Genomic DNA, 57,671 nt, shown 5'->3' on the forward strand with positions numbered 1-57,671 from the left:
GAGTACCTGCAATTGCCAACGCAGCAGAAGTACCTAACATTGCTGCAATATCAGCTTCCATCGTTTTGTCAGAAGAAACCACAGTTGCAGTTACCTGAATTTCGTTGTAGTAACCTTCTGGGAACAATGGACGAATTGGACGGTCAATAAGACGTGAAATTAAAGTTTCAGCTTCTGAAGCACGACCTTCACGCTTACCATATCCACCAGGGATACGACCTGCTGCATATTGTTTTTCTTGATAGTTAACTGTTAAAGGGAAGAAATCCTGACCAGCTTTTGCTGTTGGAGCAGCAACTACTGCTACCAATACAGTTACACCACCCATTGTGATTAAAACTGTATTTGCTTGACGTGCAACGCGACCCGTTTCTAAAACGACTTGATGCTGACCGAATTGGAATTCTTTACGAACGATGTTAAACATTGACATGTATTGTATTTTCCTAATTTTATTCTAGTGAGACCCCTAAGGTTTGGCATTCAGGCTACAACTATCGGTAGGTAAATGACAAAGCTTAGAAGCCATCACACTAGACCAAAAATTTTAAATAATATTAAACGCAAAGAAGGAGCGCACAAGCGCCCCTTCTATAAATCGCCTAACAGTTTATTAGACGAAACTTTCTTTTCAGAAACAAAGCATAGCAACATGCGATAAACCGAAAACAAAGCAAAATCGAATTAACGACGTAGACCTAAAGCACCGATCAAAGCAGTGTAACGCTCGTGGTCTTTACCATTTAAGTAGTCAAGCAATTTACGACGTTGGTTAACCATACGGATCAAACCGCGACGGCTGTGGTGGTCGTGTTTGTGAGCTTTGAAGTGACCTTGTAAATCATTGATTTGAGCAGTCAATAAAGCTACTTGTACTTCTGGTGAACCAGTGTCGTTTTCAGCGCGAGCAAATTTAGCAATGATCTCTGCGCGGTCTGCATTAGTTAAAGCCATTCGATTTCTCCGAGATGCTTAAAAAATAAAATGATATGAATCAGTTGAGCGCAACTGACTGCCGTGCATCACTACAGCAAGTTGCCTATTTTAAGGTATCTATATATGGATTGCAAAATAGTTTTCTGTTACCTGTCATTTTAGACACTGACATCAGCCCCTTAACCCTGCACACTTGGCCTTGAATAAAAAGAAAGAAACGCGAGGGACGTGTGAAAATATTTTCGACCAATACCTGTCCGGTACCGAATGACCTTGAATCGGTCATTCATCACAAAGATGAAGTACCTGCCGAACTAGGTGGAATGAGTGAACAGCAAGTTCAAAAAATCTGGAAAAGTATTGAGTCACTCTATAAAACCGGAAACTATCCGCTCATTACTTTTTGCTTACGTCGACAGGGGAAAATTTTATTAAATCGAAGCATTGGCTATGCTCAAGGAAACTCGCCGGCTGGTCTGCAAGAGAATGCACTCATCGCAACGCCGGATACTCCCGTTTGTCTATTTTCAGCATCCAAAATGATTACTGCCATGTTAATTCATCTTTTAGATGAAAAAGGCGAAATCAACTTACTTGACCCCGTGAGCTATTATATTCCCGAGTATGGGGTGAACGGAAAGCGCCGCGCGACAATCTTTCATTTATTATCTCATCGTGGAGGTATTCCTTATGTTGATGGAGATGTCACACCTGAACTGCTTTTTGATAAAGATGAAATTTTAAGGCGTTTATACGCAGCAAGACCTGTTTCTCCAGCGGGAAATCACCTCGCCTATCATGCAGTAACGGCAGGTTATATCTTAGGAGAAATTATTGAACGGGTTACAGGGCAAGACCTTCGCCAATTTGTGCATGAGACTATTGAGAAACCGATGGATATGCCCTATTTTAACTATGGCTTAAAACAAGAATATCGTGCTGAAGTTGCTCTTAATTGTGCAACAGGTTTACATCCGCGTTTAGGAACAGATCATTATCTCAATCATGTACTAGGTGGAGGTTTACAACTCGCTGTAGATGTCACTAATGATAGCCGTTTTATGGATACCATCTGCCCCGCCGGTAATATTTATACCAGTGCAGAGCAAGCTGGACGCTTCTTTGAAATGCTTTTAAGTGGGGGAAGCTACCAAGGCAAACAAATTTTAAGCGAGAAAACAATTTTTAGAGCAACACTCCCTACCACAGGAGTTAACATTGACCGAACTTTATTAATACCGATGCGCTATGCCTTAGGACCAATGCTAGGCAGTAATCCGGTAGGCTTATTTGGTCCAATGACTGGACAAGCTTTTGGTCACCTCGGTTTTTCCAATATTTTGTGTTGGGCCGACCCAGAACGTGATATCAGCGTTTCTTTGTTAACTACTGGCAAATCTGTGGTCGGTACCCACCTTCCTGCCCTAGCTAATCTGCTTTATCAAATTTCGACTCAATGTCCACGAATTCCTAGAGATCAACGCCGTTCACTATTTGGTAGTGATTCGCATGAAACCGATCTGGTATAGCTAAAATCAACCCAGCGACAAAATAAAAAACCCAAGCATTTCTGCTTGGGTTTTTGGCGCTGTAGTTGTTGTTTATCGTGTTTATCGCTGTTCTTATTGTTATGTGTGAGATGCTTTCCACATCCTTCTTCTCGTTTTACTCACTTCCGTTGTTTTAGTTCTATTTCCTTATGGGATGTATTTTGTCATATCCAATTATGAAGAAAAGTAGTATTTTTCTTATCATCATGTAAGCGAAAACGTACAGGTCTGTCTAATATTTATCGTTTATCTGTAAATACTAAATAACATACGGTTCTGTATAACATTTAACTTAACAATTCACGCGAAAAATGCTTATTTAAGAATCATATTACAAATAAATATATTAAAAATTATTGAGTTAAATAATTGATAATATAAGCAAGAAATAGGGTGAGTCATCTAAAGATTTATTCTGATATTTTGGTGGGGTTAAGACTTAAATATAAAAAAGCCCTGTAGTCTCTCCCAAAACTACAAGGCTTAGCGGCTGTAAGTTTCCTCTTTATTCACCTACATCATTGTAAGTTCGCAGTCTCTCGACTTAAGTTATTATTATTGTGCGATTTTGCCCGACATTCCTTGCCAAGCTCGTTGTGCGTTTATAATCTCAAAAACAGGGTGGGTTCTCTAGCAGCAAATATCTCGAATCCATGTAAGCTTTTTCTTACAAGGGTCAAAATATTAAGTTTGGCTTAACGAACTAACCGATTAACTTTTTCAACTAAACCGCTTTTTCTTGTCGTGCGAACTGTAAAAGATTGAAGTAACGCCTCTGGATCGACCAATAAACTCACTACTTTTTTGGCTCGTGTAATCGCAGTGTAGATCAACTCTTGGCTTAACAAATTCTTGGCAGCCTGATCAAGAACAACAGCTGTATGGGTAAATTCAGAACCTTGTGATTTGTGAATTGTTAAGGCAAATGCACTTTGAATACTTTTAGGTAGCCGATTTGCAGCAACCCACTTATTTAAACTTGGGAAATACACTTCAAACTGTTGCGGCTGAGTTCTATGTTCAAAACATAAACCAATGTCACCATTTGAAATGCCAAGCTGGTAATCGTTATAAGTCATCATAACCGGACGGCCAACATACCATCCTCCTAAAGTCACAATACCTAGCTGTTGTTGTAACCAGCGTTCGGCATATTGATTAAGTTGCTGTAAACCAAATGGCCCATGACGTACGGCAGTTAAAATACGGTAGTCATCGAATGACTTAACGATATTTTCAATATGTTCAAATGAACGATCATCTTGTATATAAGCTTTTAAGCTTTGCACATAGCCTTGAAAACCCACCATCAATTTTTGGTAGTAAGTTTCTAGCGCTATAGGTGACTCTTCGGGTAAGTATTCAAGCTGAACCACATCGGGCATATCAGCTTCTAAAGGTATTGAACGTAACTCTGAAACTTGAACAATATCGATTTCAAATTGTTGTAAAACTTGCTCATGGTCAATTTGACTGGTTTGCATTTGAATAAATCGGGCAACCTGACCAATCAAAGCCCCCTCCGCAAAACGACGGCTGGTTTGAAGGTGAACACGGTTTTCAGACAAAGCCTCGATTTGCTGTAAATCTGCAAGTACCGCTCCGACGTCTACAGAAGCAAGCTGGTTGGCATCGCCTAATAAAATAATTCGACAAGACTCAGGAACCGCTTCAAATAATAACGTTGCCAGATTTAAGTCCAGCATAGAGGCTTCATCCACCACAATAACGTCATAAGGCAAAGGCTGTTTTTGATTAAACCGTGGAGTTTGACTATGCCCCATACCTAATAATCGATGGATAGTTTGGGTACTTTGGTTTCTTAGCTCATCACTTATTAATCCCGACTCAAGCAGTTTGGGATCATTAAACGAGTTTTGTAAGGCTTCTTGCATACGCTGTGCAGCTTTTCCCGTCGGAGCAGCCATCGCCACACGGATATGCGGAATTGCCTGACTAAGCACAGCAATAATACGAGCGAGCGTATAGGTCTTACCTGTACCCGGTCCACCTGTAATAATACTTAAGCTCTGCCGAGTCACCATTTGCAAAGCAGCTTGCTGATGAGGATCAGTTAATAAGTCTAAATGCTCTTCACATGAAACAGGTTGAATTGGTTGTTGCTTTAATCGGCGAATTTGCTCAGCTAGACGTTGCTCTAGGTTCCAATATCGGTATAATGCCAACCCCTGCCCGTCGTGGACACAAGGGGCAACTTGAGACTTAGCTTGTTCAGCAGATATCACCAGTTGGCCAAGTGTTTCTATTTGCTCTGGGCTAATCTCAATACAACTGTCACCCTGCAAGCTCGCTTCAATTAGCTGCTGCAAAAAATAAGCTGCCTCTGGAGCTTGTGTCTGTGCAGTAAACGGGGCTTGATTTAGAAAGGTACTCCAAGTCGTTAACCAGCTTAAATCGCTTTGTTCAGGGCTATTTAGATTGTCCACACACTTATCCACCTAGTTTTCCACACGCTTGTCCACATGGTTATAGACAGGCTTATCCACACCCCAAGTATTTGTTAATTCTAAAATTAGATCATTTATCAGCATTTTTTATGCAATTTTATCCTCAGCAAAGTACCCTAAAATAGCATCGAGTCGTAGAACAAATTCTGTACTTGGCTGCCAATAATAATAACCTTGCTCAGCTTCGCCATTCATACCGCGTAAGTAAAGATAAGTTGCCCCACCTAAGTGTTGTTCAATATCATAATTCTGCATTTTGACTTTTAAATAACGATGTAACGCAACCAAATACAGGCCTGCTTGTAGCCAATAGCTGGCTAAAGACATACTTTGTGCAATACTTTCTACACTGTAATCAGCAAGGTTTTCACCCAAGTAGTTACTCTTATAGTCAGCAATGTGATAACGCTGTCCATCAAAATAAACCAAGTCTATCGAACCATTTAAATAGCGTGCAGAACGAGCCTCTAATAACTCTGGCATTTCCATACCATATTCAGCAAACAGCTGCTGAATACGTTTCATGGCTAGTACACGATCTGACAGTGCCAAATAAAAAGGACACTCTGATAAATAGTGCTCTGGCTGTAACTGATTTAGGCGAAAGCCTTGATATAACGGCGTGCTTAAAATCTCTTGCAACCATTCGGCCACAGCGTGATAAAGCGAATATTCCGCTTCTTGTTCTTCGGGAAAGCTTTCTTGGTATTTGATTAATAAATCTTGCCACAAACTACTGTAGTCATTTTTAAAACGACGACGTATTTCGCTTACCCACTCATCTGAACATTGAAAATCAATATGCTCAAAAATTTCATGTAAGAAATTACCTGCGAGCGTCCCTCTTGGAAAATTGCTTTTGATCCAGCTAATTGGCTGTGCTGCGGGCGCCTCAACAGAAATAACCTGATCGAGTTCATCTTCGGCTAAAACAGCTTCATGGCTCTGACTCGCGAGTAAATCTGTACCTACTTTATGTCTTAAATGCTGTGCCAGATAACTAAAACTGGTTTTGCCTCTCGAATAAAAGCGCTGATCAGGAAAATGCTGCGCCTGTATCTCAATAATATTGATGTGTTGATTTAAATGTCTTGCAGCAGGTGGTTGCTCCAAAATTATTTCATCGGTACAACAACGGTGCTGGAATGGTTCCGCTCTGTTTTTCCAAAATGCCAAACCTGAAACAGACTTGCCATCCGTATCTTGTAAGAGCGCATAAACACGATGACTTGCCCGGGTTAAAGCAACGTACCATAGACGGTTTTGTTCCGCCAAAGCCCGTTCTTCATGCTGCTTCAACTCGATTTCGTTTAAATATGTTTTATCGGCAATCGCAACAACACGTTGTGTTAGGGTTTGAGCCGACTCCGGAACCGTTATATCTTGGGTCGAGAAGTTAAGTGTTTTGTTATTTTCCCGAAATGGCTTGTCGGCCCCGAGCAAAAAGACAATTTTAAACTCAAGACCTTTTGACTGGTGAATGGTCATGAGCTGTACGCCAGCTTCACTCGACAACCTATGCTCTAACTCCCATTCACGATCAAGCGGTGATTGTAATTGCTTGAGATACCAGTGATAGAGATTTTGCGCGCCCTGATATTTCTCGCTATGTTGGCTCAAAATTTCGGTCAAATGACGCAAGTTCACCACAACCCGCTCATTATCTTTACTCTGGACAGCAACCAGATTTTTCCAAATGCCAAATTGGTTTAAACATTGCTGCCATGCTACTAAAAAGCCCTGAGCTGACCACAATTCCCGAATAGTATCAAAACCCGTCATAAACTGGCTTAAACCTTCGGCCGTTTGTTCGAGTTGCAACAGCTGTTTAAGGTCCATAGCAAATAAACGGCTAATCAAAGCTCGTTTCACTTTGGCCTCATCGTAAGGATGAAGAATCGCAGTGAGTAAGGCCCCAATATCCTGAGCAATTGTGCAATCAAAAACACTTCGTTTTGATGGCCGATTAACTCGTATTCCTAAACGTTCTAATTCAAATTGAACTTTATCAAGTCCATCATGATTACGCGACAAGACCGCAATATCATCTTCATTTAAGGTTTGAGTCTGAGCATCTTTTTGAAAATAAAGTTGTCCTGCATGTGACTGATTGAGTAAATCACGTATTTTCCACGCGACTTGCTGTGCTTCCGTTTCCTTGTCTTTTAGCATGAGCCAACGTAAAGGATGCGGATTAGGCTGGTTTTGATCAATTAAAACCGGATGAGGTCGAGTCCCTGCCCGAATCGGGTCATATTGAACCTGTTCACCAAAGTCGATTTGCCTTTGAAATAACGCATCAACCACTTCAACCAAGTCAGCGACTGAACGGTGGTTATGAATTAACTTATATTCGCGACCATGCTTTGCCTGAATATCTTTGTAGGCATTCAAGAAGGTGAGCATATCCCCACCACGGAAACCGTAAATTGCCTGCTTACGGTCACCCACCATAATCATGCAACCTTTTTGGTAACGTTCTGGATGACGCCAAATGCTGGCGAGCATGTCGTCTTGGTCTTGGTTGGTGTCTTGAAACTCATCAACCAAAATTAAGGGGTATCGAGCCTGCACAAATACGGCGAAACGTTGCCCCTGCTCACCCTTTAAAGCTTCTGACAAAGTGCGAATTTGCTGAGAAAAAGTCGTCTCGCCCTTGTTTTGTAAAACCTGTGGTAAACGTTTTTTAACCTCTACACACAAATAGGCTTTTAAATAAATATGAAGCTGATCGAACTGTTCAGCATAGTTTTTCAGCACACCAAACAACTGCTGAATCTGCTGAATACAAGGATGCTGATAAAATCCATCCGAAATTTCGGCAGGACATTTCTTGAAAACTTTCTGATCGGCAAGTTGGTCTAAAAACTTAAAAACGAGTTCCCGATGTACTGCCAAAGACCCATCAAAAATTAAAATACTGTCGCTTTGCTTTAAAACTTGTAATAACTGTGGCAAACATTCACTAAATAACTTATTAAATGCTCCATTACGAAATATTGTGCCGCTTACATGTTTATAGTGTTCGCCATCAAGCGAGTAATATGGTTCTAGAAGACTGATATCAATTTCTGCTGCCAGCTGTTTGAGCTGAGCAAGCTGTTCAAACTGAATGGTAGGCTTTTCGGGAAGTTTAAAGTGAGCCGAACTAAAATTCAGTGAGTCTTCGACCAGTTTGACAAAACTGTCGACACTTTTTAACTCACCTGCCAGATACAACGCATCAATCACGGTTTGAGGCTGAGACTGTATCCATTCACGTAAAACATCATGAATCAGTTGTCGGCTATAGGTTTTAGCATCATCGGTAATTTGAGCACGTTCAATTTTGCCACTTTCAAAGGCAAACTCACGTAATAGCTTTTGGCTAAAGCTATCAAGTGTTCCGACAAACAGCTCATCTAACTGATCGATAACGAGCTTTAAACGCTCACAGGCATAGGCAATACGTGTCGCAAAATGCTTGAGAACATGTTGGAGTAATAAGTCAGATTCTTGCTCGGCCTGCAAAAGAATCTCTTTTTCAGTCAAGCTCCGCTTGGCATCTAAGTAACGGTAGGTTTCGACCAAACGTGCACGAATTCGGCTTTTTAACTCAGCCGCAGCCGCACGGGTAAAGGTGGTCGCAATGACTTGGCCCGGTAAATATTTCTCAAGAAAAATACGAACCATTAAACTCGACAGTGTATAGGTTTTCCCGGTACCCGCCGAAGCCTCAATTAAATGCAGTCCACTAAATTCAATATCAATAATAGGTTGATAAGACACCTGTACTCTTGAGTTCATGCCTTACTCCGAATGTTGAAATTGAAAAACCGGATGATACAGGTCATAGGCAAACTCATCACAAGCATGTTGAAGTAATGCTTGTGCATCTTGTTCTTGCAAAATGAAACGCCAGTCTTGATGTAACTTACACGCTTCATTTTGTGTCATATCGATAGAGGTAAATGTCCCCGTTTCATTCCAGTATTTTAACAGCTCCGCATAGCTCTTCTCATCCAGTTTTATTTTTTCTGTCGGATTTGTTGTTTCCCACTGATATGCTTTGGCTTTTTCAAGTGGCTTTAATAATAAAGCTGCTGGTAACACGAGTGGCTGCTGTTGAGCATAACGCCAGATTTTAAACCACGGTTGTAAATACTGCCGAGCTTGCTCTGAACTAATACCCTTACAGATGACGGTTTGGTCACTAAAAACCACAATGCGGCGTCTTTCAGCTCCTGCACTTCCTTCATTTAAATAGGCCAACCAAAGCAGGTACTCTAACCAGACTTTTGCACGTCTTTTTGCCCGAGCACTTGATGCTTCCATGCTGACCCAATCCTGAGTTTCAGATTTTGGCACCGTAATATTCATATGTAGCTGTTTGGCAATTCGCCACACACGCTGAGTCGTTTGTGTCACGGCTGGCGCGTAATGATGAAGGCGCTCAAGCAAACATTCCTGTTCAAAAATGCCCTGTTGCCATGCGCTGTATTGAACTTTGCCTACAGGCAACTGATCAAGTAGAACTTCAGGCTGTGCCTGCTGTTCGTTTTGCTGTAAAAAATGCCGAATGGTATAACGGCCCAAACCATCTAAAAGCAAAGGTTCATTCTGATCTAATACGCCTACATTTCCTAAGTTTTCTACGCCCAAAGTTTTTAAATATAAGCGTGCAGGAAAAGTCACATCCTGTATCCACTGATGGCTGTCTAAAACCAACATGTCAGGTATTTCTAAAGGATAAGATATATTTGTCCAAGGCTTGAGAACACCGGAAGCTTGCTGAATTCGCATCGCCACGTTAAACCAGTGATCTTGATAACGAATATAGCGGTTTTCGGCCATAAAACCTTTAGGGTCAAACGGCTGTAAATAATGTAAGTGATAGAGCTGTTTTAATTGAGAGGGAATTTCAATACCTTCAATCACTTCTCGATCGGGTGCATTTGGTTCTGGCTTTACAATAAGTGCAAGATGCTCGCGAAACTCTTGAAGAATACTAGAAGGATCTCTCACCTCACCGTCATTGACATCAAAGCCGTTATAAAACAGCCATAAGTTTTCTTGAGCTAAAAGTAGGGCATCTAAGAAAGCGCCTTGGTCATCCTCAAGACGGGAACGATCACCTAATTGTTGACGTAAGGCATCCATCAAATCAAATGGCACATGGGTGTCTCGATTTGGAAACTGCCCTGCATCAAGGTTCAACATCACAATTAAACGATAAGGCAAAGGACGAATTTGTCCAATCTGGGCAAAGGTAATCTGTCCAGTCGGTTCAGCTTGAGCCGTTTGATTTTCTAAAGTTCGCTGAATCTCATCTAGAATATAAGGCAAAGGCAAGGTGATTTTACGTAAGGTGCCTGTTTCTGTCTCGGCATAGTAGCTTGCGAGCGTTAACATACGCACTTGTTTTTTTACAATTTCCCGCGCAGTTTTTAAAGCAGCCACACCGGCCTGCTCAAACTCGACAATATCTTGCGAGAGTATTTGCAGCCAGTATTCCACCGTATGACTTTTTTTCTGCTCATGCATAATGAGCCAGTCACGGCGTTCATTTAAATCTTGATAAATCTGAATGAGCGTACCAATAAGCTCAAAATCGCCCGGTTGAACCTTAGCGTAACTCAGCACCTGATTAAATGTAGCATGTTCAGGAATGGCTATGCCGAGCGCTAACCGCTCTAAAGCAAATTTAAAGCTATATCGATAATCATCATCGCCGTCACATAAACTACGTTTCAGATGCTCTGCATCAAGTCCACGTTTAAACCCTGCATCAGCAAGTAAAGTTAAAATTCGCTCTACTTGAGCATATTCAAGTGCATAACGCTGTTGAGTCGCGTGTAAACCAAGCCAGTCAGCAAACTCATCAAAGCTAAATCGCCCTTGCATAAGGTGAATACGCCCAATCACGGCACGCCATGCATTAAGTGCATCGAGTGAGGCAATTCCTGCTATTTTGACAGGCAAATGCACGCCTTGCTCAGTTGCAGTAGCAGGAAAAACACTTCGTATTAAAGGCTCTACTTCTGCCAAATTAGGAACTAAAACCAAAATATCATTTGGACGACGTGGCTGTTCGTGCGGTTTTGCCAACCAGCCAATCAATTGTTCTTTCAATACTTCAAGTTGCCGTAATGTCGAATGGCAAATATGAATCTGAATTGAGTCATCGTTAGGGGCAAGTTCATATTGCTTGGCTTGGGGTTCCACCAAGTGCAAAATATCTGACTGAACTTTGCCAAGTAAACTTTCAGGAAAATCATCGACAAAAGCATCCACCCACTTACCCTCTTCACCTGTAGATAAGTTTGAGAGTAATGAGAAGTGGTCGCGGGCTTGTTTGCCCAATCTGGTTAACAGTGGATGTCTTGACTCACGCGCCTCAGCATTAAAATTAAGCGTAAATTTATTAAAGAAATCGGCAATTTCCGCATCGGTCGCTTGGGGGTTCTTTGCTATAAAACGCTCTTTTACCCCTAAGTCATAGCGCTGTTTCCAGAGTGGGTCGACACTATCGGCCCAATATTCTTGCGAAGGGTTATAGTGCAAAATCAAAACATCAATGTATTGCCCTAAACGACGTAAAAACTGAAGCTGGCTGGGTGGTAAATCCAGTAAAGTAAAAATGACTATTTGCTCCGGCAAACGAGCCAATGCCTTCTTCTGGCGCTCAGGATGCTCTAACTCTTGCCAAAACAACTCATCAATTTGCTGCATTTGCATAAAATCATCATGAAAATGCTGCTGCCATAACCAGCGCTGCCAACGTTCTAACTCTTGGGTTTGCTGCAAAGTAAATGCCGAAACTTCTTTATCTTTATGGGCAATATACTTTTCGATATCGAGTGATCGCCCTTGTCCCCATGCTGCTAACCAGTTATTTGGACAAGTACACATATTTTCACAACCACGCTGGCACTGTCCCCGATAGACCATGTAGTTACTAAATAAATCGGCAACCTGCTCGGCAACCCAATACAACATTTTTTGCTTTTTTAGCTGCTTCTCAATACCTTGTTCAAGCCGATCTGCGCTGTCATAAATACGTTGAACAATAGAATGCAGTGGATGAGAGCTATCTATGCTCATGACATCAGGCTGAATAAATTCCTGTAAGGCTTGATGTACACGCCATTTAAAAATCAAGCGTGGAATATTGGCTTTACGAACCTGCTCCTTATGCGCCGTGAGGACCTGTTGATAGGCATACCACTGAAACCCGCGCACACGTTGGTGGAACTGGTAATTGGCGCTCATTCCTTGCTGTTCTGCAAGTTTTTGTATCAGCCATTGCTCGATGGCAGGACTTGGCACAATGAAATGCTGGGCTTTCAAAACCTGTAATGGATGCGTTGACGGCTGGGACGTAGATGCCAGTACACCCTGCAACAACACATCAATACGTTGACTTTGAATAACATGGATACCCATTTATTTCATATCCTACTCGCATAATTTATGCACAAAATCATAAACATTCATTACTATACAACTGAATCTGACTATGTCACGTTGGTTTAAACACAGCATAATCTCATTTTAGGTGTCACTTACCTTGTGTTGGCAAGGCACCTTCAGGGAACACATTACAGGTAAAACATTATGAAAATTGATAACATTCCTGACTATATTGATCCTAGCCTAAATCTGGAACAAATTCGCGATGAGTGCCAAGAACTCATTCAGAAAAGAGCTTACGTCTCTGCTGGTGCAGCAATTGTACCCATTCCTTTTTTTGACGTGGTAGTAGATTTGGGAATTTTGTCACAGCTTATTCCCGATATTAATTCCCGTTTTGGTTTAGCGCCTGAACATGTCAGTGTCTATGATCCAAAAACAAAAACAATTCACTGGGATGAATTACGAAAACGCGGCTTTCAATTTTCAGGCTTTGTGGTCGCTCGCACTACCGTTAAAAAAACCTTTAACGGTTTCTTTGGAAAGATTGTTACCAAACAAGTGACAAAATTCGTTCCACTAGGTGGGCAACTTGTCGCAGCAAGTTTAGGCTATTTTATGATGAAAAAAATAGCCCAAACTCATCTTAATGACAGCTACAACCTTGCTAAACGTATTCAACAAAAAAGTCGTGGCGCGGTTGTAAACTAAAATCCAACTTACGGCTGAGAGTTTAATCTGCTCTCAGCTGTTTTAAAATAGCTCTTAACACTTCCAAGCGTGCAGTATATTTATCGTCTGTTGCGACAATATACCAAGGCGCATATTCGGTACTGGTCCGCTCAAACATATCTGCGGCCGCCTTTAAATAATCATCCCACTTATCACGGTTACGCCAATCTTCGGCAGTAATTTTAAAGCGTTTGTGCGGTGTCTCTTCTCTGGCTTTAAAACGTTGCTCTTGCTCATCTTTACTAATTGCCAGCCAAATTTTTACCACAATCGTTTGACTATCAAATAAGTCTTTTTCAAAGCGATTGATTTCATCATATGCCCTTTGCCATTCGATAGGTGAAGCAAATCCTTCAACACGCTCTACCAGCACACGGCCATACCAGGTACGGTCAAAAATGGTAATTTTTTCAGCTTCATTAATACGATTCCAAAAACGCCACAAATACGGGTGTCTTGCTTCGAAACGTTCAGGCGCCCCAATACAGTGAATATCATATTCACGCGGGTCTAAGTTTTTAACAATTCGCTTGATGGCACCCCCTTTACCCGCAGCATCCATCCCTTCAAATGCAATCACCACATTACGTTTATCAAAGCGCATGGTATCGGCAATTTTTTTACTGAGTTTGTCGAGCTCTTTTTTATATTCGGCTTTATCCATTTTTTCCTGAGCAGGTTTTAATAAACTCTCGGGAATTTTTGCCTGTTGCCATTTACCTTTGACTTCAGTTTCATGTTCAGGCAATTGACGCATGTGTTGTAAAAGATACTGAGCAAAAAATTGATCGCGCTGTTTTTCATCTTCCCCATCAATAATGTACCAATCGTCGGTAAAGCGACGGCGTAGCTTTTGCAAAGTGTCATATTGTTTTTTATTACGCCAGTCTAGGCCGTGAAGCTTATGCCAATGCTGTTCAGATGGATCTATTTTATCTAACCGTTTTTGGAGTGATTTCCACGAAAGATCAAACCAGACCTTAATGACATCGACATAGTTATTTTTTAGGTCCTGTTCAAACGCTCGCATATTTTCAACATAGGCATCAAAACGCGCATCATCCAAAGGTTCTGACACATGAGTTGCCGTAACCAACAAATCGCTATACCAGTTGCCAAACATCACCACAATTTGGCCTTCAGTCGGAATAAATGCTGAATAAGACTGCCAGAATGCTTCAGAGTCTGTCAGCACACGTGGTGCATCTGCTTTTACCCGTAGATATCTTGGATCTAGCCACTCTCGAAGCTGTTTAACAGCTTCCCCTTTTCCAGCTAACTCAATACCACTCATTAAAATGAGTGTGCTTTTGGCATTGGGTTTCCCTCGGCTTTCTTTTAAAGCATATTGTGCTTCAATTAAATCAACTGAAAGCTGTTCTTCGTCTCGTATTTCAAATTTTGGTTGTTGTTCACTCATGGTCCACTGCTCTAATCTTTTTATTTAATTTCGCCATTATTTAACTTATGCGCTTGGGTGATGAATTGCTATACAAATTATGTCATTGCAACACGATTTAACCTGAAAATTGACGCATAAATCATTTTTTTTACATCTACTCGCCATAGTAGAAGGTTACAATGCCTCTTATGATTTTTTGTAAATAGCCCAATATTAGAGCCTTACATGTCTAAACTCGCTGCTTTTGATGAACTTTTACAACAATATAAAACATTTAATTATCACGACAATCCAGTGCTTGCCCAACGTTTGCAAGATGTACAAACATGGCTAAAAGAACGGATGAAAGAGACGCATCACGACTTTTTTAATTTACCAGAACACAAACTGATGGCTCAGTACTTTTTAAACCGTTTATATGGTGGACCAGAGTTCGATGCGCTTGCAGCACAAATTGAACGTTTATTGAAATATGCACATAAAGCAGAAAAGGTTTTACCTGAAAACGCAATTAAGACAGGTACAAAGTCGGTAAGTTTGGCTGTACTTGCCACTCAACTTGATGAACAAGTAGCAATGCAGCTTCTTGAAGACTATCCGGCAGATACTGTACTTACCGACGAGATCATGCGCTTAACCTTAATCAAGCTTGATCAGGCCGAAGCCCGTTACCAGCAGCTTGCCCTTCTTGACGATTTAGGAGCAGCACTCGATAAATACATGCGTTCATTTATGATGTTTACTGCTTTTAAAATGTGTAAAGGTATTGCACAAAAATATCACTTCGAATTGATGTATGATTTTATTCAAGATGGTTTTAGCGCAATGAAACCTTTAAAATCGGCTGAGGCCTTTATTAAAACTTTTACGGAAAAAGAACGCCAGATTGTTGAAAAAGTACATTCAGGACATCCGAATCCGTTTAGAGTGTGATAAGGTCGGCACATAGAAAAAACTCAACCTCACGAAGTTGAGATTTTATTCATTATATTTGCATGATGATGCCTGTAAAAATAGACAAAATCTGTCATCATGCAGAACTTATTCCGTTTCACTTGAGTTTGAGTCTAGGAGAGACAATATGTCTAACGAAAACCAAAAGCCAACATCTCCAACTGAGCAGGCACAAAGTTCAGACAAAGTTAGCCCATTCCTAAGCTCACCGTTACCGCAAGGTACCCCTCAAGGGCAACAACAATCTTTACAGCAAACCTTAACAGATACACCAGTTAGCGGTTCTGTGCCGAAATACAATTTACCACGTGGTGCAGGCAACACTGGCAACGTTGGTGAAACAACACACTTTGGTTATTCAACAGTTCGAACTGAAGACAAAGCACAAAAAGTTGCTGAAGTTTTCCACTCGGTTGCAAGCAAATATGACCTTATGAATGACTTGATGTCATTTGGTATTCACCGTTTATGGAAACGCTTTGCAATTAACATGTCTGGTGTTCGCCGTGGTCAACATGTGTTAGACATTGCTGGTGGTACAGGCGACTTAGCAAAAGTATTTAGCCGTGAAGTTGGCCCGCAGGGTCATGTTGTACTTTCAGACATTAACGAATCTATGCTCAATGTTGGCCGTGACCGTCTGATTGATGCAGGCTGTACCAATGTCGATTTTGTACTTGCCAATGCAGAAACTTTAGAACCATTTGCAGACAACAGCTTTGACCTTGTAACCATTAGCTTTGGTTTACGTAACGTGACAGATAAAGACGCAGCGCTTGCTTCTATGTTCCGTGTGTTAAAACCAGGTGGCCGCTTACTTGTTCTTGAGTTTTCTAAACCAGTATTTGAGCCATTCTCAAAACTTTATGACCTCTACTCATTCACTGCTTTACCGATTATGGGTAAATTGGTTGCTAATGACTCAGAAAGTTATAAGTACTTGGCTGAATCAATTCGTATGCACCCAGACCAACGTACCTTAAAAGGTATGATGGAAAATGCTGGCTTCCAGAATTGTGATTATCACAACCTGACTGGCGGTATTGTTGCTGTTCACCGCGGTTTTAAACTGTAAGGGATAACGATATGTGGTCGATTCTGGCACTCGGTGCAGTCGAACGTATCATTCATCATCTGATCGATCTGGATGCATTAACCCGCATTCAGCTCAATCAGCTACAGGGCAAAATGTTGCGTGTTATCATCGATAGCCCGCAACTTTCTGTTGATGTATTCTTTGACCAAGAAAAAGTACGTCTTGAACCTACCGTTACAGGGCACAGTGAAAAACCATCAATTTTTGAGCAGCGCCCTTTTGATCCACAATTTAAAATTTCTGAAGCCACTGCAACTTTGCATGTCAAAGATGTCGTTGAACTGATCAAATTATTATTAAGCGATCCAGACCAGATTGGTAATATCCCGCTTCAAGGTGATTATCACCTCTTACAGGATATTCAAAAAATTATGCAGCAAGCTGAACCTGATTTAGCTGCGCATCTATCAAAATGGGTTGGTCCTCAACTCGCTCACGAAATCGGTAAGATCCAACTTGCACCAAAACATTTAAAACGCTCTCTTCAAAGTCATCTATTTTTTGCTGAAGATGCCTTAAAAGAAGACAGTGGTTTATTTGCCCCACGTTGGGAAATGGACGATTTAAATCAGGCTACGCGTAAGCTTAATCAAGACATTGATCGTCTAGAAGCTAAATTGCAGCAGCTCAATGCACAACTACAACCCACTCAAGACTAGGTAAGACTTTATATGATTCCGCACGTTTCACGTTTACTCGAACTTTGGCGTATTGCAGCGCACTATAGACTCGATACGTTGTTCCCTGCGGATGAATTACCTGTTAAAGCTAAGCATGCATTGAACATTATAAAAATGCATCCGGCAGCATGGTCTAGTCGTGAACGCAAAAATCCTTTAAAGCTTAAAGAAGCTTTAGAAGATATGGGGCCGCTTGCAATTAAGCTTGGACAACTCCTGTCAACTCGCCGTGATTTGATTCCACCTGAAATACTTGCCCAACTGGTTTTACTTCAAGATCAGGTCAAACCTTTTGATGGAGAAATTGCCAAACAACGTATTCAAGATTCTTTAAAAGCAGATGTAAATACACTGTTTGCCCGCTTTGATGATCAACCACTTGCAGCAGCCTCAATTGCACAAGTCCATACAGCGGCGCTACATGATGGACGTGAAGTTGTTGTTAAAGTTACTCGTCCAGACATTCGTAGCCAGATTTTACAAGACTTTGAAATTCTGGCTTGGCTAGGCAACACCTTAGAAAGTCGTCTTGAAGCTGCCCGTGCATTACATTTATCTGAAATTATTCAAGACTACCGCCAAATCATTTTAAATGAGCTGGACTTAAGTATTGAAGCAGATAACACCCGTCGTATGCGCCATTACTTCACTGGTTCAACCATGATGTATGTGCCAGAAGTCTACATGGACACCAAAGATGTCATGGTGGCTGAGCGTATTACTGGTGTCCCTATTTCAGATACGGCAACCTTTGACCGTTTAGGTATGGACCGCGCACAACTTGCAGAAAAAGGGTTAACCATTTTCTTTACGCAAGTATTCCGCGATAACTTTTTCCATGCCGACATGCACCCCGGCAATGTCTTTGTAGAAACCATCAACCCAAGCAATCCACGCTTTATTGCACTGGACTGTGCAATTATGGGTGAGCTTTCTAAGCACGACCAAATGACAGTTGCCCGTATGTTGCTTGCTGTCATGAACAGCAACTTTATGCAGCTTATTCAAATTGTGCATCAAGCTGGCTGGATTCCACCGGGTACAGATCAAGACGCGTTAGCACGTGAAATGCGCCGCACTGTTGGGCCAATGGTGTCTAAACCAATGGATCAACTTGATTTTGCAGGTATCTTAATTCAAGTGATGGATATTGCCCGTCGCTTCCATTTAGAAATCCCGCCACAGCTCATGCTACTACTCAAAACTTTAGTGCATGTAGAAGGCCTAGGTACGGACCTTTATCCGCAGCTCGACATCTGGAAATTGGCAAAACCAATTTTGACAGAATGGGTCAAATCTAATATGAACCCAGTCAAAAATGTAAAAGAGCTTGGTCAGCAATTACCAGACCTGCTTTTAGGTGCTCAAGATTTCCCAAGTTTAATTATTGATAGCTTAAATGGTTTAAAAAATCAGTCCGCTTGGCAAGATCGACAGTTACGCGAAATTCAGCAACTTCGTTTGCAAATGGAACACCAACAACGTCGTAGCTGGATGTTTGGCAGTACTATGCTGATTTTGCTAACCATTGCGATTATTAGCCCTTGGTTTGTATCTATTATTTTGATTGTGTTGAGCAGCTTATTGGCGCTTTGGCGTGTATTGAAATAACTTCCAAGTCCCTTGCCCATGCAAGGGATTTTTTATGGGTAAAACTTATAATTTAAAAAAATATAGATCGATTATCCGTTCATTGCTAAATTTAGCTTTATGAATGCTTGAAAAGAACAAACAATGAAAACACCTCATTTTGCCATTATTGGTGCAGGCACGGCAGGTTTAGCCTCTGCGATTTTGCTCGCCCGTGAAGGCAACCACGTTACTATTTTTGAACAAGTTGATGAGTTATCTCCAGTAGGTGCAGGTTTACTGCTACAACCTGCGGGCTTAGCCGTATTTGAGCACTTAGGTGTGCTCGACAAAGCCCTAACCTTAGGTGCGAAAGTCACAGGCTTAGAAGGACAACTTCCAGACAAGCGTCTTTTAGTTAACAGTCACTATCGCGAAGCATCAACAAATCTTTATGGTCTAGGTATACACCGAGCCACTTTGTGTCACGTTCTCACTCAAAAGCTTAATGAGTATTCAAGCCAGATTACTTGGTGCATGAATCATTCCGTTGAAAGTTTTGTAGAACATAACGATGAAGTTCGGCTATTCGGCAGTCATCAAAACCAAAAGTTTGATGCTTGCTTTGATGGCCTACTCATTGCCAATGGTGCTCGTAGTCAATTACGCCCTAAAGCATGGGTAAAGGTTGACAAAGCTTATCCTTGGGGGGCTACGTGGAGTATCGTGCCCGAGTGCCAAGTCCTCGATTCTGAAATTCTGCATCAATTTTATGATCGCTCGAAAATTATGATGGGAATTCTTCCTACGGGAGCGATTCCAACCGAACCTCAACAGCGCCTTTCAAGTGTTTTTTGGAGCTTACCTACGCCACAATTACAAAGCTTTTTGCAAGATGAGCAGGCTAAACACACTTGGTTAAAGCAAGTCTCAGAACGTTGGCCCAAAGTTGCAGATTGGCTCAAAGAAATTTTGTATAACAGTCAAACTCAGCCCAAATGGTTATCGGCAAACTATCGTGATGTCGTCATGACTCAATTTGGACAAGGTCGAATTGGGGTAATTGGAGATGCAGCTCATGCGATGAGCCCACAGTTGGGACAAGGGGCCGATATGGCATTATTAGATGCTTGGGCTTTTTCTCAATCATTGCGACAAGCTCAAAAAAACCAGAATATTGATTGGTCCCTGCTCTGGCAGCATTATCACCAGCTTCGCGGTTCATCTACCCAGTTTTATCAATTTCTTAGCCGCTTACTAACACCACTTTATCAATCTGACCATTGGTGGGCGGGAGGTTTAAGAGATTTAGTTTTCCCTTGGATGTATCAAATTCCTTATTTTCGAAAAGAAATGGCCATCACAATTTCAGGTTTAAAGACAGGACCATTCCGCCATCTTGAATATGATCAAGTAGCTCAATTACCTAAAGAAAGTAGTGCTTTTAATTTAAAAAGTGAATCTCTGACTGATTTTTAAAAGTAGCCGAGTACAAGCTACACATTACGCTGGGAGAGACAAAAAGGATAAAGAATTTTTCCGCAAAGTGGCGTTGATGCCGTACACTATACAAGCTATTTTTAGCATCTGACTGAAATCAATTTATAGTTCATATTTCTTTGGTGATTCCTCATGAATAACACGCAATGGCTCGATGAAGTAAAATTTAACGAACAAGGTCTTATCCCTGCCATTGCTCAACATCATCAAACCGGACGTATTTTGATGGTAGCGTGGATGAACCGTGAATCACTTGCGCTCACAGCAGAAAAAAATCAGGCTGTGTATTTCTCCCGCTCTCGCCAAAAACTTTGGCACAAGGGTGAAGAATCAGGTCATTTCCAAACAGTTTATGAAATTCGTCTGGACTGCGATGGTGATGTAATCATATTACAAGTTGAGCAACATGGCGGTATCGCATGTCATACAGGTCGTGAGTCTTGTTTCTACCGTAAACTCACCCCACAGGGCTGGGAAATTGTCGATGCACAGTTAAAAGACCCTACTGCAATTTATGGCGACAAAGCCAAAGCTGAAAGTCACGATCATGCTCATACTACTGAACAAGTGGATGTACTTGCTCACTTAGGGCAATTGATGCAAGAACGTAAGCAAGCAGAAGCAGACACATCATATGTTGCAAGCCTCTACAAAAAAGGCATCAATAAAATTTTAGAAAAAGTCGGCGAAGAAGGTGTAGAAACCATTATTGCTGCGAAAGACTACGCTACTCAAAATACAGAAAGCAATTTAAATGACTTGATTTATGAAACTGCCGATTTGTGGTTCCATAGTATTGTCATGTTGGGTTATTTCGATCTTAATCCACAACTTATTATTGACGAGTTAGGTCGTCGTCAGGGTTTATCTGGTTTAGTTGAAAAAGCTAACCGCAATAAGGTTTAAAATCACTCAGTGTCGAATATCGAAAAACCTAAAGCCACCTATGAGCAAGCAATTGCCATAGATAACGCACGTCTTGGGCAATCATTTAAAGTGATTGCCTATGCGGGCACAGGTAAAACTACTACGTTGCAAATGATTAGTGATGCCATGCCTGAACGGCGTGGTATGTATTTGGCTTTTAACAAAGCCATTGCTGGTGAAGCTCAAAACAAATTTCATCGCAATGTAGACTGCCGTACTTTTCACTCACTCGCCTTTCGCAGTGTGCCACGTGGCGTAACTGATAAATTACGTTTACCTCGCTTAAGCCCAAGCTTTATTGCAAAAGAATATCGACTAGAACCGATTACCTTACGGCGCATGATGGGTGGACGTTATGAAAAATACGTCTTAATGCCAAGTCGCCTAGCGAGTCTTGTCGCCAATGCGGTGAGCTATTTCTGTTCGACCAGTTCTCAATATCCAGCTCCTCGACATATTCAGGCGCCCAACTGGTTACATCCAGACGATATTACTGCACTTCAAACTCACCTTTACCCGGCAGTAGAACGCCGCTGGTTAGAGTCCATTGACCCAAATCATCAAGCGGGAATTGGTCACGATATTTACCTCAAACTTTGGGCATTATCTGAGCCTAATATTCCGGCCGATTATGTCTTATTTGATGAAGCACAAGATGCTGACCCTTTAATGCTGGGTATTCTGCTTCGTCAAAAAAGTACTCAGGTTATTTATGTAGGCGATGCCCACCAGCAAATCTACGCGTGGCGTGGTGCAGTAAATGCCATGCAACAACTGCCTTTGCCAGAGTCTCGTCTAACGACCTCTTTTCGTTTTGGAGAGGCAATTGCCGATGTCGCCAATGCGTTGTTAGGTGGCTTAAATGAGACAGTTCCTTTGCTTGGTAATCCGAACCAGAAATCAAGTGTAGTCAATAAACCGCATACAAAAATGCGTGATGCGATTTTGTGTCGTACCAATGCTCGCGCAATGGAGCTGTTATTGGCAGGCTTAGTTCACGGCGATAAAGTGAGTTTGCAAGCTGACCATCAAAAACTAAACCGTTTTGTAGATGCTGCAAGCCTCTTAAAGCAAGGAAAACGAGTTACTGACGTTCCTGAGTTGGCATGGTTTAACTCATGGCATGATGTTCATGAGTACTGCGAAACCAATGAAGGAAGCGATATTAAACCATTGGTTAAACTGGTAGATGATCACGGCACTGACCCATTAAAAAAGGCACTTGCAAAGATTACTCCCCTTGAGCAAGCTGACTATGTCATCTCGACTGCCCATAAAGCGAAAGGGTTAGAATGGAACCGTGTCCATATTGAAGACGACTATCAATTTAAAATTAATGGTTTAGAGCATAAGATTACAGATGAAGAGTTAAGATTACTGTACGTGGCCTGTACTCGTGCTAAAGTAAGTCTAAATATCCATCATCTTTATGATCTGATACAACAATTAAAACTAAGGGCGCCTTTAAGTCTTCGTCAGTCGGTTGGTTGAAGCGCTCATAATTAGGTGAGCCTATGAAACTTGAATCTATCCAATTTAAACATATTGCTCTGTTTCATGACCTAAAAATACAGTTTCAATATGACAAACAACCGATTACTTTAATTTTAGGTGAGCAGGCGGCTGGCAAAAGTATGCTACTCAAGCATATTTATCATGCTTTAACATGGTTTCCTGCGCGCCTTAAAGATGCACGTACACCAGGCATTGTCATGCCAGATCAGGACATTAGCCATTCTCGTTTGCAGTCTAAAATAGAAGTCAGCATCCAGATTCCACCGGAATTTGGGCAGCTCCCTGAAACCGCTTCAACCCAGCAAACCGACACATCTCTTTGTAGCTGGAAACTGTTCAAGACCTTAAATTCAAGTGGTGTAGGGATTAGTCAAGTTGAAACCCAGCAGCTCGATCAAACCATTACCCTTTATCATCAAGTCACAAGAAAAGACCCACTTCAAGGTCTTCCCTTACTCGCTTATTATCCGTCAGAGCGATTTGTTAACGATATAAATTTACTGAATAAAAATTTACCGGGTATTACCCAGTCTATTTCTGCTTATGACATTAGCTTCATTCCGTTTACCACCTTCGCCCGCTTTTTTGAGTGGTTACGTGAAATTAGTGATATTGAAAATGCGCAAGCGGCTCATGTTGTGCAGCGAATTATTTCAAAACAATCTAATCCACAAGATCAGGAAGAAATTTTACGTCAACTACAACTTGAATTGGCAGGACATCCTAAACAGCTTCCTTCACCTAATTTGTACGCATTAAAATCGGCGTTAAAGACTATTTTTCCTGAGCTTGAAGACTTTTATTTGCAATATCACCCAAAACTTCAACTTATGGTACATTACAAGGGTGAAGTCTTGGCCTTTCAACAACTTTCCAACACCACTAAAACATGGATTGCACTCGTAGGCGATGTGGTTCGCAGGCTTTGTTTGCTCAATCCGTTGAGCTTAGACCCTTGTCTTGAAGGTGAAGGCGTTTTGTTAATTGACCAGATCGATTCACAACTAGATGCAGCACATTGCTCAGAAATTTTAAATCGTCTTCATCGCGCATTCCCACGCTTACAAATTATTGTGACCGGAAGCCGTGAAGAATTACTTGAACATGCAGCCGCATATCAATGTTTTAAATTAGAGCATGGAAAAATCAGTCCACTTGATTTAAATACTACTCAGCAGCAACTCGAACATCTTTACACGTTATTACAACGAGATGAAGCGTTAACGCCGCATATAGATCCCCTACCGCTTGATACCGAGCCAGCAACAGCTCAAATTGATAGTTTGTACCAACAAATCCAAAATCTAAGTGAACAGCAAAAAAATGAATTATTACGTATGATTCATGCTGGAGACACCTCGGAAGAAACCTCCTCTCTTTAAAATTTATTATCCATTTCGCTCAATTTTTATAATAAAACCGAATTCGCTAAATATATGATGAAATCTGGTTTTTTGAGCGGAAAAATCACTAGATGTTGTTACCACATGTAATAACATCAGATTTTTAATGATTTTTTAGTGTACAATAAATTTCATTTTGCGTTTTTATTATTCAAGTTGCGCAATACAACTTGTTTCTCGCTTTATTTTTCTAATTTGGTCGGGTTTTCAGAATATAAGCTTTGGAAATCTCTTTGAATTCCTATCTATTCTGAAATGAAAATTTCACCTTTAGGCTTCGGTCTAAATTATATATGGATACGAGTGTGCTACCGATAATTATCTTATTACCGTTAATATTAGGCACCACCCTTGTTTCATTGCTTCAACGGTTTTCACGTGGAGTAACGGCTTTAGGGGCGATCGGAGTCAGTTTAACCAGTTTTGGTTTATTACTGACTCAGGCTAAAACTGTGCTTGGTGGTGCAAGCATTCAACAAAGTTGGGATTGGTTACCACAATTAGGAATTAATCTGAGCTTTAGACTTGATGCCCTTGGTTTATTATTTTCTCTTCTTATTACCGGTATCGGTACACTCATTTATATTTATGCCTATTATTATCTAGGCCCTAAAAATTCATTAAGTAAATTATATTTATTACTCATGCTGTTTATGGCAGCAATGCTCGGTATTTCCCTCTCTAACAATTTAATTATTTTATTAGTCTTTTGGGAACTTACCAGTATTTCATCCTTCCTATTAGTCGGTTACTGGAGTCATTACGAAGCTGCTCAACGTGGCTCGCGTATGGCACTTACTATTACAGGTATGGGTGGACTCGCCATGCTAGGTGGATTTGTCTTATTAGGACAAATCACAGGAACCTACGAAATTAATGATATTGTCGGAATGAAAGACCTCATTCAAAGTCACTATCTGTTTGTTCCGACGCTTTTGCTTATTTTACTGGGTGCATTTACTAAAAGTGCTCAGTTCCCGTTCCATTTTTGGTTACCCAATGCAATGGCAGCGCCCACTCCCGTGTCGGCCTATTTGCACTCTGCCACCATGGTAAAAGCTGGGATTTTCTTATTAGCTCGTCTTGCACCTATTTTTATTGGCGCTGCGCTTTATCACAACATTGTCACGTTTGTCGGCCTATTTACACTTTGTATGGCCGCATGCTTCGCAATTTTTAAAGAAGATCTAAAAGGACTGCTAGCCTATTCTACAATTAGTCATTTAGGTCTTATCGTTTGCCTGCTTGGTATTGGTTCACCTTTAGCTGTTGCTGCGGCAATTTTCCATATTATTAACCACGCAACCTTTAAAGCTGCCCTGTTTATGATTGCCGGGATCATTGACCATGAAACAGGTACACGTGACCTTAGAAAGTTAAGTGGGATTTGGCAACTATTACCGTTTACCGCAACACTGACTATGATTACAGCGGCATCCATGGCAGGTGTTCCTCTCACTAATGGCTTTATTTCTAAAGAAATGTTCTTTACCGAGCTATTAGCGAGCCTTTCAGGATCAACTGTTATCTTTGCCAGTATTATTGCAACGCTTGCTGGTATTTTTGCAGTCAGTTATTCAATTCGCTTAGTACATGGCGTATTTTTTGATGGCCCCGTAGGTAAACAAGTTCCAAATAAAAATGCCCACGAACCACCTATCGGCATGCGAGCACCAGCTATGTTGCTTGCGACATTATGTATTTTGGTCGGTATTTTCCCTGCCCTACTGGTCGAGCCTCTAGTTAACAGTGTGACACGTGCAAGTCTTATGCAACCTGATTTTGCAGGTACTCATCTTGCAATTTGGCATGGATTTAATGCGCCATTAATCATGAGTATTATTGCTCTGGTTGGCGGTACGCTTTTCTATTTTGCCCTAGCAAAAGATGGCATGATTCGTAAGATCGACCTTGACCCACGTTTAGGGCGCTTACAAGGCCGTATTTTATTTGACTTATTCTTAAAGCATTTATTATTAACAAGCCGAAAAATTAAACAAAAAACCGAAAATGGTTCTTTGCAAAGTTACCTGTTCTTAATCATTGCTTTTAGCATCGTCATGGTTACTCTGCCTTTGTTCAATCAGGGCCTTACCACAGGTACACGTGAGCTGACTCACGCACCATGGATTGCAGTAGTTCTTTGGCTGACCTTATTCTCAGGTTGCTGGATGATGCTTTGGTTCCACCATGAACGTATCAAGGCTGTACTCATTAGTGGTGCAATTGGTCTTGTGGTTACCATGGTATTTGTCACCATGTCGGCACCTGACTTAGCACTCACTCAAATTACGGTAGATGTAGTTACGACTGTTCTGTTGTTGATGAGCTTATCGTTACTCCCACAACTTACGCCATATGAATCTCGTCGCTCAAGACGTTGGAGAGATGCTGCGTTAGCAATTATTGGCGGTTTAGGAATTGGTTGGATTACATGGCTTATTTTAACGCGTGATCATAATTCGATTTCATGGTTCTTTGCTCAGCAATCTTTACCACTTGGCGGCGGTTCAAACATTGTAAATGTTATTTTGGTGGACTTCCGTGGCTTTGATACCTTTGGTGAAATTACAGTACTAGGCATTGCTGCGATTGGTGCGCTATGCCTGATGGATGGCATGCGCGTACACGGTACTACCATGACACAAGGCCTCACCTACCGCTTTAACCCATCTCCGCTCATGTTCCGTATTACGGCCTCTTGGGTGTTACCTTTAGCATTGGTCGTAAGTGTCTATATCTTTATGCGTGGACACAACTACCCGGGTGGTGGCTTTATTGCAGGTCTAATTACCTCAATGGCACTGATTATTCAGTATATTGCTTTAGGTCAAGATCAAGCAGAACAAATGTTAAAAGCACAATCCGGTCGTCTTTACGAAATCTGGATTGGCTCAGGATTAACGATTGCAGGCCTTACTGGCATTGCCGCATGGTTCTGGGCACGTCCATTCTTAACCAGTGCGCACGTCTATGTTGAATTACCAGTTTTAGGTAAGTTGCATCTGGCTTCAGCAGCGAGCTTTGATCTGGGTGTATATATCACCGTAGTAGGCGCTACCATGCTACTCATTTCTGTATTAGGGGACTCTCGCCACTCGAGTATGTCTGGTCCTGTACCTCATGGGGAGAAATCATCATGATCAGTTTAGAATTCTTACTGGCCTCTGCCATTGGGCTACTTGTTGCGACAGGCATTTATCTAATTTTACGTGCGCGTACCTTCCCTGTTGTGTTGGGCTTAGCAGTGCTGGGCTATGCGGTTAACTTATTTTTGTTTGCGATGGGTCGTTTGCAAGTCAGCTCACCAGCCATCCTAACCGAAACCACCAATATTACAGATCCACTTCCACAAGCACTTGTTTTAACAGCAATCGTGATCGGTTTTGCCACTACCGCTTTTATTGTGCAGCTCGCATTACGTAGCCGTTATGAATCCGGTAGTGACCATGTTGATGCCAAAGAAGATATTTCTCCAACATACGACCCACGTGAGGATGAGCCGTGATGTTTGATTTTTTATCTTTTTGGCAAGCTAATACACCAATTTTCAGTATCCTCATCCCGGCATTTACTGGATTTATCTTATTGCTTCTAGGCAACCCTGGCGCTGGTGCATTAAAAGAAGATTGGCGACAACCTTGGCGCCGTGGCATTAGTTTGATCTCAGCAATAGCTGGGTTAATCACTGCTGTTAGTTATCTGCTTGTTGCAAACACTGGCCAAATTACGGTTTATCAGTTGAGTGAGTGGTCAGCTCCCTTTGGTATTGTGCTGATACTCGACCGCCTTTCAGCTTTTATGCTGGTTTTAACTTATGCCTTAGCAGTTCCGGTTTTATGGTATGCCAGTGAAAACTGGGATACGAGAGGTCGCTATTTCCACGCCATATTCCATTTTCTTTTAATGGGGCTATGTGGCGCATTTCTCACAGGCGACTTATTTAACCTGTTCGTTTTCTTTGAAATCTTGCTCATGGCGTCCTACGTCCTCTTATTACATGGACAAGGAAAGCCGAGATTTCAGCTTGGTGTACACTACGTCATTATCAACCTTTTAGCCTCTGCCCTGTTCTTAATTGGTCTTGGCATGATCTATGGCAGTGTAGGTAGCCTCAATATGGCTGACGTTTCACGTTTGCTACCGACTTTAGATGCAGATCAACATAAATTAGCAGTTGCAGGTGCCTTACTCTTATTTGTCGTGTTTGGTATTAAAGCGGCTATGCTACCAGTTGGTTTTTGGCTACCAAAAACTTATGCCGTTGCAAGTACACCTGTCGCAGCAATTTTTACCATCATGACCAAAGTGGGGATCTATGCCATTTTGCGTGTCAATGGAACTGTATTTAATGATGTACTCAGCCAAGAAATCTTTAAAAGCTGGTTGCTTCCAATTGGTTTAGTGACTTCTTTATATGGCGTGATTGGCGCAATTGGTGCAGATCGCCTCAGACGTTTTGTTGGCTTTATGGTGCTGTCTTCAATTGGTACTTTATTGATTGCAATTGCCATGTCAAATACACAAGCGTGGTCTGGAGCATTATTCTATTTAGTCCACAGTACATTGATTGGTGCAGCATTTTACCTGTTCTGTGGCTGGATGACTTCACAGCGCGGTGATTTTAAAGATCATTTAAAGATTGCACCGAGAATTAAACAAGAAAAAGCAGCCATGCTGACTTATTTCCTGATTGCCATGATGCTCGCAGGCTTACCACCTTTTAGTGGCTTCTTTGGAAAAGTATTTATTTTGCAGGCTACTGTTGAAACTGCATATCAAGGCTGGGTTATTGGTATTGTTCTTTTGGTGAGCCTATTAAGTATTATTGCATTAACACGTGTCGGCTTTATTTTATTCTGGCGTGCATCACCACCAGAAGAAGACCCGATCAATCCTGCTTATATTATTTATCGTGCTTTACCTGAAAAAGCACCGCCACGTAACGATACAGTCATCTATATCTTGCTTGCCGGTTTAGTGGCTTATGTAGCATTTGCTTCACCTGTATTGCACTACACCACGAATACCGCTCAGCAAATTCAAGATCATGCCCTGTATCAGCAATCTATTCTTAAAACTGATCAAAATGGCGAAGTTATTAGTGTTCAGCCATATGACTCAACTTATTTACCAGAAACAAAATATGGTGGTGAAGTTGAAGATCATAATGCCTATCTTATTCCTGACATTATTTCAAAAGACACTTTCAACGGTGAGCATATTTCTGAATATAAACACCGCCAAATTCAGCAGCAAGAAAAATTGCAAACCCCAACCATTGCTGATGAAAGTCAACTGAAACCTATGGAGCCATAACAATGCAGCTATCTAAATTGCTTGACCGCTGGTTTCCGCATCCATTTGTTTCTTTTTTGATTATCATCTTCTGGTTAATGCTCGCGCATAGTCTTGATGCGAGCGACCTGCTTATGGCTGTAATTTTGGGGCTTGTTATTCCCCGTCTAGTTCGTCCTTTTATTACCAGAACTCCGCATATCCATTGGAAACCAGCCATAAAACTATGTTTTGTTGTCTTATGGGATATTATTATTTCCAATTTTCGGGTTGCTAAACTGGTATTAGGGTCACCGAAAAAATTACATCCTAAATGGTACCGTGTTCCATTAGAAACAGAACATGAGCAAGTAAACTCTTTACTGGCAATGATTATTACCACAACGCCTGGCACGGTCTCTGCCGGTATTGATCAAGAGCGTGGTGATATTTTGGTCCATTCTCTTAGCACAGAAAATACTGAAAGTGATGTGCAAGACATCAAACAACGCTATGAGGCTCCACTCATGGAAATTTTTGATGTGAAAAGCAAATCGGAGGACAACGCATGACCATCCTACCTTATGCTCTTGGCATTAGCTTGATTGCTATCACAATCTCTATGTTGCTTTGCCTTTTTCGAATGGTGATGGGACCATCTATTGTCGACCGCCTACTAGCGCTTGATACCCTATTTTTAAATGCGACCTGTCTCATTATTGTGTTAGGCATTTATTGGACAACCACCTCTTTATTCGAAGGGGCGTTGTTAGTCGCTATGCTAGGGTTTGTTTCAACGGCTGCTTTAGCTCGTTATTTTACAACCGGTCATGTAATCGATTAGGGGAAGGTCAAAATGCAAATTACAATGGAAATTATTGTTTCGATCTTTCTGGTTTTCGGTGCTTTTTTTATGTTAGTCGGATCTATCGGTATGGTACGTCTACCCGATTTATTCATGCGACTACATGCACCTACCAAGTCGAGTACATTAGGCTTAGGTAGCTTTTTAATTGCTTCAATGATCTTTTTTGCTTTTCAAGGCCGATTTGGCTTTGCAGAGTTACTTATTACATTGTTGGCTTTTATTACTGCACCTGTATCAGCCAACTTAATTGCTCAAGCCGCGCTACATTTACGTTTACGCTCATTGAGTGGTGAAGTACCTGAAGCCATTGAACGTCCTCTACCTTGGGATCGGTATAAAATTGGGCAACGTTTTTCACAAAACAAACCACCCATGGAACCTCCTCAGGAATAAAAACTTGAACACATAAAAAAGCCACCCCAAGGTGGCTTTTTTATTTTGAGTTTTCATTACTCTTCGTCATCTGACTCACGTTTCGGTAAATCTTGTACCGCTTTTTCGATAAGACCAAACATATAGTTACCATATGCATTAGTTTTATCGTAATGGAAACGCAAGCGAGGCGTGATGCGCGTTTTAATACGACGACTCAACTCCTGACGTAAAAAACCAGATGCTTTATTCAAAATATCTAGTGTTTCACGGTGAGCCACTTCGTTTTGGTCATCGCTTAATTCACGACCCATCACGGTCACATAGACATCGGCATAACCTAAGTCCGGACTGACTTTAACGCCTGAGATGGTCACAAGACCACCCAGACGCGGATCTTTCAACTCCTGACGGATAAGTTCAGAAAGCTCGCGCTGTACTGAATCCGCCATTCGCTTTAAGCGTTGTCCACCCGCCATTAAAGACTCCGTTTAACCATTTGAACATCATAAACCTCAATCTTATCAAGAGGTTTGATGTCGTTATAACCTTTCACGGCAAGACCACATTCCATACCGGCACGAACTTCATCAACGACATCTTTATAACGACGTAATGATTCAAGTTCACCTTGGAAAATCACAACATCATCACGTAAGACACGGATTGGTTTGTTACGGTGAATCACGCCTTCCATAACCATACAGCCCGCAGCAGCACCAAACTTACTAGAACGGAACACTTCACGTACTTGAGCAACACCCAAGATAGTTTCACGGTGTTCAGGAGCAAGTTTACCGCTCATGGCATCTTTTACATCATCAATCAATTCATAGATGATGCTGTAGTAACGAATATCGATACCGTCTTGGTCACTCTTCTGACGAGCAGCTGTATCAGCACGAACGTTGAAGCCTAACAATACAGCTTCTGAAGACTCGGCAAGAATTACGTCAGACTCAGTGATCGCACCAACACCAGAACTAATTACGCGAACTTTTACTTCATCAGTAGAGAGTTCATGTAATGCAGCATTCAATGCTTCTAAAGTACCACGAACATCTGTTCTTAAAACAACGTTCACTGTAGGAACGTCTTTTTTGCCCATAGATGCCATGATGTTTTCAAGACGCATTGCGCTTTGACGTTCGATACGTTTTTCACGTTCACGGTCTGCACGAGCATCAGCAACTTCACGTGCCTTCTTCTCGTCATTTACTACAAGAACTTCATCACCCGCCATTGGAGCTTCTGGTAGACCCAAAATTTCCACTGGAATAGATGGTCCTGCTGACTTAATCGGCTTACCGTTTTCATCAGACATCGCACGAACACGGCCATATGATGAACCAGCAAGAACAAGGTCACCAATATTTAATGTACCGTTTTGAACAAGAATCGAAGTTACTGCACCACGGCCTTTATCAACACGTGCTTCAATAACAACACCTTGTGCAGCACCTTCAGCAGATGCTTTTAATTCCATCAATTCAGATTGAATCAGAATTAAATCAAGGAGTTCATCAATACCTTGGCCAGTATGTGCTGAAACCTTAGCAACCGGAACATCACCGCCCCATTCTTCTGGAACGATTTCTTTGGTTGTTAATTCATTTAACACACGGTCTGGATCAGCAGATTCTTTATCCATTTTGTTGATAGCAACAATAATTGGAGTTCCTGCTGCGCGTGCATGGTCAATCGCTTCTGCAGTTTGCGGCATTACACCGTCATCTGCTGCAACAACCAATACCACGATATCCGTTGCTTTAGCACCACGTGCACGCATTGAAGTAAATGCTGCGTGTCCCGGTGTATCAAGGAATGTAATAATCCCTTTGTCTGTTTCAACGTGATATGCACCAATGTGCTGGGTAATGCCACCTGCTTCACCTGCCGCCACTTTAGAACGACGGATACGGTCAAGCAATGATGTTTTACCATGGTCAACGTGACCCATGATTGTAACAACTGGAGGACGAGTAGTTTGCTCACCACGTGCTTCTTCAGCTGCTTCAAGTAAGTTATCTTCTGCTTGTGTATCAGAAACTAGAACAGGGTTATGACCCATTTCTTCTACAACAAGTGCAGCTGTATCTTGGTCAATTGTCTGGTTCTGGTTAACCAATTCACCCATTTTCATAAGTGTCTTGATAACTTCACGTACTTTAATCGCCATCTTTTGAGCAAGATCGGCAACAACAATGCTTGAACCAATTTCTACATCATAGACTTGCTTTTTAACTGGCTTTTCAAAACCATGCTTGTTCGCTTGGCTTGATTTTAAACCACGTTTGTTATGGTTAACGAAGCTTTGCTCTTCTTGACCACGACGACCGCCTTTCTTACCAGCGCGAGGGTTAGTTGTAGCACCACCACGTTTAATTTCACGGTCTTCTTGATTAAATGAATCTTCATAAGCTTGGCCAACAAGACCTGAAGCAAGAGGAGAATCATCAATCACACGAATAGTTGCAGTAGCATCATCATTTGAATATTTAGATGCCATTTTACGCATTTGTTCAAGCGTACGCTGCTGAGCTTCCTCAGCCGCTTTACGACGTGCAGCTTCTTCAGTTGCTTTCAACTGAGCTGTTTGTGCTTCACGCGCTTTCTTTTGCTCTAATGTTTCTGCTGGTTTTGGTGCAGGTTTTACTGTACCACCACCACGTTTTTTCACTACAACAGCAGCTTTAGGAGCTGACTGTGCAGCGCTATCTTGTTGATGAGCAGCACGCATTGCATCTAAAGTTGCTTTTGCTTTTTGCTCTGTTTGAAGACGCGCTTTTTGCTCTGCAGCTTCACGCGCTTGTTGTTCTGCACGCGCTTTAGCTTCTGCTTCTGCGCGCGCTTTAGCTTCTGCTGCAATTTGTTCTGGGTTTGGTTTAGCAAAAACCTGTTTTTTACGTACTTCTACGTTAATTGTTTTTGCTTTACCCGAAGTACTTGCAACTTTAGCGGTACTGGTTGTTTTACGTTTCAACGCAATTTTTCCTGTGTTACCACTTTCCTGACCATGCACCTTTTTCAAATAATTGACTAAAGTGTCCTGTTGTTCAGTGGTAATAATGTCGTCTGCTGTACGTTGAGGCAAACCTGCTTCACGAGCCTGTTCTAGGAGCTTCTCAACAGGACGTCCTACGCTGAGAGCTAACTCTTTAATCGACTTGTCCGTCATATTTCATCTCCTAGTTAAACCATGATTCGCGAGCTTTCATGATCAATTGACCTGCTTTTTCATGACCAAGACCTTCAATATCAGAGATATCGTCAGTTGCTTGATCTGCCAAATCATCAACAGTAATAATACCGCGAGCGGCTAGCGAGTAAGCGATCTCAGAGGTCATGCCTTCCATATTGAGAAGGTCTGCACTCGGTTCTTGAATATTTTCTTGCTGTTTCAATGCATCAGTTAATGCAGCTTCTTTTGCACGACTTTGCAATAACTCAACTAACTCAGCGTCAAGTTCAATTTCGTCAAAAGTTTCAGCTGGCACATAAGCAATCTCTTCTAAAGAAGTGAAGCCCATCTCTACTAACGCCATTGCCAAGTCTTCTTCAATATCTAAACGTGATACGAACATGTCGAGATATTGCTGAGCTTCATTCTGCTGACGAGCACGATACTCTTCTTCAAGCATCATGTCGAGTTTGTAGCCAGTTAAATCAGAAGCTAAACGAACGTTTTGACCTTGCGAACCAATCGCACGTGCCAATTGATCGTTGGTAGCAAAAATAATGTCTGCACTTTTTGCATCTTCATCAAGCACAATGCCTGATACATCAGCTGGTTCTAATGCACTTGCGATGTATTGAGCTGGATCATCAGACCAAACTACAACATCAATACGCTCACCATTTAACTCTTGCTGTACCGCTTGGATACGTGTTCCACGCATACCAATACATGCACCAACAGGGTCAATACGGTGGTCGTTCGTTTTTACTGCGATTTTCGCACGAACACCTGGTTGACGCGCCGCAGCTTTAATTTCAATAATTTCTTCAGAAATTTCAGGAATTTCTTTCTTCATCAAAGCAATAAGCATTTCAGGCTTAGCGCGTGATAATAGAAGCTGAGCACCACGGCCTTCACGGTTTACACTATATAAAATAGCATTTACACGTTGTTTTGGACGAAGAATCTCTTTAGGAATCATTTCTTCACGAGCTAAATAAGCTTCAGCATTGTCACCTAAGTCAATGATGAAACCATCTTTAGTTTGCTTTTTCACTTCACCGTAAATTAGCTCGCCAACTTTTGATTCATAAGCATCAGCAACTAATGCACGCTCTGCTTCACGAATTTTTTGTACGATAACCTGTTTCGCAATCTGCGCAGCGATACGTCCGAACTCAATCGATTCTACTTCAAGCTCACGAACGTCGCCAATTGACCATTTTGCAGGATCAACATCAGAAATTGCGTCTTGGCATGCTGGCATTTCATGATCTTCATCTGCCACAACAGTCCATTGACGGAATGTACGGTAATCACCAGTTCTACGATCAATTTCTACACGAAGCTGAGCTTCTTCAGAATTGGTACCCTCGTAAAATTTTTTCTTCGTTGCAGCAACTAGAGCTTGTTCTAAAGCTTCGAAGATCGCTTCACGACTAACACCTTTTTCATTACTAACCGTTTCAACAACGGTAAGAATTTCGCGGCCCATAAGTCACCTACCGATTTCTTATATAATTTAAATAAATTTAATCTTGATAGATCAAGTTTGCTTTATCGATATTGTTGCTGTCGATATCAAGCACATGCTTTCCTTCAACTTCAACCTGAATCTCTTCATTTTCAAGGTCTACAGCAAGGAGTTTTGCTTGAAATTTACGACGATTTTCTACTGCAGCAATCAAACGCAAAGCAACCTGTTGTCCAATGTAGCCTTGCAACTGTTCGAGTTGAAAAAATGGGCGATCCCAACCTGGTGAAGAAACTTCTAATGCATATTCACCTGAAATCGGATCATGGACATCCAGCATTGCGCCGACCTGTTGTGTAACACGAACACAATCTTCTACACCAATACCGCGGCCTTGCTCTACTTCACCATCTTCATTAATCACTGGTTCAGCATTTTCATCAACCGGTCTATCGATATAAATACGCAATAATGAACGCTTACCTTGTGGAAGGAATTCAATTCCCCAAAGGTCGACACCACATGCCTCCACTGCTGGAGCAATCATGTCATACAATGCTTGGGATTTATTTGATAATTTCATTTACTCTCGTCATTCTCGTGCGATTCAATCGGTTGTTTTAACCGACACAGACTTACTATAGTGAAGCATGACTATTTGACCAATTGATGTCGACACTACACGATAGCGATACGATAACCAATAAAAAAGGGCGTTAATCGCCCCTATATAGCACAGAAAACAATAGTCCACTGTGCAAAAAGGCCCACCTTGTCTGTGAGCCTCTTTAAGAAACTTGGTAGCGGGAGCTGGATTTGAACCAACGACCTTCGGGTTATGAGCCCGACGAGCTACCAGACTGCTCCATCCCGCATCAACGTGCAAAAATTATATACAAATATCGAAAAAAGTCAATGTAAACTTATCCAATATTAGCTTGACTAAGTTGCACCTTAATCAAATTGGTAGCGGGAGCTGGATTTGAACCAACGACCTTCGGGTTATGAGCCCGACGAGCTACCAGACTGCTCCATCCCGCATCAAAAACAAAACTGCTTGCACTCAACTTTCTGGTTCAAAGTTGGTGCGGAAGGGGGGACTTGAACCCCCACGCCCGAAAGCACTACCACCTCAAGGTAGCGTGTCTACCAATTCCACCACCACCGCAGCTTGTGGGACGCATTCTAGTCCTTTCAATTCCAAAAGGAAAGTCTTATTTCCAATTATTGGCCAGTTTTTGGTGCATTTGGTGAAGTTTCAGGCGATGTGGTCTGAGCTGGCGCAGTCGTTTGTACAGTTTTCAAACTATATGCTTCAGTCGTTTGCTTCTTGGCAAAAACAGCCAGAGTCAAACTGGTCACAAAAAATAAAGCTGTCAAAATTGCAGTCACGCGAGTCAAGAAGTTACCTGAACCAGACGCACCAAATACTGTTGCTGCGCCACCTCCACCAAAAGAGGCACCTGCATCTGCGCCTTTACCATGTTGCACTAAAATTAATGCAATCATCAGTACTGCTAAAATAATATGTACAACAAGTACAAAAGAGTGCATACCCTATCCTCGTTATTTGCTTTGCGCGAAGGCTTGTACAATTTGATAAAAAGATGCTGCATTTAATGAAGCACCACCCACCAACGCACCATTGATATCTGGACATGCAGCTAACTCAACAGCATTTTCAGCTTTTACACTACCGCCATATAAAATAGCAATATTTGAGCCTGCTGGTGTAAGTTGGCATAAGCCTTCACGAATTTTAGCGTGCATCGCTTGCGCATCTTGCGGAGAAGCTGTTTTACCTGTACCAATTGCCCAAATAGGTTCATAGGCAATAACCACTTGGTTTTGCCATTGTTCTGCAGTAACTACAGGTGCAATATCACAAATTTGCTGTAGAACAACTTGCTCGGCCTGACCTTGCTCACGTTGTTCAAGGCTTTCGCCCACACAATAAATGACAGTCATACCCGCATTTAATGCATTTTGGAGTTTTGCCTTCAAAATTTCAACGTTGTCACCAAAAATATCACGACGTTCAGAGTGTCCTACCAGTACGAAATTAATTTGGCTATCTTTTAATAGTTCTGCACTGACTTCACCAGTATAAGCACCTGTACCAGCAACACGTGATACATCCTGTGCAACCGTATATACCGTTCTTGCAGCATCCTGTAATTGCGCTTGTACCGTTGTAAGAGCAATAGAAACAGGGGCAACGCCCACATGGCAGTTTTCATCTGCAATTTGGTTTTGTTGCAATAATTGTTTAAATTCTTCTATAAGTTGGTTGGCGTTGGCACGCATTGGATTCATTTTCCAGTTACCAACTACCCAAGGCGTAATCGTCGAACCCGACATACTGCTCACCTTTCATCAAAAATGCAGCACATTCTACACGCATTTATACAAATTTCAGATACTTTTCTTTAACGCGATTACTCATATCTTTTCTAGTGTTTGAAATTAAGAAAAAACTTTACTTTATTAAAAGTCCGACATTCTAAAAATTAATAAAGAAAAACTTCGACTGGTTCAAGCTTTAATAGGCTGAGTAGGACCCGAGCAACACTTTCTAAGGTAGTAATTTTACATAACAAAAGTATAATTTTTCATATACCAATTATAAACACATTAACATAGGCAGGCAGATGTCAGCATTACATACATCTCCAAAATTTACGGGGTTTTTTCGACGTTTAGTCGAAGAAAAGCATGTGTCGGCAGCGACCATGCAAACTGCATTAGATGCAGCGAAAAGAGCTAAGCAGGACACAGTCGCATATTTAATTGAAGAGGTTCATCTCTCCCCTTCGTTATTAGCTGAAACAATTTCTGCTGAGTTTGCTGAACCATATTTCGATCTGGATGTTTATGACACTTCTCAGATTCCTAAAGATCTGGTCGATCAGAAACTGATTTTAAAACATCGAATTTTGCCGCTCATTCAAAGAGGGCAAATTTTATATGTTGCGACCAGTAATCCAAGCAATATCGAAGCGATTGATGCAATTCGTTTTAATAGTAAATTGCTGGTTGAGCCTGTAATTGTGGAGCACCATAAACTCGAAAAAGTTTTAGGCCAGCATTTTGCAGAAGAAAGCAGCTTTGACTTCAATGATGAAGAGTTTGATCTCGATGTTAATCTTGATGGCCCTACCGCTCAAGAAGATGAAGAAGAAGCTCCTCAAGGCGATGAAGCCCCTATTGTTAAATATATTAATAAGTTATTAATTGATGCCATTCGTATGGGTGCTTCAGACTTACATTTTGAACCGTACGAAAAATCCTATCGGGTGCGCTATCGTGTCGATGGTGTGTTACGTCAAATTGCCAATCCCCCTCTACAGCTTGCAAACCGCTTGGCATCACGCTTAAAAGTAATGTCTCAAATGGACATTTCTGAAAAACGCGTCCCACAAGATGGTCGTATCAAACTCAAGCTGTCAAAAACCAAAGCGATTGATTTTCGTGTGAACTCCCTCCCGACTTTGTTTGGTGAAAAGTTAGTTCTACGTATTCTTGACCCATCAAGCGCAATGCTAGGAATTGATGCACTAGGATATGAAGAAGATCAAAAAGCTTTGTTTATGGAGGCATTAGATAAACCTCAGGGCATGCTTTTAATTACCGGACCAACAGGTTCTGGTAAAACCGTATCGTTATATACAGGTTTAAATATTTTAAATACTGAAAGCTCCAATATTTCTACTGCCGAAGACCCGGTAGAAATTAATCTTGAAGGGATTAATCAAGTTAACGTAAACCCCAAGGTAGGGCTTACTTTTGCGGCCGCACTTAAATCATTTTTACGACAAGACCCTGACATTATTATGGTGGGTGAGATTCGTGACTTGGAAACAGCAGAAATTGCGATTAAGGCGGCTCAAACCGGCCACATGGTGATGTCAACACTACATACCAATAGTGCTCCGGAAACATTGACCCGTCTACGCAATATGGGGGTTCCTTCTTTTAATATTGCAACATCAGTAAACCTAGTTATTGCACAGCGTTTAGCACGTCGTCTTTGTTCTCAATGCAAAATACCTGCTGATATTCCTAAACAAAGCTTATTAGAAATGGGCTTTACCGAACAAGATTTAGCGCACCCAGATTTTCGGGTTTTTCAGCCCATAGGTTGCCCTGAATGTCGTGAAGGCTATAAAGGCCGTGTCGGTATTTATGAGGTAATGAAAGTTACACCTGAAATTTCCAAGATTATTATGGAAGATGGCAACGCTTTAGAAATCGCAGCTGCTTCTGAAAAATTGGGGTTTAATAATCTACGTCGTTCAGGTTTAAAAAAGGTGATGCAAGGGGTGACCTCTTTACAAGAAGTCAACCGTGTCACCAGTGAATAAGACACTATTTAAAAAATAAGGATAATCTAATGGCTGTCAAAAAGGCACAAATGATGCCGACTTTTGCTTATGAAGGGGTTGACCGTAAGGGCGTAAAAATCAAGGGAGAACTTCCGGCTAAAAACATGGCTTTAGCCAAAGTAACCTTACGCAAACAAGGGGTGACTGTTCGAACTATACGTGAAAAACGTAAAAATATTCTTGAAGGTTTATTCAAGAAAAAAGTCACCACACTCGATATTACGATTTTTACTCGACAACTGGCGACCATGATGAAAGCTGGTGTACCACTCGTACAAGGCTTTGAAATTGTAGCTGAAGGTTTAGAAAACCCGGCCATGCGTGAGGTTGTACTCGGTATTAAAGGTGAAGTCGAAGGTGGTAGTACTTTTGCCTCAGCTTTAAGAAAATATCCTCAACATTTTGATAACTTGTTTTGTTCACTTGTTGAGTCTGGTGAACAATCAGGCGCACTCGAAACGATGCTGGACCGCGTTGCAATTTACAAAGAAAAAAGTGAATTGCTCAAGCAAAAAATCAAGAAAGCAATGAAATACCCGGCAACAGTTATTGTAGTAGCCATTGTGGTGACCATTATTTTGATGGTTAAAGTAGTTCCCGTTTTCCAAGATTTATTTGCGTCTTTTGGAGCAGATTTACCTGCATTTACGCAAATGGTTGTGAATATGTCGAAATGGATGCAGGAATACTGGTTCATTATGATTATTGCGATTGGCGCAGTCATTGCTGCCTTTCTGGAAGCAAAAAAACGTAGTAAAAAGTTTCGTGACGGCTTAGATAAACTGGCGCTTAAGTTACCTATTTTTGGGGACTTGGTTTATAAGGCAATCATTGCCCGCTATAGCCGCACGCTTGCTACAACATTTGCCGCAGGTGTTCCACTTATTGATGCATTAGAATCGACTGCTGGCGCAACCAATAACGTGATTTATGAAAAAGCTGTGATGAAAATTCGTGAAGATGTCGCAACGGGTCAACAGCTTCAGTTTGCTATGCGAGTGTCTAATCGTTTTCCATCTATGGCTATACAAATGGTGGCAATTGGTGAAGAATCGGGTGCACTAGACAGCATGCTCGATAAAGTTGCCACTTACTATGAAAATGAAGTGGATAATGCCGTTGATGGTTTAACTTCTATGATGGAACCTTTAATTATGGCAATTTTAGGGGTGCTCGTAGGCGGTCTGGTAATTGCTATGTATCTTCCAATTTTCCAAATGGGCTCAGTTGTATAATGCAAGACATCATTGCGTATTTTATTCAAAACTTAACTGCACTTTATATTGCTGTTGCACTCGTGAGCCTATGTATCGGTAGCTTTCTTAATGTAGTGATTTACCGCACGCCAAAAATGATGGAGCAAGATTGGCAGCAAGAATGCCAAATGCTGCTCAATCCTGAGCAACCCATTATTGATCATGAGAAGCTAACTTTAAGTAAGCCTGCTTCATCGTGCCCTGCATGTCAGCAACCGATCCGTTGGTATCAAAATATTCCTGTTATAAGCTGGCTTATGTTAAGAGGAAAGTGTGGCCATTGCCAGCACCCGATTAGTATTCGCTATCCAGCCATCGAACTACTCACCATGCTATGTTCATTAGTAGTAGTCATGGTGTTTGGCCCAACCATACAAATGCTTTTTGGACTCGTCCTCACATGGGTACTGATAGCCCTTACCTTTATTGATTTCGATACACAATTATTGCCTGATCGCTTTACCCTACCTTTAGCTGCACTCGGCTTAGGTATTAATACCTTTAATATTTATACCTCACCCAACTCAGCCATTTGGGGTTATCTCATTGGTTTCCTATGTCTTTGGATTGTCTATTACTTATTTAAAGTGATCACTGGCAAAGAAGGTATGGGCTACGGCGACTTTAAATTGCTTGCAGCATTAGGAGCATGGATGGGGCCATTGATGCTGCCGTTAATTGTGTTATTGTCATCGTTACTTGGCGCAATCATTGGCATCATTTTATTAAAATTAAGAAATGACAATCAGCCTTTTGCTTTTGGGCCATATATTGCCATTGCTGGTTGGGTTGCCTTTTTATGGGGTGATCAGATTATGAAAATTTATTTGGGAGGTTAAGATGGCTTTTATTCTGGGAATCACAGGTGGTATAGGCAGTGGTAAATCAGCTGCAACACAATGGTTTGAATCCCAAGGAATCCAAGTCGTCGATGCCGATATTGTTGCTCGCGAAGTAGTTGAAAAAGGGCAACCTGCCCTTCAAAAAATTCAACAAACCTTTGGAGATTGGGTGCTTCAACCCGATGGCGGTTTGGACCGCCGTGCCTTACGTGAATATATTTTTCAAAATCCACAAGCGCGTCATACACTCGAGCAAATTACCCATCCCGCAATCCGTCAATCTATTATTCAACAGCTACAAAATCCTAAAAGTCCGTATGTGATTTTAGTTTCGCCATTATTGTTTGAAACAAATCAACATGAACTGGTCAATCACACGCTACTGATTGATGCGAGTGAACAAACTCAAATTCAGCGTGCGAGCCAGCGCGATGGACAAAATCAAGAACAAATCCAGAAAATTATTGCTGCACAAATGCCACGCGAACGAAAACGTGAGCTTGCAAATGACATCGTGTTTAACGACGGATTACTCGAACATTTATATCAGCAATTAGAGCCTTTACATCAAAGCTATTTGAAGCGTGCAAACTAATTTTGTGTATTTTGCTGCTTAATCTTTTGTGTCAGGCTATCTTGTCTAAACCAGCGCCAAGGCTGTAAAGCGCCTATTCCCATACCTACTAAGCCCACTACAATTGATGGGCTTAATGATTCACCAAGTAAAGGTACAGCTAAAATAGCAGCAATAAACGGTGCCAAAGTTACAATACTTCCCGTTTTAAATGCGCCAAGACGCTGAATAGCAGCAACATAGGTTAATGTCGCAATAATAACGACAAACACGCCATGGAAAATACTTTGTACAGCTAAGTGCAAAGGATCTACATCCATAAAGTGCTTAGGTAAGAACAACAGATAAATCGGCAAATAAATAATTGCAGACCAGATTGCGACGCTTGCCATAGAATGCCAAGCAGAGAGCTTCCACTGTTTAAGTAGTACAGTAAAAATCCCCCACCAAATCGCACTGATAAACAGAAGTAAATCTCCAATTCCAAAAGCAGAGGTACTACTTTGTAACATCAATGCGCTCATGAGGGCCAAGGCAGTAATCATAATTGCCAGACTCACCCATGTATGTTTATCAAATGGCTGTCTAAATAAAATATAAGCAGCTATAGCGGTACAGATAGGAATACAGCCATTTAAAAATATTGCAGCATGTGCAGCTGGTGCATAAAGAAAAGCTGTATAAACCGTAAGGCAGTAAATGACTCCACCAATCAATGCCAAAATAACCGCATGTTTACTCCATAAAAAAGCGAGATCTTTTTTATAAATTAAGATAGGCATCAAAATTAGGAAGGCTATAGCAAAGCGTAGTGCGGCAATATCCCAAGCACTGATGTGCCATTGTGCATTTAAGCGGGCAAAAAGCGTAAACCCGCCCCAAATACACATGGTCACCAATACAAAAAAATAACCTTGCGTACGGGGAGACATATCAAGACTGCATAAAAACTAGGAAGGCAGCTAAATTATACCTCAGAACGCTGACGACAAGCTTCATAAAGTGCCATACCCGTTGCCACACTTACATTTAAACTTTGTAAGTTACCTGACATTGGAATATAGGCTTTTTGGTCACACTGTGCTTGAGTAATTGGACGTAAACCTGTGTCTTCTGCACCCATTACAATCACAACAGCACCCGAGAAATCACACTTCTGAATAGGTAATGCATTTTCATCAAGCATTGTACCAATCACACGTACGTGAGTTGTCTCTTTAAGATGCGCTAAAGTACGAGCTAAATTAGTCACTTGAATAAATTTAACTTTTTCGGCCCCACCCGCTGCGACTTTACGAGCAGTTGGAGTTAAGCTTGCTGAGCGATCGCGAGGCACAATCACTGCCTGAACACCCATTGCAGCGGCAGTACGGATACATGCCCCTAAGTTATGTGGATCTGTCACCTGATCTAATGCCAGCAATAAGGCATCTGGAGTTTCAGCCAAGAGCTGGTCTAGATCTTTTTCATTTAAAGTTGGGTGCGGACGTACTGCTGCAACTACGCCTTGGTGAAATGGTAAGCCCGCAAGCTTTTCGAGGCTATCACGGCTTGCTTTTTGTACACTAATTCCAAAAGGCTCGGCCAATTGCAGAATCTTCTGCAAACGCTGATCGTCGCGCCCTTTCAATGTAAACAGGGTCAGCACGCGCTCCGGCTCAAGTTCTAACAATGACTCCACTGAGTGAACGCCATAATAATATTCCGGTTTTGCCATGCATGACCTCTAACAACGTTTGAGCAAAAAATAAAAATCCTGTAAAGCCAACTTCACAGGATTTCTTTGGGCATAGTGTACCCGATTTAAACAGTAATTTCTTAGCCTTCTAAGTGGCAAACATAATCAAGCACTTCATCAGTCTCAATTTTGAAAACGCTATTGCCTGGTACATAAAAAGATTGACCAGCGCGGAACAATTCACTTTCATTGCTGTCTGCAATTTTAACGCGACATTCACCTGAAATAATTTCCATACGCTCAGGAACATGGGTTTCAAATGTTAAAGGCTGTTCAGTCGGCAAAATAACACCTAATGTTTTTTTCGTTCCATCTTCAAATTGCACGGTATGGCTGATACATGCTCCACCAAAATAAACATTTGATTTTTTGATGACCGTTACATGATCAAATTGGGTTGAACTCATGCACACTCTCCAGATAATGCCGCATTTATATAAATTATGATGAATGTAGTTTAATTGTGCCTAAATAACTAATCAATCAGTTTTCATACGGATAGACTTGTAATTTCCACTGCTGTAACTGAATTTTTTTAGCAAAAGCGTGGGGTAAATTCACTTCAATATTTCGACTCTTCGACACAATTGCATCATATCTGCAAACTTCATCGTGATTTTCATCGAATAAAATCCAGTAAACTTTTTCTGCCGTTGGATGATTAACCGCAGTTGTAACTACTGGTGAACCATTATCCATCCCTACATGAAAATTGTCTTGGTCATTTTGCATTGAAGTTAGATCATAAACCGGAAAATCGGCACTATTTTCATCAAATTGCTGGCTATCATGTACAAGCACACTTTGTTTTAAAGTCGGCCAAATACAATAACGCAGGTAATGTTGATCTATGACTCGATTGTCCGGATACCTCCCAGTGGCAACATAATCCCTGATATGTGCTTCAATATTATGAAAAATACCTGTGCAACCGCCCCACATACCCGCCAAAATTAATTCAGTATGAGAATAGCTATCTCTCATTAAATGGAACCATTGATCGCTTTTGAGCCAAGCATCAACAGCGGCTTTCTCACGATAAGACACGATAGAGTCGGCATCACGTACTAAAAACCGTTTAACCACCGGATCATCCATAACTAAAAAGCGCCAAAATAAACCTGATAACTGTTTTTGAGTGGGACTAACATGTACAACTTGTGCGCCATTTGCTTGTAACCGTTGTTGTACAAGTTCGGGAACGCTCTCATCCACATAGAATCGACACGTCCATTCAGGATAGATTTCTTGAGCTAACTTAGTATTTAAAATGGAAGTTTCACAGTACCGAGGATTTGCTCCAAATAGAGAAAAAGCAATGATATTTTCTTGTGGATTTGGGCTAAAGGGCACGGGTTTATGAGTGGGTATATTTAAAGTAGGCTCATTCTTTGTGAGTTCTTTTTTGGTTGAAATGGCTAAACGCCCAAATTTAATCTTCTCTTCTTTTTTATTTAAATGATGACAAACTTCGGTCAATCCATCGTATAGATTTGTATTAACGTTAGAACCACTTGCTTTAATGGCTTGCATATAATGTTGATATGCATCTTCATAACGGCGTAACCGTAGCTCAGTATAAGCTAAATCAGACAATGCTCCGGGATGGCTAGGAACCAGACTTACTGCTTTTTTTACATGTTGATATGCTTTGACATAATCACCCTGTGCAGCAGCCTGTTTAAATGCATTAAAATGCTGATTTAAAATTTTATTCATTTCAGCAGGATTAATTTTTTTATGGCGGTTGATCATCCCTATTGGTGCTTTCGGTAAGCTTAATGTTTTTTTCATTGTAAAGATCCGCAATCTTGCTGTTCTATAATTTCAGTTAGAATAATAGATCACTTGTAGCAAATTCAAAACTTCTCTATCTTTAACCCATAATTTGGCGCGTTGGATGCGTTTATGCTCACACATTTAACTTTAATCAATTTTGCATTAGCTGATCATTTAGCTATTGATATAGAACAAGGATTTAATGTTCTAACAGGTGAGACAGGTGCAGGAAAATCATTATTACTGGATGCACTATCTGCCTGCTTAGGGGAACGTACAGATACAAATTATGTCCGCTATGGTTCGGACAAAGCGGATGTAACCGCAGTTTTTACTTATCAAGACAATAGCCCTGAAGCAAAATGGTTAAAAGAACATGAACTAGATGATGATTCAGGGGAAATTCATTTACGTCGGGTTATTTTTGCAACTGGCCGTAGCAAAGCATGGGTAAATGGCCGTCCAAGTAGTCTCTCTGAGCTTAAAGAATTAGGCCGCTTATTGGTTCAGCTGTATAGCCAGCACAGCCAACAACAACTACTTGAACCGCCTTATCCAAAGCATTGGCTAGACCGTTATAGTAATTTTTACGCCGAAGCAAATGATGTTCGTGAAGCATATAGTACATGGCAGCGTAATATCCGCCAGCATCAGGCTGCGCTCGATGCTCAAGCGACCCGTCTTCAACGTATTGCGACCTTAGAGTTACAAATTGAAGAGCTTGAGGAAGTCATTCAAACCGATTACAAAGAAATCGAGCAAGAGTTCGATCGCCTCAGTCATCATGAACATATCATGCAAGACTGTAGCTATAGTCTAAATGCACTTAATGAAGCTGAACAAAACATTACTCAAGAAATGTCGTCGATCATTCGCCGTCTAGAGTCTCATGCGGGGCGTAGTGAGCAGCTTTCCGAAATTTATAATTCGTTATTAAATGCGCAAAGTGAAATTGATGATGCCACATCAAATTTACGTCAATTTATTGACCGTCAGAGTTTCGATCCTGAACGGATGGAAGAACTGAACTCCAAGCTAGAGGTTTTCCATCGACTTGCTCGTAAATACCGTACTCAACCAGAAACACTTAAAGAAGAGTACGAAACTTGGCAAAGTGAGCTTGAGCAATTACATCAGTTAGAAGACCCTGAAACTCTGGCTGAACAAGTAGAAAAGTCACATCAAGAATTTTTAGAAAAAGCCCAGCATTTAGACAATATTCGTCGTGAAGCTGCTGCCCCACTTGCAAAACAATTAACTGAACAGGTTAAACCTTTAGCGCTACCTGAGGCCCACTTTGAGTTTAAGTTTGAACCATTAGAACAACCAAATGCAGAAGGTTTAAGTTTTATTCAACTTTTATTTACTGCCAATAAAGGCATACCTCCTCAACCATTGGCACGTGTAGCATCTGGTGGTGAGCTTTCTCGTATTGCACTCGTTATGCAAGTCATGAATGCTGAAAAGACCGAAGCAGAAGTTTTGGTATTTGACGAGATTGATGTCGGAATTAGTGGTGGTACAGCTGAAGTGGTTGGACGTTTATTGGCCGACTTGGCTCAGCATGTCCAACTTTTATGTATTACCCACCAAGCACAGGTGGCTGCACAATCCGATCAACATTTGTTAGTCAAAAAACAACAAACTGATCCGGCAAGTAGTACTATTGTACAACTTGATGAAAATCAAATTATTTCCGAGCTAGCACGCATGTCAGGAGGTGTTGAAATTAATGAAACAACCTTGCAACATGCTAAACAATTACGTCAACTTAAATTTCAGGCTTCTTCAACTTAATAAAGAAAATGAGAGAAAAAGATTGGCGAAATCCGATTAACTCTTGTATGTTGATAAAAAGAACCTATATAGATAAAAAGGGTCGAGAGACCCTATAGCGACATTTTTTGAGGGAGAACCGCTTAGGTGACCAAACAATATATGACTCACCGTTGTCTGATTGCCCCGCCAGAAATGGCAGATGACTTTTTTGCAAATACAGTAATTTATCTTGCCCGTCATGACGAAGAAGGTGCCCAAGGTATTATTATCAATCGCCCTGCCGGTATCCAAATTAAAGAGCTACTCAATGATTTAGACATTGATGCAGACAATGTAAATCCGCATGAGGTTTTACAAGGTGGTCCTTTACGCCCTGAGGCGGGCTTTGTTCTTCATACAGGCCAACCAACATGGCACTCTTCTATTGCTGTGGGTGAGAATGTCTGTATTACTACCAGTAAAGATATTCTCGATGCGATTGCGCATAACGAAGGTGTTGGTCGCTACCAAATCGCCCTTGGTTATGCGAGTTGGGGGAAAAACCAGCTAGAAGATGAAATCGCTCGTGGTGACTGGCTTATCTGTGATGCCGACATGGATCTGATTTTTAACTTGCCGTACGATGATCGTTGGGATGCAGCCTATAAAAAAATTGGTGTAGATCGTACATGGCTGGCTTCTGAAATCGGGCACGCCTAATGACCGCAACGCAATCAAAATCAATTATGGCTTTTGACTTTGGCACTCAGAAAATGGGAATGGCGATTGGTCAGTCTGCCATTGAAAGTGCTAACCCATTACCACTTTTTGTGATGAAAGATGGTATTCCCAACTGGGACCAACTTTTAAAAATTGTGAAAGAGTGGCAGCCTGATTTGTTTATTGTTGGTCTTCCATTGAATATGGATGATAGCGAGTCAGAACTTTCAACACGGGCACGTAAGTTTGCACGTCGCTTACGCCATCAAACCAATATTGAAACGTGGATGATCGATGAACGGCTCACCACTCGTGAGGCAAGAGAAGAACTTGGTTTTTATCAAGAACAAGGTCGTGCCAAGAAGTTGTCAGCCGATAGTTTTGCCGCGGCTTTGCTAATTCAGAGCTGGTATCGCAATCCTGTTGGTTTAACGCCATAAAATAAAAAAAGCATGTTTCAAACATGCTTTTTTATTGAGTTTAAAAACTTAAAGCTTTTATTTTTCAATAATATGTACTGTAGCAGTACGGCCAGACACAAAAGCCAACTCATTTTTTGGTGCTTCGTCTAACACAATTTTTACAGGTACACGCTGCGCTAAACGAACCCAGCTAAATGTCGGGTTTACATTTGCAAGCAGTTTCGAACTACTTGAACGCTCACGATCTTCAATACCCGATGCAATACCCTGCACATGGCCTTTAATTTTCTGTCTATCACCCATTAATTGCACAGTTGCTTCATCGCCAATATGAATACGGTCTAATTTTGTTTCTTCAAAATATCCCACAACATAAAGCTGCTTACGATCTAGCAATGCTGCAACCGCTTGTCCAACTTGAACATAATTACCCGGACGCAAATCAAAGTTAGATAATGTTCCATCTGCCGGTGCAACAACAGCCGCACGGTGCATATTGAGTTCTGCTAAATGTAAATTACTTGTTGCTGCTTCAACCAATGCCTGTTGCTGTTTAATAGTGGCTTCAGCTTGTTGAATAGCAGCTTGAAGTTGCTCATGTTCCGCGTGTGATTGATCGCGAGTTGCAAAGACCTGATCTTGTTCCTGCTTAGAAATTGCACCATCCATTAAGTTTGAATAACGGTTTGCGTTTTTCTCGGCTAACTTAATGTTAGTACTCGACTTAATCAAGTTTGCTTTAGCTTGGGCTAGACCTGCTTGTGCTTGAGCATAGGCCGCTTTTGCTTTTGCCAAATCAGATTTTGCTTGCTCTACATCTAAAGCTCGGCGAGAGACATCAATTTTAAAAAGCACCTGACCTTTTTTTACAGTCTGGTTATCTTGAACTAATACTTCCGTTACAAGTCCTGCTACATCTGAAGAGACCTGAATAACGTCACCACGAACTCGACCATCACGTGTCCACGGCGCTGCATTATAATAGTTCCATAAATGCACAATGGTATAGACAGCAATCATTAATGCGACAATCAAAATCACTGGACGGATGACTTTTTTCAACTCCAATTGATTCATTTTACTCACCTAACTCAATCTTTAATCTGGCAATCATCTTTAAGCACCTAACCCAACAAAAATTTGGTGTATCACCAAAAGTAGTAAAAGGTAAAAACACAAATTGAAAATACTGGGTAATGCAATCCAGCCTTGTGCAATCCATTTGTTGGTTAAGGGACTTAACCAGCGAAAACATATATATGCAAAAATGGCTTGGACGAGCAAAGCAGGCACGTAAATACCGTAGACATTAAACTCACCCATGCGCTGTGGCTCCTGTAAGCGTACGATCTACATTCATTTGGTTTGATGAAACATGACACATGCTATAAGCAATATTATTTAGTGAAATAAATAATCTTTGACGCAGAGTCATATCTTCAATATTTGAAGCAAGTTGTTTAAGTTCAAATAAGGTTTGGTGAATGTGCTGTACCAATACATCACTTTCACCTTTTTCATTTTCTTTAGCTCTAAATAGCTCATCTAAATCTTGTTGCAAACGGCCAATGTGATGGGCCAATTCTGAAGATGTCGGAACTTGATTTGCTAGCTCTTGTAGTCGGCTTAAATCAATGATCGCACTTGATTCAACCAAAGCCTGTTGAATAGATTTTTTAATCTCTTCTGACTGAACCATTTTAGTATTTAAGACACCAACACGGTCTAACATCCCCCGTAAGTGAACTTTAAATTCAATACCATAAGGAATGTATATGGCTTGGCGCATCGCACGGTAATGTAAAGCCAAAATACGGTTTGCACTGGTATCGGGTGACATGGCACGCACAACATCAATAACGACTAACGACACCAATACGCCCATGACCATACCAAATGAACTGTCTAGGTAAGACACTGCATCCATGCTATAAGCATTGTGCAAGTTCAGGCCCATCATGGTATTAATACCCAGCACCATGCCCACTGGCATGAGTGCCTGATTCGCCATCATAGAAACCGCAAACAAGAACATTGGTAATAAAACGAGTCCCAGTTCCCAAAATGTGGTGACATGAGGAAAAATACCAAACGCGTAAATAAAAACTAAAACCGCCGAAGCCACACTGCCCCATATAAAAATACGTAAGACAGGAACAGGGTTATCTAGGGCTGTTAAGATACAGGCAGTGACTGCACCGATCTGTGCCATCATAAATCCAGCTTTCCAGCCAGAAAGAATCCACACACCAGTTACAATAAATGTAATCAGCACTGCACTAATACCCCCTCTGACTGCCACACCATGATCTCGGTGTAAACTTGGATAGGTCGTAGTCATTGGGGTAATGTTATCTGGAATCTCTTTATTACCTTGCTTGATGCGTTGCCATAAAACTTTTACAGCTAAAACATTACTAATGAAATGACGCACATCCATTTTCATGGCAGCCAATAACACTTGCTGATGTTCAGAAGCCGAATCATTTAAGTTCAAGAAATCATTTTCAAACTCGTCAGGTAACTGCAGAATATTTTCATCAGTCATCTGATCTTTTTGTTCTAGAAAATGAATCACATGCCCTGAAAGCTGCTTTAATTTATCTGAATGACTTTCAATAAAATTGAGTTCTTGCAGTTGTTTAATTCGTTCAGATAAGGCAACCAAGTTCGCAACCACCATCGACATTTGATGGAGCATTTCTTGCAAAGGTTTGGTCATGCCATGCAACTCACCTTTTTCATAGCTCAAGTGAACTGCCAGAGCATGAATATCGGTCGTATCACGAGTAATAGCAGCTAAAAGCTGTGTATTGTTTTGCTGTTGATCTGCATTTAACAAATTAGCAAACAGGTTTTCTGTATCTTTGAGAGTTTTCGTTACGCGCTGTTTGATTGCCGAACCAATATGCATGGGCAAAATAGTTGCAGACACAACCGCACTCGAAATCACACCAATAGAAATCTCAAGTACACGAGCCAAAGCAATATCAAAAATATTGTACTGATCAATATAAGTAATCGCGTTATACACAATCATTGCGGTTGAATAACCTGCCAACATAAATGCATAACTGCGAGGAGTACGGTCTAATAAAGACACATAAAGCGCAAAGCCCACCCATAGTGATAACACAACCGTAAAGATCCACGGCGTATTAATCAGATGCGGAGTAATGGTTAAGGCAATAATGGCCCCGCCTACCGTTCCCAATAAACGATAAACACACTTAGACGACACCATACCCGAATAAGGATTGGCGATAATCAGGACGGTACCGATCGACCACATTGGATTAATCAGGTCTAATTCGAACGATACAAATAATGCCAACATACCGGCAATAAATGTCTTTATTGCAAAAATTAGATCAAGCTTACTCGGGCGGAAAGCCAGTATTTGCTTTAATAACATGAACTCATCTCAAATATAGATTTGAACTGATGAGCATGCTCATCAGTGTCCGTTTGCTTTTAAAAAAAGACAATACGACTTTGTCATTTGCCTATAAGACAAATGAGTTAATGAGAGCATCCTTCAATACAATGATTTTTCCTACATCTCTGCATGATGTACCGAGATGATTTCAGTTTGACCGCTATTTATACGACCAAGCTTAGGAAAGAAGAGACATCGAGAAAGCCGGTAGAATAAACCAATTTCTCGATTAGATATTTTGTTGCACAATTTTTTCAAATTAAAGTGATTTAGTCAACTAAAATATCTTTATTTGATAATTTGATATGTTTTTAGTTAATCATATATGATGTGTGAATCAAGAGAACTTTTCTGATTCTGAGCGTAAAATATTTAAATCAGGTAGTTATCTTGGAATTGAGACAAAGCTTCAATTTTTCTGTTATAAGAACTCAAGTGTGACCCGTTTATTAAGGATACGAATAAGACATCATGGCAATTTCAAGTTTTGGCAAAATTTTAACCGTACTGGATTTATTTTCCGTTTCACGACCAGTGATTAATGTCGATATTATTTGCGAAGAACTTGGCTTGTCTAAACCGACCAGCTACCGTTATCTGAAAGAACTCGTATCAGCCGACTTATTAAAACGTATTAATGGTACTTCTGGCGATTACACTTTAGGCTCAAAAATAGCAGTTCTTGACTATGTATCTAGAACAACCGACCCATTGGTCCAAATCAGCACGCCATTTATGCGAAATATTGTAGAGCGTACTGAACTTTGCTGTTTACTCACCTATTTAAATGATGACTACTGCATTGATATTCATCATGAGATTTTTAAAGATACTGAATTACTTTCATATGGTCGAGGCTGCCCACGCCCAATTTATGTTGGGGCTTCACCAAAAACGATGGTTTCACATTTAAGCAAACAACGCATGCATGACTACTATGAACGTTTTCAACATGAGCTGTCTGAATCAGGTTTTGCTGTAGACGAACCTAGCTTTATTCAGCGTATGCGTAAAATAAAAAAACAAGGCTTCTATTTCTCGCAAGGTGAGATTGACCCCAATGTTTCAGGGCTTGCTGTACCCGTTCGTTTTTCGAGTAAAGAAGTTCCTTTGGCTTTAACGTTAGTCGCATCAAAGAACCGCTTTGATTTTTTAAATATTGAAAAGTTGATTGAAATTTTGCAAGAAAACGCGGCATTGATTGAGCAGCGCTTTATGGAACTTTCAGAAAAGGGCGAAATCTAAAATAATATTTTTGATAATTTAAAGTTTTCTTACACTTTGAAGCATTGAAAATATCCAAATATTCTCATATTATGATTTTAGCACCTATTGATGATTCTTTTCATCAGCAGCTCATCAATAGTAGGCTCTCCCTCAGAGGAATAAGCTCATGTTGCCATCATGGGCTTTTTTCTTGTCTAATTTTTAGAAAAAACTTATGAAAATTTGAACTGACGAAAAGTCAGGTTAATCCGTGGTTGTAAAATCTTGGTTGAACGATTTAAACGGTGTTGCCAATATTGTTGAGTCTCACCACGCATCACAATAAGTTGACCCGGTTGTAACCACATCTCAACTTTTTCTTTAGTTTGAATATGCCTAAAAGAGAACTTTCGCGTTGCTCCAAAACTTAAAGAGGCAATTGTAGTGGTTCTGGCTAAAGACACATCCGAATCACTATGCCAAGCCATTCCTTGAGTTCCGTCTTCATAAAGATTTGCCAAGCAAGAATTAAATTTTTCTGAAAGGATCTGCTCTACTTGCTGTTTTAGCTGAGCAAGTGCTTTGTCCCACGGTAAAGAATCACGAAAGACACCAGAATATTTATATCGATAATGCTCATCTCCATACCAAGCAACTTTACGAGGTGTTATAAAGTGCTTGCCATATAGCTTCGCTTCATCATGTCGCCACGCCAAATGGTGGTACAAATAATGAAAATATTGTTCAGCTTCTTCGGCAGTTAAAATACATCCATAATCCTGAACCTCACCATCATAAGGCAATAAGTTTGAACAAGGTTCTGGAGAAAATAAATCTAGTGTCATGCAATCTCCCCTTGCTGCTTAGCCATCTCCCAAGCTAACAATGCCAGTTTACGCCCTTTTTGCCAATGGTACTCACCGACCATTCCTGTTGCGCGAATGACCCGATGACATGGAATTAAATACGCAATCGGATTTTGGCCAATTGCTGTAGCCACTGCTCTGACTGCCTTAGGTTTTCCAATTTGCTCAGCAATATCTTGATAGGTTCGTAACTGTCCTTCGGGAATAGTAAGCAGTGCCTCCCATACTTGTAGCTGAAATGGTGTTCCTGCAAGATTAAGCGGTAATTTCTGCTGTAAATGTTCTGAGAAATCTTGTCTAAACCACTGTGCAATCTGTTGATGCCAAATCGGAGAGTGATTTTTTAATTGAGCTTTCGGAAAATACTGTTTAACGATTTCTTGTATGTTATCACTGTGATCAACAAAGCGAACAGAACAAATCCCTTTATCACTACTTACTACCAATAAGTCACCAAATGGACTCGTTTCAACTGAATAATTCAGTTCAACGCCATCACCTTGCTGCTTGTATTCACCAGGGGTCATCCCTTCAAGCTGAATAAACAAATCATGTAAACGACCCGTACCCGACAGTCCAGTATTTAAAGCCGTATCTAATAAACTACGTTGCTGCATTAAATAATATTTTGCTTGCTGCAAGCTCATATATTGCACAAACTTCTTAGGGCTAATGCCTACCCATTCTTGGAACTGCCGCTGGATATAACTCGGGCTTAAATTCATATATGTAGCGACATCTTCTAAGCTTGGTTGCTGGTCTAGATGTTCATATAAATATTCAATAATTGTGGCAATCGCAGCAAATTGCCGAGAAGAAAGCATTTGCATCTGTCACCTCCTTAGTACCCAATCTTACTTTAAAGTAGCCAAGACCCCATGACGACCCGATTCTTGCACTTTCCAATAAAAAAGCCTTTCGCAAGGAAAGGCTTTTGAACATCTTCTTAACTTTATGGCTGCTTTAGGTATGGCCATGCAGCTTTTAAATAAATAAACATTGACCATAAAGTCAAAATAACGGCGGTATATAACAAAGCATAGGCCAATACTTCTAAAGGCTGCCAATTCAACAGGAACACGCTAATCGCAATCATTTGAAATGCAGTTTTATATTTACCCACTGTTGATACAGCTACACTGGTCCGCGCGCCAAGTTCTGCCATCCACTCACGTAAAGCAGACACAGTAATTTCCCGTGAAATAATAACAATTGCAGCGAAAGCCATCGCAATTGTCGGTTTCCACTGCACTAAAACAATAAGTGCAGCTGCGACCATAAGTTTATCTGCAACCGGGTCTAGGAAACGGCCGAATGCTGAAGTCTGGTTTAAAGTTCGTGCTAAATAGCCATCAAACCAGTCGGTTACGGCAGCCAGCACGAAAATAGCCGTTAAGATAATATGACGTGTCATACTTCCTACGTGCTCACCAATACCTATTGCAGGCGGCCAATATGCAATCACCAAAAATACAGGAATAAGCGCAATACGCGCCAAAGTTAGGATATTTGGGATATTCAGGATTCGCCCTGTGGTCATAAACACCGCCAATTTAGTCTTCACGCATCTTTTAACAGACAAAGACACATACTTCAATATTGTATCTATCTGTAACAGCCACTTTATACGAAATATGTGAATCGAGAAAGTAGATTACTTAGGTAAATACCGTAACAGTTTGCCGCAAGATTGCAATTAAATGATTATTTTGATCCCAAAGATATGCATATTCTGTGGAGTACCCCTCAGCTGCATATTCAGTAGTTACTTTATATTTAAACCAGTCACACAACTGGTGCCGAACTGGATGAACATAAGTAATATGCCATGATAAAGAACTTGCAGGTGCAACTTGCTTAAACATAGGCAAAACACCCGGTGGCCAAATATCCATAAGAACAATCAAATCAGATAATGTCATTTGACGATTCGCATGCTGCTCTGGTGAGAACCTTGACCAGCCACCAAAGTCGGGGTGTTTACTTCCCGTTACCGGATAATTCCCCTCAGCCCAACAGACTTCAAAATGCTGAAAGCATTCAGGCATATGTTTCGCAAAAGGAATGACAGATAAGTTTTCAGGTGGCACATAAGCAGGGACGACTGGCTCTTGCTTTACCTCAATACTCGATGCACGAGAAGCCCCAAAACTTGCAACCAAAATCGTTTGTACTGCATCATCTTGCCATAAACGTGCTTCAAGCGTAGTGACTGACTTTCCTTCTCTTAAAACTTCAATAGTCAATCGGGCAGCGCCTTGTTGTACAGGGCCTACAAAAGTAACACTACAACTTAATAATCTTTTATTTGAATCTTGAATATAGGAGCATGCCTTTTGCATTAATAACCCAGCAACAAGGCCACCAAAAACGGTGCGGCCCTGTAACCATCCTGCAGGTATATCAAACCATTCATTTTGTTTTACATCTTCCCATAGTTGCAGTAATGACATTCATATCCCTAAATCATGCGCATGATTAAGAAATATCTTTCATCATTTTGACCAATATGTGAATGATCATTCAGCTATTAATTTACGAGCGCTTTTGTCACTCATCTTCTCAAGATATGACTACTCATGCAAAATTTTATAAATCGTTCTTGCCATCACTTCACCTAAGCCCGGCACGACTGTCAGTTCTTTTTCAGATGCTTTTAAAACACCTTGAATCCCACCAAAATGTGTTAATAAATCTCGACGGCGTTTAGGTCCTAAGCCCGGAATTGCTTCTAAAACTGAGGTGCTACGGCGTTTATCACGTTTAGCGCGGTGTTTAGTAATGGCAAAACGGTGAGCTTCATCACGCACCTGTTGAATCAAATGTAGCGCCTTACTATCTTCAGGTAACTGGATTTTTGTGCCATCGGTAAAATGAAGCGTTTCAAGCCCCGGTTTACGGCCTTCACCTTTCGATACACCTACCATAAAAGCTTCTAACCCAAGCTCTTGCATTACTTCCATGGCCATATGGAGCTGGCCTTTACCACCATCAATTAAAAGCAGATCTGGTAACATTGCCTTTTTATAGCGACGCGTTAAAGCTTGGCGCATTGCTGCATAATCGTCACCCGCAGTAATATCTTGAATGGCAAATTGGCGATAGTCCCGTTTACGTGCTCCACCTTGGTCAAACACTACGCATGATGCGATCGGTGCTTCGCCCATGGTATGACTAATATCAAAACATTCAATCCGATCAATTGGACGGCCAACTACCTGCTCAAGCTGGTGGAAACGCTCATTGAGTTCTAAGTGGTTACTCAACTGCCCTTTAATTGCATGTTGAACATTCATTTCGGCAAGTTCTAACCATTCAGCACGTGTTTCTCGTACACTGCTCTTAATCTGGACTTTCTTTCCAAACTGCTGTGCTAAGGCTTCTTCTAGCTCT

At 41.1% G+C, this 57,671-nt stretch carries 48 protein-coding genes and 3 tRNA genes (2 of these 51 only partly in view); 24 read left to right on the top strand and 27 right to left on the bottom strand.

Features of this window, described 5'->3' with window-relative positions; genetic code table 11:
• On the bottom strand, positions 1–427 hold the beginning of the coding sequence (gene pnp, locus NQ782_RS08980; protein WP_001985790.1) for a polyribonucleotide nucleotidyltransferase. The gene continues 1,661 nt to the left of window position 1, outside the view; only the first 427 of its 2,088 coding nucleotides appear in the window; it begins with the start codon at positions 425–427; its stop codon lies beyond the left edge, outside the window.
• Positions 428–684: 257 nt separating this feature from the next.
• A complete protein-coding gene (gene rpsO, locus NQ782_RS08985; protein WP_001229357.1) occupies positions 685–954 on the bottom strand; it encodes a 30S ribosomal protein S15 in 270 nt (89 codons plus the stop codon).
• 212 nt (positions 955–1,166) lie between these two features.
• Between rpsO and NQ782_RS08990 the strand changes: the two genes are divergently transcribed.
• Positions 1,167–2,465: a serine hydrolase gene (locus NQ782_RS08990; RefSeq protein WP_057093316.1), complete on the top strand. Its 1,299-nt coding sequence runs from the start codon at positions 1,167–1,169 to the stop codon at positions 2,463–2,465.
• 716 nt (positions 2,466–3,181) lie between these two features.
• On the opposite strand, the gene recD is transcribed toward NQ782_RS08990, so the two are convergent.
• The 3 genes from recD to NQ782_RS09005 form a co-directional block, all read right to left on the bottom strand.
• The gene (recD, locus tag NQ782_RS08995) at positions 3,182–4,933 is read right to left on the bottom strand and encodes an exodeoxyribonuclease V subunit alpha (RefSeq protein ID WP_057093315.1); all 1,752 of its coding nucleotides are present in this window, start codon (positions 4,931–4,933) and stop codon (positions 3,182–3,184) included.
• Positions 4,934–5,041: 108 nt separating this feature from the next.
• A complete protein-coding gene (locus NQ782_RS09000; protein ID WP_057093314.1) occupies positions 5,042–8,740 on the bottom strand; it encodes a UvrD-helicase domain-containing protein in 3,699 nt (1,232 codons plus the stop codon).
• 3 nt (positions 8,741–8,743) lie between these two features.
• Positions 8,744–12,379 (bottom strand): exodeoxyribonuclease V subunit gamma, encoded by a 3,636-nt coding sequence (locus NQ782_RS09005; RefSeq protein WP_057093311.1) that lies wholly within the window; start codon positions 12,377–12,379, stop codon positions 8,744–8,746.
• 171 nt (positions 12,380–12,550) lie between these two features.
• Between NQ782_RS09005 and NQ782_RS09010 the strand changes: the two genes are divergently transcribed.
• Complete coding sequence (locus NQ782_RS09010) at positions 12,551–13,057, top strand: hypothetical protein (RefSeq protein WP_000687235.1); 507 nt, start codon at positions 12,551–12,553, stop codon at positions 13,055–13,057.
• Between the two features lie 22 nt (positions 13,058–13,079).
• Here the strand turns inward: NQ782_RS09010 and NQ782_RS09015 are convergent, their stop codons facing one another.
• Entirely contained in the window at positions 13,080–14,498 is a 1,419-nt protein-coding gene (locus NQ782_RS09015) for a polyphosphate--AMP phosphotransferase (protein WP_000003544.1), read from the bottom strand.
• Between the two features lie 207 nt (positions 14,499–14,705).
• Between NQ782_RS09015 and NQ782_RS09020 the strand changes: the two genes are divergently transcribed.
• The 14 genes from NQ782_RS09020 to NQ782_RS09085 all read left to right on the top strand — a co-directional run bounded on the left by NQ782_RS09020 (position 14,706) and on the right by NQ782_RS09085 (position 30,662).
• The gene (locus NQ782_RS09020; protein WP_000039800.1) at positions 14,706–15,413 is read left to right on the top strand and encodes an FFLEELY motif protein; all 708 of its coding nucleotides are present in this window, start codon (positions 14,706–14,708) and stop codon (positions 15,411–15,413) included.
• A gap of 148 nt (positions 15,414–15,561) precedes the next feature.
• A complete protein-coding gene (gene ubiE / locus NQ782_RS09025) occupies positions 15,562–16,509 on the top strand; it encodes a bifunctional demethylmenaquinone methyltransferase/2-methoxy-6-polyprenyl-1,4-benzoquinol methylase UbiE (protein WP_000064213.1) in 948 nt (315 codons plus the stop codon).
• Positions 16,510–16,520: 11 nt separating this feature from the next.
• The gene (locus tag NQ782_RS09030) at positions 16,521–17,189 is read left to right on the top strand and encodes an SCP2 domain-containing protein (RefSeq protein ID WP_000269705.1); all 669 of its coding nucleotides are present in this window, start codon (positions 16,521–16,523) and stop codon (positions 17,187–17,189) included.
• A gap of 12 nt (positions 17,190–17,201) precedes the next feature.
• Positions 17,202–18,821, top strand: coding sequence for an AarF/ABC1/UbiB kinase family protein (locus tag NQ782_RS09035; RefSeq protein ID WP_057093310.1), 1,620 nt, complete (start codon positions 17,202–17,204; stop codon positions 18,819–18,821).
• A gap of 123 nt (positions 18,822–18,944) precedes the next feature.
• Positions 18,945–20,258 (top strand): NAD(P)/FAD-dependent oxidoreductase, encoded by a 1,314-nt coding sequence (locus NQ782_RS09040; protein WP_057093309.1) that lies wholly within the window; start codon positions 18,945–18,947, stop codon positions 20,256–20,258.
• A 153-nt stretch (positions 20,259–20,411) separates the two neighbouring features.
• Complete coding sequence (gene hisIE / locus NQ782_RS09045) at positions 20,412–21,185, top strand: bifunctional phosphoribosyl-AMP cyclohydrolase/phosphoribosyl-ATP diphosphatase HisIE (RefSeq protein ID WP_032030940.1); 774 nt, start codon at positions 20,412–20,414, stop codon at positions 21,183–21,185.
• A 9-nt stretch (positions 21,186–21,194) separates the two neighbouring features.
• Complete coding sequence (locus NQ782_RS09050) at positions 21,195–22,697, top strand: UvrD-helicase domain-containing protein (protein ID WP_000065138.1); 1,503 nt, start codon at positions 21,195–21,197, stop codon at positions 22,695–22,697.
• A 23-nt stretch (positions 22,698–22,720) separates the two neighbouring features.
• Positions 22,721–24,103 (top strand): AAA family ATPase, encoded by a 1,383-nt coding sequence (locus NQ782_RS09055; RefSeq protein WP_057093307.1) that lies wholly within the window; start codon positions 22,721–22,723, stop codon positions 24,101–24,103.
• A gap of 314 nt (positions 24,104–24,417) precedes the next feature.
• A complete protein-coding gene (locus NQ782_RS09060) occupies positions 24,418–27,267 on the top strand; it encodes a monovalent cation/H+ antiporter subunit A (protein WP_031379560.1) in 2,850 nt (949 codons plus the stop codon).
• On the top strand, positions 27,264–27,632 hold the full coding sequence (locus NQ782_RS09065) for a Na+/H+ antiporter subunit C (RefSeq protein WP_000624229.1): 369 nt from the start codon (positions 27,264–27,266) through the stop codon (positions 27,630–27,632). The genes NQ782_RS09060 and NQ782_RS09065 overlap by 4 nt, the downstream gene beginning before the upstream one ends.
• The gene (locus NQ782_RS09070) at positions 27,632–29,443 is read left to right on the top strand and encodes a monovalent cation/H+ antiporter subunit D (RefSeq protein ID WP_000459267.1); all 1,812 of its coding nucleotides are present in this window, start codon (positions 27,632–27,634) and stop codon (positions 29,441–29,443) included. The genes NQ782_RS09065 and NQ782_RS09070 overlap by 1 nt, the downstream gene beginning before the upstream one ends.
• A gap of 2 nt (positions 29,444–29,445) precedes the next feature.
• Positions 29,446–29,973: a Na+/H+ antiporter subunit E gene (locus NQ782_RS09075; protein ID WP_001177203.1), complete on the top strand. Its 528-nt coding sequence runs from the start codon at positions 29,446–29,448 to the stop codon at positions 29,971–29,973.
• The gene (locus NQ782_RS09080; RefSeq protein ID WP_000154076.1) at positions 29,970–30,245 is read left to right on the top strand and encodes a monovalent cation/H+ antiporter subunit F; all 276 of its coding nucleotides are present in this window, start codon (positions 29,970–29,972) and stop codon (positions 30,243–30,245) included. The genes NQ782_RS09075 and NQ782_RS09080 overlap by 4 nt, the downstream gene beginning before the upstream one ends.
• 12 nt (positions 30,246–30,257) lie before the next feature.
• Positions 30,258–30,662: a Na+/H+ antiporter subunit G gene (locus tag NQ782_RS09085; protein WP_001167533.1), complete on the top strand. Its 405-nt coding sequence runs from the start codon at positions 30,258–30,260 to the stop codon at positions 30,660–30,662.
• A gap of 56 nt (positions 30,663–30,718) precedes the next feature.
• Here the strand turns inward: NQ782_RS09085 and NQ782_RS09090 are convergent, their stop codons facing one another.
• From NQ782_RS09090 to tpiA, 9 genes are all read right to left on the bottom strand, one after another.
• Complete coding sequence (locus tag NQ782_RS09090; RefSeq protein WP_000897046.1) at positions 30,719–31,120, bottom strand: ribosome-binding factor A; 402 nt, start codon at positions 31,118–31,120, stop codon at positions 30,719–30,721.
• Positions 31,120–33,819 (bottom strand): translation initiation factor IF-2, encoded by a 2,700-nt coding sequence (gene infB / locus NQ782_RS09095; protein ID WP_000130326.1) that lies wholly within the window; start codon positions 33,817–33,819, stop codon positions 31,120–31,122. The genes NQ782_RS09090 and infB overlap by 1 nt, the downstream gene beginning before the upstream one ends.
• A 10-nt stretch (positions 33,820–33,829) precedes the next feature.
• The gene (nusA, locus tag NQ782_RS09100) at positions 33,830–35,314 is read right to left on the bottom strand and encodes a transcription termination factor NusA (protein WP_000532248.1); all 1,485 of its coding nucleotides are present in this window, start codon (positions 35,312–35,314) and stop codon (positions 33,830–33,832) included.
• A 37-nt stretch (positions 35,315–35,351) separates the two neighbouring features.
• On the bottom strand, positions 35,352–35,876 hold the full coding sequence (gene rimP / locus NQ782_RS09105; RefSeq protein ID WP_000777730.1) for a ribosome maturation factor RimP: 525 nt from the start codon (positions 35,874–35,876) through the stop codon (positions 35,352–35,354).
• A gap of 215 nt (positions 35,877–36,091) precedes the next feature.
• Positions 36,092–36,168 (bottom strand) — tRNA-Met (locus NQ782_RS09110).
• 89 nt (positions 36,169–36,257) lie between these two features.
• Positions 36,258–36,334, bottom strand: a tRNA-Met gene (locus NQ782_RS09115).
• A gap of 42 nt (positions 36,335–36,376) precedes the next feature.
• Positions 36,377–36,461 (bottom strand) — tRNA-Leu (locus NQ782_RS09120).
• Between the two features lie 56 nt (positions 36,462–36,517).
• Entirely contained in the window at positions 36,518–36,847 is a 330-nt protein-coding gene (secG, locus tag NQ782_RS09125) for a preprotein translocase subunit SecG (protein WP_000555570.1), read from the bottom strand.
• Positions 36,848–36,859: 12 nt separating this feature from the next.
• A complete protein-coding gene (gene tpiA / locus NQ782_RS09130) occupies positions 36,860–37,654 on the bottom strand; it encodes a triose-phosphate isomerase (protein ID WP_000016939.1) in 795 nt (264 codons plus the stop codon).
• Between the two features lie 290 nt (positions 37,655–37,944).
• Here tpiA and pilB point away from each other — a divergent pair, with 290 nt between their 5' ends.
• From pilB to coaE, 4 genes are read left to right on the top strand one after another with little or no spacing between them, the layout of a single operon-like run.
• Positions 37,945–39,657, top strand: a complete 1,713-nt coding sequence (pilB, locus tag NQ782_RS09135) for a type IV-A pilus assembly ATPase PilB (RefSeq protein ID WP_031959606.1) — start codon at positions 37,945–37,947, stop codon at positions 39,655–39,657.
• A 29-nt stretch (positions 39,658–39,686) separates the two neighbouring features.
• Positions 39,687–40,913, top strand: coding sequence for a type II secretion system F family protein (locus NQ782_RS09140; RefSeq protein ID WP_000279218.1), 1,227 nt, complete (start codon positions 39,687–39,689; stop codon positions 40,911–40,913).
• A complete protein-coding gene (locus tag NQ782_RS09145; protein WP_001152273.1) occupies positions 40,913–41,773 on the top strand; it encodes an A24 family peptidase in 861 nt (286 codons plus the stop codon). Before NQ782_RS09140 ends, NQ782_RS09145 begins: the two co-directional genes overlap by 1 nt.
• 1 nt (position 41,774) lies before the next feature.
• Entirely contained in the window at positions 41,775–42,371 is a 597-nt protein-coding gene (coaE, locus tag NQ782_RS09150) for a dephospho-CoA kinase (protein WP_023897382.1), read from the top strand.
• Here the strand turns inward: coaE and NQ782_RS09155 are convergent.
• The 4 genes from NQ782_RS09155 to NQ782_RS09170 form a co-directional block, all read right to left on the bottom strand.
• Complete coding sequence (locus NQ782_RS09155) at positions 42,368–43,282, bottom strand: DMT family transporter (protein ID WP_000075014.1); 915 nt, start codon at positions 43,280–43,282, stop codon at positions 42,368–42,370. The two genes, coaE and NQ782_RS09155, sit on opposite strands and share 4 nt — an antisense overlap.
• 35 nt (positions 43,283–43,317) lie before the next feature.
• The gene (gene rlmB / locus NQ782_RS09160; RefSeq protein WP_001118149.1) at positions 43,318–44,067 is read right to left on the bottom strand and encodes a 23S rRNA (guanosine(2251)-2'-O)-methyltransferase RlmB; all 750 of its coding nucleotides are present in this window, start codon (positions 44,065–44,067) and stop codon (positions 43,318–43,320) included.
• Positions 44,068–44,168: 101 nt separating this feature from the next.
• Complete coding sequence (locus NQ782_RS09165) at positions 44,169–44,495, bottom strand: pyrimidine/purine nucleoside phosphorylase (protein ID WP_000099685.1); 327 nt, start codon at positions 44,493–44,495, stop codon at positions 44,169–44,171.
• 76 nt (positions 44,496–44,571) lie between these two features.
• The gene (locus tag NQ782_RS09170) at positions 44,572–45,882 is read right to left on the bottom strand and encodes a tetratricopeptide repeat protein (protein ID WP_049081383.1); all 1,311 of its coding nucleotides are present in this window, start codon (positions 45,880–45,882) and stop codon (positions 44,572–44,574) included.
• Between the two features lie 114 nt (positions 45,883–45,996).
• Between NQ782_RS09170 and recN the strand changes: the two genes are divergently transcribed.
• The 3 genes from recN (at position 45,997) to ruvX (ending at position 48,785) form a co-directional block, all read left to right on the top strand.
• Entirely contained in the window at positions 45,997–47,664 is a 1,668-nt protein-coding gene (recN, locus tag NQ782_RS09175) for a DNA repair protein RecN (RefSeq protein ID WP_057093305.1), read from the top strand.
• A 126-nt stretch (positions 47,665–47,790) separates the two neighbouring features.
• Positions 47,791–48,345, top strand: coding sequence for a YqgE/AlgH family protein (locus NQ782_RS09180; protein WP_001979301.1), 555 nt, complete (start codon positions 47,791–47,793; stop codon positions 48,343–48,345).
• Positions 48,345–48,785, top strand: coding sequence for a Holliday junction resolvase RuvX (gene ruvX / locus NQ782_RS09185; protein WP_000127527.1), 441 nt, complete (start codon positions 48,345–48,347; stop codon positions 48,783–48,785). Before NQ782_RS09180 ends, ruvX begins: the two co-directional genes overlap by 1 nt.
• 57 nt (positions 48,786–48,842) lie before the next feature.
• Here ruvX and NQ782_RS09190 read toward each other — a convergent pair whose 3' ends face one another.
• Genes NQ782_RS09190 through NQ782_RS09200 form a run of 3 tightly spaced genes read right to left on the bottom strand, consistent with a single transcriptional unit; the run spans position 48,843 to position 52,182 of the window.
• Positions 48,843–49,844 (bottom strand): HlyD family secretion protein, encoded by a 1,002-nt coding sequence (locus NQ782_RS09190; RefSeq protein ID WP_001072475.1) that lies wholly within the window; start codon positions 49,842–49,844, stop codon positions 48,843–48,845.
• Positions 49,845–49,883: 39 nt separating this feature from the next.
• The gene (locus NQ782_RS09195) at positions 49,884–50,090 is read right to left on the bottom strand and encodes a DUF1656 domain-containing protein (protein WP_000503613.1); all 207 of its coding nucleotides are present in this window, start codon (positions 50,088–50,090) and stop codon (positions 49,884–49,886) included.
• Entirely contained in the window at positions 50,083–52,182 is a 2,100-nt protein-coding gene (locus NQ782_RS09200; protein ID WP_057093302.1) for an FUSC family protein, read from the bottom strand. Before NQ782_RS09200 ends, NQ782_RS09195 begins: the two co-directional genes overlap by 8 nt.
• A gap of 495 nt (positions 52,183–52,677) precedes the next feature.
• On the opposite strand from NQ782_RS09200, the gene NQ782_RS09205 reads away from it, so the two are divergent.
• On the top strand, positions 52,678–53,451 hold the full coding sequence (locus tag NQ782_RS09205; protein ID WP_001018361.1) for an IclR family transcriptional regulator: 774 nt from the start codon (positions 52,678–52,680) through the stop codon (positions 53,449–53,451).
• Between the two features lie 194 nt (positions 53,452–53,645).
• Here the strand turns inward: NQ782_RS09205 and NQ782_RS09210 are convergent, their stop codons facing one another.
• The 5 genes from NQ782_RS09210 to uvrC all read right to left on the bottom strand — a co-directional run.
• Positions 53,646–54,257, bottom strand: a complete 612-nt coding sequence (locus NQ782_RS09210) for an alpha-ketoglutarate-dependent dioxygenase AlkB (protein ID WP_000171257.1) — start codon at positions 54,255–54,257, stop codon at positions 53,646–53,648.
• On the bottom strand, positions 54,254–55,108 hold the full coding sequence (locus NQ782_RS09215) for a methylated-DNA--[protein]-cysteine S-methyltransferase (protein ID WP_001178151.1): 855 nt from the start codon (positions 55,106–55,108) through the stop codon (positions 54,254–54,256). The genes NQ782_RS09210 and NQ782_RS09215 overlap by 4 nt, the downstream gene beginning before the upstream one ends.
• Before the next feature lie 122 nt (positions 55,109–55,230).
• Positions 55,231–55,818 carry a CDP-diacylglycerol--glycerol-3-phosphate 3-phosphatidyltransferase gene (gene pgsA / locus NQ782_RS09220; protein ID WP_000206941.1) on the bottom strand — a complete coding sequence of 196 codons (588 nt, stop codon included), beginning with the start codon at positions 55,816–55,818 and terminating at the stop codon, positions 55,231–55,233.
• Positions 55,819–55,936: 118 nt separating this feature from the next.
• Positions 55,937–56,731, bottom strand: a complete 795-nt coding sequence (locus NQ782_RS09225; protein WP_057093299.1) for a thioesterase family protein — start codon at positions 56,729–56,731, stop codon at positions 55,937–55,939.
• Positions 56,732–56,851: 120 nt separating this feature from the next.
• Positions 56,852–57,671: the 3' end of an excinuclease ABC subunit UvrC gene (uvrC, locus tag NQ782_RS09230; RefSeq protein WP_012300759.1), read on the bottom strand. 980 nt of this gene lie beyond the right edge of the window; only the last 820 of its 1,800 coding nucleotides appear in the window; the start codon falls outside the window, past its right edge — the gene reads right to left on this strand; it ends in the stop codon at positions 56,852–56,854.

This window comes from Acinetobacter sp. BD54, assembly GCF_044778325.1.
Lineage (GTDB): Bacteria > Pseudomonadota > Gammaproteobacteria > Pseudomonadales > Moraxellaceae > Acinetobacter > Acinetobacter baumannii.

Excerpts from the sequence above, each read along its gene's own strand:
- nusA (WP_000532248.1), bottom strand. The coding sequence starts at position 35,314 with ATGGGCCGCGAAATTCTTACCGTTGTTGAAACGGTTAGTAATGAAAAA.
- NQ782_RS09210 (WP_000171257.1), bottom strand. The coding sequence starts at position 54,257 with ATGACACTAGATTTATTTTCTCCAGAACCTTGTTCAAACTTATTGCCT.
- ubiE (WP_000064213.1), top strand. The coding sequence starts at position 15,562 with ATGTCTAACGAAAACCAAAAGCCAACATCTCCAACTGAGCAGGCACAA.
- pilB (WP_031959606.1), top strand. The coding sequence starts at position 37,945 with ATGTCAGCATTACATACATCTCCAAAATTTACGGGGTTTTTTCGACGT.
- NQ782_RS09015 (WP_000003544.1), bottom strand. The coding sequence starts at position 14,498 with ATGAGTGAACAACAACCAAAATTTGAAATACGAGACGAAGAACAGCTT.
- NQ782_RS09020 (WP_000039800.1), top strand. The coding sequence starts at position 14,706 with ATGTCTAAACTCGCTGCTTTTGATGAACTTTTACAACAATATAAAACA.
- NQ782_RS09155 (WP_000075014.1), bottom strand. The coding sequence starts at position 43,282 with ATGTCTCCCCGTACGCAAGGTTATTTTTTTGTATTGGTGACCATGTGT.
- NQ782_RS09170 (WP_049081383.1), bottom strand. The coding sequence starts at position 45,882 with ATGAAAAAAACATTAAGCTTACCGAAAGCACCAATAGGGATGATCAAC.
- NQ782_RS09215 (WP_001178151.1), bottom strand. The coding sequence starts at position 55,108 with ATGCAAATGCTTTCTTCTCGGCAATTTGCTGCGATTGCCACAATTATT.
- NQ782_RS09190 (WP_001072475.1), bottom strand. The coding sequence starts at position 49,844 with ATGAATCAATTGGAGTTGAAAAAAGTCATCCGTCCAGTGATTTTGATT.
- NQ782_RS09010 (WP_000687235.1), top strand. The coding sequence starts at position 12,551 with ATGAAAATTGATAACATTCCTGACTATATTGATCCTAGCCTAAATCTG.
- NQ782_RS09035 (WP_057093310.1), top strand. The coding sequence starts at position 17,202 with ATGATTCCGCACGTTTCACGTTTACTCGAACTTTGGCGTATTGCAGCG.
- NQ782_RS09200 (WP_057093302.1), bottom strand. The coding sequence starts at position 52,182 with ATGTTATTAAAGCAAATACTGGCTTTCCGCCCGAGTAAGCTTGATCTA.
- rimP (WP_000777730.1), bottom strand. The coding sequence starts at position 35,876 with ATGAAATTATCAAATAAATCCCAAGCATTGTATGACATGATTGCTCCA.
- ruvX (WP_000127527.1), top strand. The coding sequence starts at position 48,345 with ATGACCGCAACGCAATCAAAATCAATTATGGCTTTTGACTTTGGCACT.
- NQ782_RS09085 (WP_001167533.1), top strand. The coding sequence starts at position 30,258 with ATGCAAATTACAATGGAAATTATTGTTTCGATCTTTCTGGTTTTCGGT.
- NQ782_RS09195 (WP_000503613.1), bottom strand. The coding sequence starts at position 50,090 with ATGGGTGAGTTTAATGTCTACGGTATTTACGTGCCTGCTTTGCTCGTC.
- rpsO (WP_001229357.1), bottom strand. The coding sequence starts at position 954 with ATGGCTTTAACTAATGCAGACCGCGCAGAGATCATTGCTAAATTTGCT.
- NQ782_RS09225 (WP_057093299.1), bottom strand. The coding sequence starts at position 56,731 with ATGTCATTACTGCAACTATGGGAAGATGTAAAACAAAATGAATGGTTT.
- tpiA (WP_000016939.1), bottom strand. The coding sequence starts at position 37,654 with ATGTCGGGTTCGACGATTACGCCTTGGGTAGTTGGTAACTGGAAAATG.
- NQ782_RS09030 (WP_000269705.1), top strand. The coding sequence starts at position 16,521 with ATGTGGTCGATTCTGGCACTCGGTGCAGTCGAACGTATCATTCATCAT.
- NQ782_RS09165 (WP_000099685.1), bottom strand. The coding sequence starts at position 44,495 with ATGAGTTCAACCCAATTTGATCATGTAACGGTCATCAAAAAATCAAAT.
- coaE (WP_023897382.1), top strand. The coding sequence starts at position 41,775 with ATGGCTTTTATTCTGGGAATCACAGGTGGTATAGGCAGTGGTAAATCA.
- infB (WP_000130326.1), bottom strand. The coding sequence starts at position 33,819 with ATGACGGACAAGTCGATTAAAGAGTTAGCTCTCAGCGTAGGACGTCCT.
- rlmB (WP_001118149.1), bottom strand. The coding sequence starts at position 44,067 with ATGGCAAAACCGGAATATTATTATGGCGTTCACTCAGTGGAGTCATTG.
- NQ782_RS09075 (WP_001177203.1), top strand. The coding sequence starts at position 29,446 with ATGCAGCTATCTAAATTGCTTGACCGCTGGTTTCCGCATCCATTTGTT.
- NQ782_RS09065 (WP_000624229.1), top strand. The coding sequence starts at position 27,264 with ATGATCAGTTTAGAATTCTTACTGGCCTCTGCCATTGGGCTACTTGTT.
- NQ782_RS09145 (WP_001152273.1), top strand. The coding sequence starts at position 40,913 with ATGCAAGACATCATTGCGTATTTTATTCAAAACTTAACTGCACTTTAT.
- NQ782_RS09055 (WP_057093307.1), top strand. The coding sequence starts at position 22,721 with ATGAAACTTGAATCTATCCAATTTAAACATATTGCTCTGTTTCATGAC.
- pgsA (WP_000206941.1), bottom strand. The coding sequence starts at position 55,818 with ATGACCACAGGGCGAATCCTGAATATCCCAAATATCCTAACTTTGGCG.
- NQ782_RS09000 (WP_057093314.1), bottom strand. The coding sequence starts at position 8,740 with ATGAACTCAAGAGTACAGGTGTCTTATCAACCTATTATTGATATTGAA.
- NQ782_RS09070 (WP_000459267.1), top strand. The coding sequence starts at position 27,632 with ATGTTTGATTTTTTATCTTTTTGGCAAGCTAATACACCAATTTTCAGT.
- NQ782_RS09090 (WP_000897046.1), bottom strand. The coding sequence starts at position 31,120 with ATGGCGGGTGGACAACGCTTAAAGCGAATGGCGGATTCAGTACAGCGC.
- hisIE (WP_032030940.1), top strand. The coding sequence starts at position 20,412 with ATGAATAACACGCAATGGCTCGATGAAGTAAAATTTAACGAACAAGGT.
- recN (WP_057093305.1), top strand. The coding sequence starts at position 45,997 with ATGCTCACACATTTAACTTTAATCAATTTTGCATTAGCTGATCATTTA.
- NQ782_RS09140 (WP_000279218.1), top strand. The coding sequence starts at position 39,687 with ATGGCTGTCAAAAAGGCACAAATGATGCCGACTTTTGCTTATGAAGGG.
- NQ782_RS09205 (WP_001018361.1), top strand. The coding sequence starts at position 52,678 with ATGGCAATTTCAAGTTTTGGCAAAATTTTAACCGTACTGGATTTATTT.
- NQ782_RS09060 (WP_031379560.1), top strand. The coding sequence starts at position 24,418 with ATGGATACGAGTGTGCTACCGATAATTATCTTATTACCGTTAATATTA.
- NQ782_RS09005 (WP_057093311.1), bottom strand. The coding sequence starts at position 12,379 with ATGGGTATCCATGTTATTCAAAGTCAACGTATTGATGTGTTGTTGCAG.
- NQ782_RS09080 (WP_000154076.1), top strand. The coding sequence starts at position 29,970 with ATGACCATCCTACCTTATGCTCTTGGCATTAGCTTGATTGCTATCACA.
- NQ782_RS09040 (WP_057093309.1), top strand. The coding sequence starts at position 18,945 with ATGAAAACACCTCATTTTGCCATTATTGGTGCAGGCACGGCAGGTTTA.
- secG (WP_000555570.1), bottom strand. The coding sequence starts at position 36,847 with ATGCACTCTTTTGTACTTGTTGTACATATTATTTTAGCAGTACTGATG.